This is a genomic window from Sphingomonas sp. 10B4 (assembly GCF_035019905.1).
Taxonomy (GTDB): domain Bacteria; phylum Pseudomonadota; class Alphaproteobacteria; order Sphingomonadales; family Sphingomonadaceae; genus Sphingomonas; species Sphingomonas glacialis.
Genome location: NZ_JASJVC010000009.1, coordinates 1 through 56,672, shown reverse-complemented (window position 1 = coordinate 56,672; position 56,672 = coordinate 1). Strand labels below are relative to the sequence as shown.

General features: G+C 66.7%; 55 protein-coding genes and 2 pseudogenes (1 of these 57 running past the window's edge). 30 read left to right on the top strand and 27 right to left on the bottom strand.

What is annotated here, in order from left to right:
* Positions 1–73 carry the end of a DUF4170 domain-containing protein gene (locus QN347_RS04625; protein ID WP_322159703.1) on the top strand. 155 nt of this gene lie to the left of the window's left edge, so only the last 73 of its 228 coding nucleotides appear in the window; its start codon lies off the left edge, out of view; its stop codon occupies positions 71–73.
* A 139-nt stretch (positions 74–212) separates the two neighbouring features.
* On the opposite strand, the gene greA is transcribed toward QN347_RS04625, so the two are convergent.
* The 4 genes from greA to carA all read right to left on the bottom strand — a co-directional run bounded on the left by greA (position 213) and on the right by carA (position 6,068).
* Complete coding sequence (gene greA, locus QN347_RS04620; protein WP_133187271.1) at positions 213–689, bottom strand: transcription elongation factor GreA; 477 nt, start codon at positions 687–689, stop codon at positions 213–215.
* An 82-nt stretch (positions 690–771) separates the two neighbouring features.
* Complete coding sequence (carB, locus tag QN347_RS04615) at positions 772–4,131, bottom strand: carbamoyl-phosphate synthase large subunit (protein ID WP_322159705.1); 3,360 nt, start codon at positions 4,129–4,131, stop codon at positions 772–774.
* A gap of 1 nt (position 4,132) precedes the next feature.
* Positions 4,133–4,495 (bottom strand): ribonuclease E inhibitor RraB, encoded by a 363-nt coding sequence (locus tag QN347_RS04610; protein ID WP_133187267.1) that lies wholly within the window; start codon positions 4,493–4,495, stop codon positions 4,133–4,135.
* 301 nt (positions 4,496–4,796) lie between these two features.
* Entirely contained in the window at positions 4,797–6,068 is a 1,272-nt protein-coding gene (carA, locus tag QN347_RS04605; RefSeq protein ID WP_322159707.1) for a glutamine-hydrolyzing carbamoyl-phosphate synthase small subunit, read from the bottom strand.
* Between the two features lie 119 nt (positions 6,069–6,187).
* On the opposite strand from carA, the gene QN347_RS04600 reads away from it, so the two are divergent.
* The 10 genes from QN347_RS04600 (at position 6,188) to QN347_RS04555 (ending at position 17,158) form a co-directional block, all read left to right on the top strand.
* Positions 6,188–6,640, top strand: a complete 453-nt coding sequence (locus tag QN347_RS04600) for a GatB/YqeY domain-containing protein (RefSeq protein ID WP_133187261.1) — start codon at positions 6,188–6,190, stop codon at positions 6,638–6,640.
* A gap of 103 nt (positions 6,641–6,743) precedes the next feature.
* On the top strand, positions 6,744–7,169 hold the full coding sequence (locus tag QN347_RS04595; protein ID WP_322159708.1) for a GIY-YIG nuclease family protein: 426 nt from the start codon (positions 6,744–6,746) through the stop codon (positions 7,167–7,169).
* Positions 7,166–9,043 carry a DNA primase gene (gene dnaG / locus QN347_RS04590; protein ID WP_322159710.1) on the top strand — a complete coding sequence of 626 codons (1,878 nt, stop codon included), beginning with the start codon at positions 7,166–7,168 and terminating at the stop codon, positions 9,041–9,043. The genes QN347_RS04595 and dnaG overlap by 4 nt, the downstream gene beginning before the upstream one ends.
* Positions 9,043–11,070, top strand: a complete 2,028-nt coding sequence (gene rpoD, locus QN347_RS04585; protein ID WP_133187255.1) for an RNA polymerase sigma factor RpoD — start codon at positions 9,043–9,045, stop codon at positions 11,068–11,070. The genes dnaG and rpoD overlap by 1 nt, the downstream gene beginning before the upstream one ends.
* A gap of 188 nt (positions 11,071–11,258) precedes the next feature.
* Complete coding sequence (locus tag QN347_RS04580) at positions 11,259–12,152, top strand: PAS domain-containing protein (protein WP_322159712.1); 894 nt, start codon at positions 11,259–11,261, stop codon at positions 12,150–12,152.
* Positions 12,153–12,275: 123 nt separating this feature from the next.
* Positions 12,276–12,938: a DUF6975 family protein gene (locus QN347_RS04575; RefSeq protein WP_322159714.1), complete on the top strand. Its 663-nt coding sequence runs from the start codon at positions 12,276–12,278 to the stop codon at positions 12,936–12,938.
* A gap of 72 nt (positions 12,939–13,010) precedes the next feature.
* A complete protein-coding gene (locus QN347_RS04570; protein ID WP_133187249.1) occupies positions 13,011–13,865 on the top strand; it encodes an AAA family ATPase in 855 nt (284 codons plus the stop codon).
* 99 nt (positions 13,866–13,964) lie between these two features.
* Entirely contained in the window at positions 13,965–14,528 is a 564-nt protein-coding gene (locus QN347_RS04565; protein ID WP_189676814.1) for a CHAP domain-containing protein, read from the top strand.
* A 59-nt stretch (positions 14,529–14,587) separates the two neighbouring features.
* Positions 14,588–15,970 (top strand): hypothetical protein, encoded by a 1,383-nt coding sequence (locus QN347_RS04560; protein WP_322159716.1) that lies wholly within the window; start codon positions 14,588–14,590, stop codon positions 15,968–15,970.
* 9 nt (positions 15,971–15,979) lie between these two features.
* The gene (locus QN347_RS04555; RefSeq protein WP_322159718.1) at positions 15,980–17,158 is read left to right on the top strand and encodes a vWA domain-containing protein; all 1,179 of its coding nucleotides are present in this window, start codon (positions 15,980–15,982) and stop codon (positions 17,156–17,158) included.
* A 6-nt stretch (positions 17,159–17,164) separates the two neighbouring features.
* Here the strand turns inward: QN347_RS04555 and QN347_RS04550 are convergent, their stop codons facing one another.
* From QN347_RS04550 to QN347_RS04535, 4 genes are all read right to left on the bottom strand, one after another.
* The gene (locus QN347_RS04550) at positions 17,165–17,308 is read right to left on the bottom strand and encodes a hypothetical protein (RefSeq protein ID WP_157134576.1); all 144 of its coding nucleotides are present in this window, start codon (positions 17,306–17,308) and stop codon (positions 17,165–17,167) included.
* Between the two features lie 154 nt (positions 17,309–17,462).
* On the bottom strand, positions 17,463–18,659 hold the full coding sequence (locus tag QN347_RS04545) for a DUF1343 domain-containing protein (protein ID WP_322159719.1): 1,197 nt from the start codon (positions 18,657–18,659) through the stop codon (positions 17,463–17,465).
* On the bottom strand, positions 18,656–19,231 hold the full coding sequence (locus tag QN347_RS04540) for a DOMON-like domain-containing protein (RefSeq protein ID WP_322159721.1): 576 nt from the start codon (positions 19,229–19,231) through the stop codon (positions 18,656–18,658). Before QN347_RS04540 ends, QN347_RS04545 begins: the two co-directional genes overlap by 4 nt.
* Complete coding sequence (locus QN347_RS04535) at positions 19,228–19,716, bottom strand: hypothetical protein (protein WP_322159722.1); 489 nt, start codon at positions 19,714–19,716, stop codon at positions 19,228–19,230. The genes QN347_RS04540 and QN347_RS04535 overlap by 4 nt, the downstream gene beginning before the upstream one ends.
* A gap of 132 nt (positions 19,717–19,848) precedes the next feature.
* On the opposite strand from QN347_RS04535, the gene rimO reads away from it, so the two are divergent.
* From rimO to QN347_RS04520, 3 genes are read left to right on the top strand one after another with little or no spacing between them, the layout of a single operon-like run.
* Positions 19,849–21,180, top strand: coding sequence for a 30S ribosomal protein S12 methylthiotransferase RimO (gene rimO / locus QN347_RS04530; RefSeq protein WP_322159723.1), 1,332 nt, complete (start codon positions 19,849–19,851; stop codon positions 21,178–21,180).
* A gap of 45 nt (positions 21,181–21,225) precedes the next feature.
* Positions 21,226–22,617: a leucyl aminopeptidase family protein gene (locus QN347_RS04525; RefSeq protein ID WP_322159725.1), complete on the top strand. Its 1,392-nt coding sequence runs from the start codon at positions 21,226–21,228 to the stop codon at positions 22,615–22,617.
* Positions 22,614–23,000, top strand: coding sequence for a hypothetical protein (locus tag QN347_RS04520; RefSeq protein ID WP_322159727.1), 387 nt, complete (start codon positions 22,614–22,616; stop codon positions 22,998–23,000). Before QN347_RS04525 ends, QN347_RS04520 begins: the two co-directional genes overlap by 4 nt.
* Positions 23,001–23,113: 113 nt before the next feature.
* Here the strand turns inward: QN347_RS04520 and QN347_RS04515 are convergent, their stop codons facing one another.
* Positions 23,114–23,539, bottom strand: a complete 426-nt coding sequence (locus QN347_RS04515) for a hypothetical protein (RefSeq protein ID WP_322159728.1) — start codon at positions 23,537–23,539, stop codon at positions 23,114–23,116.
* A 50-nt stretch (positions 23,540–23,589) separates the two neighbouring features.
* On the opposite strand from QN347_RS04515, the gene QN347_RS04510 reads away from it, so the two are divergent.
* Together QN347_RS04510 and QN347_RS04505 are read left to right on the top strand one after the other, a co-directional pair.
* On the top strand, positions 23,590–23,937 hold the full coding sequence (locus tag QN347_RS04510; RefSeq protein WP_322159730.1) for a hypothetical protein: 348 nt from the start codon (positions 23,590–23,592) through the stop codon (positions 23,935–23,937).
* A gap of 22 nt (positions 23,938–23,959) precedes the next feature.
* Positions 23,960–24,448: a hypothetical protein gene (locus tag QN347_RS04505; RefSeq protein ID WP_322159731.1), complete on the top strand. Its 489-nt coding sequence runs from the start codon at positions 23,960–23,962 to the stop codon at positions 24,446–24,448.
* Between the two features lie 189 nt (positions 24,449–24,637).
* Here QN347_RS04505 and QN347_RS04500 read toward each other — a convergent pair whose 3' ends face one another.
* The gene (locus QN347_RS04500) at positions 24,638–25,237 is read right to left on the bottom strand and encodes a hypothetical protein (RefSeq protein ID WP_322159732.1); all 600 of its coding nucleotides are present in this window, start codon (positions 25,235–25,237) and stop codon (positions 24,638–24,640) included.
* 8 nt (positions 25,238–25,245) lie between these two features.
* On the bottom strand, positions 25,246–25,983 hold the full coding sequence (gene tpiA, locus QN347_RS04495; RefSeq protein ID WP_322159734.1) for a triose-phosphate isomerase: 738 nt from the start codon (positions 25,981–25,983) through the stop codon (positions 25,246–25,248).
* Between the two features lie 145 nt (positions 25,984–26,128).
* Here tpiA and QN347_RS04490 point away from each other — a divergent pair, with 145 nt between their 5' ends.
* Both QN347_RS04490 and trpE read left to right on the top strand, forming a co-directional pair.
* Positions 26,129–28,087, top strand: a complete 1,959-nt coding sequence (locus QN347_RS04490) for a peptidylprolyl isomerase (protein WP_322159735.1) — start codon at positions 26,129–26,131, stop codon at positions 28,085–28,087.
* Complete coding sequence (gene trpE / locus QN347_RS04485; protein ID WP_322159737.1) at positions 28,071–29,594, top strand: anthranilate synthase component I; 1,524 nt, start codon at positions 28,071–28,073, stop codon at positions 29,592–29,594. The genes QN347_RS04490 and trpE overlap by 17 nt, the downstream gene beginning before the upstream one ends.
* A 14-nt stretch (positions 29,595–29,608) precedes the next feature.
* Here trpE and QN347_RS04480 read toward each other — a convergent pair whose 3' ends face one another.
* Positions 29,609–30,052, bottom strand: a complete 444-nt coding sequence (locus tag QN347_RS04480) for a hypothetical protein (protein WP_322159739.1) — start codon at positions 30,050–30,052, stop codon at positions 29,609–29,611.
* A gap of 110 nt (positions 30,053–30,162) precedes the next feature.
* Here QN347_RS04480 and QN347_RS04475 point away from each other — a divergent pair.
* From QN347_RS04475 to trpC, 3 genes and pseudogenes are all read left to right on the top strand, one after another.
* A pseudogene (locus QN347_RS04475) lies at positions 30,163–30,753 on the top strand (anthranilate synthase component II); the annotation flags it as partial.
* 86 nt (positions 30,754–30,839) lie between these two features.
* Positions 30,840–31,835: an anthranilate phosphoribosyltransferase gene (gene trpD / locus QN347_RS04470; protein ID WP_322159740.1), complete on the top strand. Its 996-nt coding sequence runs from the start codon at positions 30,840–30,842 to the stop codon at positions 31,833–31,835.
* Entirely contained in the window at positions 31,832–32,620 is a 789-nt protein-coding gene (gene trpC, locus QN347_RS04465; protein WP_322159741.1) for an indole-3-glycerol phosphate synthase TrpC, read from the top strand. Before trpD ends, trpC begins: the two co-directional genes overlap by 4 nt.
* 197 nt (positions 32,621–32,817) lie before the next feature.
* On the opposite strand, the gene QN347_RS04460 is transcribed toward trpC, so the two are convergent.
* Entirely contained in the window at positions 32,818–35,166 is a 2,349-nt protein-coding gene (locus QN347_RS04460; protein WP_322159742.1) for a TonB-dependent receptor, read from the bottom strand.
* Positions 35,167–35,509: 343 nt separating this feature from the next.
* On the opposite strand from QN347_RS04460, the gene QN347_RS04455 reads away from it, so the two are divergent.
* The 3 genes from QN347_RS04455 (at position 35,510) to lexA (ending at position 36,892) form a co-directional block, all read left to right on the top strand.
* Complete coding sequence (locus QN347_RS04455; RefSeq protein WP_322159743.1) at positions 35,510–35,845, top strand: BLUF domain-containing protein; 336 nt, start codon at positions 35,510–35,512, stop codon at positions 35,843–35,845.
* A complete protein-coding gene (locus QN347_RS04450; protein WP_322159744.1) occupies positions 35,842–36,156 on the top strand; it encodes a hypothetical protein in 315 nt (104 codons plus the stop codon). Before QN347_RS04455 ends, QN347_RS04450 begins: the two co-directional genes overlap by 4 nt.
* Positions 36,157–36,226: 70 nt before the next feature.
* Complete coding sequence (gene lexA / locus QN347_RS04445; protein ID WP_322159746.1) at positions 36,227–36,892, top strand: transcriptional repressor LexA; 666 nt, start codon at positions 36,227–36,229, stop codon at positions 36,890–36,892.
* Between the two features lie 60 nt (positions 36,893–36,952).
* Here the strand turns inward: lexA and QN347_RS04440 are convergent, their stop codons facing one another.
* Both QN347_RS04440 and QN347_RS04435 read right to left on the bottom strand, forming a co-directional pair.
* Positions 36,953–37,165, bottom strand: a complete 213-nt coding sequence (locus QN347_RS04440) for a DUF4287 domain-containing protein (protein WP_322159747.1) — start codon at positions 37,163–37,165, stop codon at positions 36,953–36,955.
* A gap of 77 nt (positions 37,166–37,242) precedes the next feature.
* Positions 37,243–39,495, bottom strand: a complete 2,253-nt coding sequence (locus tag QN347_RS04435) for a ComEC/Rec2 family competence protein (protein WP_416350849.1) — start codon at positions 39,493–39,495, stop codon at positions 37,243–37,245.
* 43 nt (positions 39,496–39,538) lie between these two features.
* Here QN347_RS04435 and gltX point away from each other — a divergent pair, with 43 nt between their 5' ends.
* From gltX to QN347_RS04420, 3 genes are read left to right on the top strand one after another with little or no spacing between them, the layout of a single operon-like run.
* Positions 39,539–40,993 (top strand): glutamate--tRNA ligase, encoded by a 1,455-nt coding sequence (gltX, locus tag QN347_RS04430; protein WP_189676792.1) that lies wholly within the window; start codon positions 39,539–39,541, stop codon positions 40,991–40,993.
* Between the two features lie 18 nt (positions 40,994–41,011).
* Positions 41,012–42,298: a citrate synthase gene (locus tag QN347_RS04425; RefSeq protein WP_189676791.1), complete on the top strand. Its 1,287-nt coding sequence runs from the start codon at positions 41,012–41,014 to the stop codon at positions 42,296–42,298.
* A gap of 23 nt (positions 42,299–42,321) precedes the next feature.
* The gene (locus tag QN347_RS04420; RefSeq protein ID WP_323493974.1) at positions 42,322–42,489 is read left to right on the top strand and encodes a hypothetical protein; all 168 of its coding nucleotides are present in this window, start codon (positions 42,322–42,324) and stop codon (positions 42,487–42,489) included.
* Between the two features lie 118 nt (positions 42,490–42,607).
* Here the strand turns inward: QN347_RS04420 and QN347_RS04415 are convergent, their stop codons facing one another.
* Genes QN347_RS04415 through QN347_RS04400 form a run of 4 tightly spaced genes read right to left on the bottom strand, consistent with a single transcriptional unit; the run spans position 42,608 to position 46,641 of the window.
* Positions 42,608–43,993, bottom strand: coding sequence for a HAMP domain-containing sensor histidine kinase (locus QN347_RS04415; protein WP_322159753.1), 1,386 nt, complete (start codon positions 43,991–43,993; stop codon positions 42,608–42,610).
* Positions 43,990–45,099 (bottom strand): DUF2336 domain-containing protein, encoded by a 1,110-nt coding sequence (locus QN347_RS04410; RefSeq protein ID WP_322159754.1) that lies wholly within the window; start codon positions 45,097–45,099, stop codon positions 43,990–43,992. Before QN347_RS04410 ends, QN347_RS04415 begins: the two co-directional genes overlap by 4 nt.
* A gap of 37 nt (positions 45,100–45,136) precedes the next feature.
* A complete protein-coding gene (locus QN347_RS04405) occupies positions 45,137–46,297 on the bottom strand; it encodes a hypothetical protein (RefSeq protein ID WP_322159756.1) in 1,161 nt (386 codons plus the stop codon).
* Positions 46,298–46,347: 50 nt separating this feature from the next.
* Entirely contained in the window at positions 46,348–46,641 is a 294-nt protein-coding gene (locus QN347_RS04400) for an Hpt domain-containing protein (protein ID WP_322159758.1), read from the bottom strand.
* 82 nt (positions 46,642–46,723) lie between these two features.
* On the opposite strand from QN347_RS04400, the gene QN347_RS04395 reads away from it, so the two are divergent.
* Positions 46,724–49,051, top strand: coding sequence for a hypothetical protein (locus tag QN347_RS04395; RefSeq protein ID WP_322159759.1), 2,328 nt, complete (start codon positions 46,724–46,726; stop codon positions 49,049–49,051).
* A gap of 9 nt (positions 49,052–49,060) precedes the next feature.
* On the opposite strand, the gene QN347_RS04390 is transcribed toward QN347_RS04395, so the two are convergent.
* The 7 genes from QN347_RS04390 to QN347_RS04360 form a co-directional block, all read right to left on the bottom strand.
* Positions 49,061–49,468 (bottom strand): Hpt domain-containing protein, encoded by a 408-nt coding sequence (locus QN347_RS04390; protein ID WP_189676784.1) that lies wholly within the window; start codon positions 49,466–49,468, stop codon positions 49,061–49,063.
* 145 nt (positions 49,469–49,613) lie between these two features.
* On the bottom strand, positions 49,614–51,014 hold the full coding sequence (gene der, locus QN347_RS04385) for a ribosome biogenesis GTPase Der (RefSeq protein WP_189676783.1): 1,401 nt from the start codon (positions 51,012–51,014) through the stop codon (positions 49,614–49,616).
* A gap of 62 nt (positions 51,015–51,076) precedes the next feature.
* On the bottom strand, positions 51,077–52,444 hold the full coding sequence (locus QN347_RS04380; protein ID WP_189676782.1) for a PQQ-binding-like beta-propeller repeat protein: 1,368 nt from the start codon (positions 52,442–52,444) through the stop codon (positions 51,077–51,079).
* A complete protein-coding gene (locus tag QN347_RS04375; RefSeq protein ID WP_322159761.1) occupies positions 52,441–53,142 on the bottom strand; it encodes a tetratricopeptide repeat protein in 702 nt (233 codons plus the stop codon). The genes QN347_RS04380 and QN347_RS04375 overlap by 4 nt, the downstream gene beginning before the upstream one ends.
* A gap of 89 nt (positions 53,143–53,231) precedes the next feature.
* On the bottom strand, positions 53,232–54,107 hold the full coding sequence (gene panB / locus QN347_RS04370) for a 3-methyl-2-oxobutanoate hydroxymethyltransferase (protein WP_133187181.1): 876 nt from the start codon (positions 54,105–54,107) through the stop codon (positions 53,232–53,234).
* Between the two features lie 70 nt (positions 54,108–54,177).
* On the bottom strand, positions 54,178–54,459 hold the full coding sequence (locus QN347_RS04365) for a DUF427 domain-containing protein (RefSeq protein WP_322159763.1): 282 nt from the start codon (positions 54,457–54,459) through the stop codon (positions 54,178–54,180).
* An 11-nt stretch (positions 54,460–54,470) separates the two neighbouring features.
* The gene (locus QN347_RS04360) at positions 54,471–54,818 is read right to left on the bottom strand and encodes an ArsC family reductase (protein ID WP_322159764.1); all 348 of its coding nucleotides are present in this window, start codon (positions 54,816–54,818) and stop codon (positions 54,471–54,473) included.
* A gap of 150 nt (positions 54,819–54,968) precedes the next feature.
* Here QN347_RS04360 and QN347_RS04355 point away from each other — a divergent pair, with 150 nt between their 5' ends.
* Together QN347_RS04355 and QN347_RS20970 are read left to right on the top strand one after the other, a co-directional pair.
* Complete coding sequence (locus QN347_RS04355; RefSeq protein ID WP_322159765.1) at positions 54,969–55,970, top strand: GDP-mannose 4,6-dehydratase; 1,002 nt, start codon at positions 54,969–54,971, stop codon at positions 55,968–55,970.
* Positions 55,971–55,985: 15 nt separating this feature from the next.
* Positions 55,986–56,116 (top strand): annotated as a pseudogene (locus tag QN347_RS20970) (IS3 family transposase); the annotation flags it as partial.
* A 143-nt stretch (positions 56,117–56,259) separates the two neighbouring features.
* On the opposite strand, the gene QN347_RS04350 reads toward QN347_RS20970, so the two are convergent.
* Positions 56,260–56,672: response regulator transcription factor (locus QN347_RS04350; protein WP_323493973.1), on the bottom strand; the 413-nt coding region annotated here is incomplete at its 5' end.

The following is a 56,672-nucleotide window of genomic DNA, read 5'->3' as shown; positions in this document are numbered from 1 at the left end:
CGCCGAGATGAAGTATGTCGTGGTGCATTTGCACCGCCTGCTGCAGCCCGAACTGCTCGCGCCGGGGGCGTGATTAAACTCCCTCTCCCGCTTGCGGGAGAGGGTGGCCGAGCGCAGCGAGGTCGGGTGAGGGCTGTATGCGAACAGCACTGCCCTCACCCCGCGCCGCCTTCGGCGTCTACCCCTCTCCCGCAAGCGGGAGAGGGACATAATCAGATGAATTCGATCTTCGAGACGACGTAGTAGCGGTCGCCCGACGGCACCGTCACTTCGACCTCGTCCTCGAGCTTGCGCCCGATCAGCGCGCGGCCCAGCGGCGAATTGTACGAGATCCGACCGCCCTTGGCGTCGGCCTCGGTCTGGCCGACGATCTGATATTTGACCGGCTTGTCGTCCTCGTCGAGCAGCGTCACGGTCGCGCCGAACACCACCTTGTCGCCCGACAGATCCTTGGGATCGATGACCTGCGCACGCGCCAGCTTGTCCTCGATGTCGCTGATCGAAGCTTCGATCTGGCCCTGGCGCTCCTTGGCGGCGTGATATTCGGCGTTCTCTGAGAGATCGCCGTGCGCACGCGCTTCCTCGATCGCGTCGACGATGGTCGGACGCTCCGCCTTAAGCCGTTTCAGATCCGCATTGAGCCGGTCATGACCCTCTTGCAGCATCGGCATCTTTTCGACGGTAGCCATCCCTCTTCGTCCTTCGTCTTCAAAATTCCCCGGTTGGCCGACCCGCCCTGGGCCCGCCCGCACGATGTTATGATGTGGGGAATTACTTGTGCGAGTGCGAATAATAGGATTGCAGCGGCCGTACTTCAAGGCTGCGTGTCGAAAGCGCGACGATTGCCTGTGCCGCCTCGACGCTTGCCGGCGCCGTGGTGAAGTACGGAATCTTCTGCGCGAGCGCCGAGCCGCGGATCGGCGAGCTGTCCTTGAGGCTCTGCCACCCCTCGGTGGTGTTGAAGATCAAGTCGATCCCGCCATCCTTGATCCGGTCGACGATGTGCGGCCGCCCCTGCGCCACCTTGTTGACGCGCTCGACGGTGACGCCGTGGTCGGTGAGGTAATCCGCGGTCCCGCCGGTCGCGACGATCGTGAAGCCATGCGCGGAGAGCGCGCGCACGCCGGGCAGGATCACCGGCTTGTCGCCATCCTTGACGCTGACGAACAGCGCCCCGCTCTTGGGCAGGACGGTCCCTGCCCCCAATTGCGACTTGGCGAAGGCGAGCGTGAAATCGGGATCGATTCCCATCACTTCGCCCGTGCTTTTCATTTCGGGTGACAGGACAGGATCGACACCGGGGAAGCGGTTGAACGGGAAGACGGCTTCCTTGACCGCGTAATAGTCGATGTGACGGTCGATCTTGGGCAGGTCGGCGAGCTTCTCGCCCGCCATCACGCGCGCGGCGATCTTGGCGATCGGTGCGCCGATCGCTTTCGCAACGAACGGCACGGTGCGCGAGGCGCGCGGATTGACCTCGATGAGATAGACTAGGCCGTCCTTGACCGCGAACTGGATGTTCATCAGCCCGACCACCGACAGCGCCTTGGCGAGCGCGATGGTTTGCCGCTCGATCTCGGCGATGATCTCAGGCGAGAGCGAGTAAGGCGGGATCGAGCAGGCGCTGTCCCCCGAATGGACGCCGGCTTCCTCGATATGCTGGAGCACGCCCGCCACCGTCACGTCGGTGCCGTCGGAGATCGCGTCTACATCGACCTCGATCGCGTCACGCAGATACTGGTCGATGAGCACGGGTGATTCGCCCGACACCTGCACCGCGGTCTGGATATATTCCTCGAGCTGCGGACGCCCGTCGACGATCTCCATCGCGCGGCCGCCGAGCACGTAGCTCGGGCGCATCAGCACGGGATAGCCGATCCGCTCGGCAGCAACGATCGCCTCCTCGCGGCTGCGCGCGAGGCCGTTGGCGGGCTGGCGCAGGCCGAGCTTGTTGATGAGGGCGGCGAACCGCTCGCGGTCCTCGGCGAGATCGATCGCGTCGGGGCTGGTGCCGAGGATCGGGATCCCGGCATCCTGCAGCGCTTGCGCGAGGTTGAGCGGGGTCTGCCCGCCGAACTGGACGATCACGCCGTGCAGCGTCCCGTTCGACATCTCGACGTGCAGGATCTCGAGCACGTCTTCGGCGGTCAGCGGCTCGAAGTACAAGCGGTCGGAGGTATCATAGTCGGTCGACACCGTTTCTGGGTTGCAGTTGACCATGATCGTCTCATAGCCCGCGTCGCCCAGCGCGAAGCAGGCGTGGCAGCAGCAATAATCGAACTCGATCCCCTGCCCGATCCGGTTCGGACCGCCGCCGAGGATGACGACCTTCTTGCGATCGGTCGGCTGGCTCTCGCACTCTGGCTCGCCGAAGCTCGGCGCTTCGTAGGTCGAATACATATAGGGCGTCTTGGCGTCGAACTCGGCCGCGCAGGTGTCGATCCGCTTGAATACCGGGCGGACCCCAAGCTTGTGGCGCGCCGCGCGCACCTCGGCCTCGGTGGTGCCGCCGGTCATCATCTGGACGACGTCGTGGATCAGCCCGCCGCGCGCGGTGCCGCGCTCGCGCAGATTCGCCGATTGCAGCGCGAGGAAGGCGAGGCGCTTGTCGCTGAAGCCCATCGCCTTGAGACGCCGCATCCCCGCCGCATCGCGCGGCAGGCCATCGGTGCAGACCTCATTCTCGGCCGCGACGATCTCGGCGATTCGCTCAAGGAACCACGGGTCGTACTTCGCGAGCGCATGCACCTCGGCGACAGTGAAGCCCTCGCGCAGCGCTTGTGCCGCGACCAGCAAGCGGTCGGGGGTCGCGATCGACAGCGCTGCCTCGATCTCCTCGCGCGGCGCACCGGCGAGGCGATCGACGATGTTGAAGCCCGAGAGCCCCGTCTCGAGCCCGCGGAGTGCCTTCTGCATCGATTCATGGATGTTGCGGCCGATCGCCATCACTTCGCCGACCGACTTCATCGCGGTCGACAGCACGGCTTCGGCGCCCTTGAACTTCTCGAACGCAAACCGGGGTATCTTGGTGACGACGTAATCGATCGTCGGTTCGAACGAGGCCGGCGTCGCGCCGGTAATGTCGTTGGTGATCTCGTCGAGCGTGTAGCCGACCGCGAGCTTGGCGGCGACCTTGGCGATCGGGAAGCCCGTCGCCTTCGACGCCAGCGCAGAGGAACGCGACACGCGCGGGTTCATCTCGATCACGATCAGGCGCCCGTCCTTGGGGTTGACCGCGAACTGCACGTTCGAGCCCCCGGTCTCGACGCCGATCTCGCGCAGGCACGCGATGCTCGCGTTGCGCATGATCTGATATTCCTTGTCGGTCAGCGTCAGCGCGGGCGCGACGGTGATCGAGTCGCCCGTATGGACGCCCATCGGATCGACATTCTCAATCGAACAAATGATGATGCAATTGTCGGCGCGGTCGCGCACGACTTCCATCTCATATTCCTTCCAGCCGATCAGCGATTCCTCGATCAGCACTTCGGTGGTTGGCGAAAGGTCGAGCCCGCTGCGCACGATGTTGAGGAATTCCTCGCGATTGTACGCAATGCCGCCGCCCGATCCGCCCATAGTGAAGCTCGGCCGGATGATCGCCGGCAGCCCGGTGCGCTCCAACCCGGCGAGTGCCTCCTCGACTGTGTGCGCGATCGCCGAGCGCGCGGATTCGAGACCGATCTTGGTCATCGCATCCTTGAACTTCAGCCGGTCCTCGGCCTTGTCGATCGCCTCGGCATCGGCACCGATCATCTCGACATTGTATTTCGCGAGCGTGCCGTCGTTGAACAAAGCGAGCGCGGTGTTGAGCGCGGTCTGCCCGCCCATCGTCGGGAGCAGCGCCATCACGTCGTTCGGGCGCGCCGCTACTTCCTTGGCGATGATCTTCGCCACGATCTCGGGGGTGATCGGCTCGATATAGGTCGCGCCCTCGGCCTCGCTCCAGCCGACCAGCTCGGGGTCGGTCATGATCGTCGCCGGGTTCGAATTCACGAGGACGATGCGATAGCCCTCCTCGCGCAGCGCCTTGATCGCCTGCGTGCCCGAATAATCGAACTCGCACGCCTGGCCGATGACGATCGGCCCCGCGCCGATGACGAGGATGGTGGTGATGTCGGTGCGTTTTGGCATGTCAGCTCATCAGTCCGGTTTCGGCGGTGCAACCCCAGCCGTCATATTCCACGTCGTAGATCAGTTCGATCTGCAGGCAGCGCTTGGTCAGCGCACGGATCGCGGCTTCGTCCGAAGTCTGCTCGCAGCCGAGGAAGAGCGAGATTTCGCCCTCCTCATCCTCTTCGCGCTCGATCACTTCGAAGCCGAGTTCCTCGGCATCCTCCTCGAGCCGGTCGAGCGCGGGCTCGGACCCGCGGAAGCTCACGTCCACGGCGCGGACGATATCCGAGCGGTCGCCATTCTCGGCGAGGCTGGCGAGCACCTCCTTGTCGGCGCTCCATTCTTCTTCGAGCCGGGCGGGATCGACGTCTGGGAGGGTCATGGCTGAGCTTTCGTCTGGGGTTCGGGCTCGTACGTTTCGCGACCGATGAAGCCCATTTTGGGGAGACCGTGGATCTGCTCGAGCTTGGTCAACGCGCATTCCACGTTTCGATACTTGGCGTTCGGAGACGGCTGAAAATGGAAATCATCCCCTGCGCGCAATTTGAAAACGCTACGGGGCAAGTGGCAGGCAGATGCGACCCTATCGAGCCTCACTTGCTTCTGAGACATGGACAACGCCTCCCACGTCGGCCCTGCGTTCGCACACAGTGCGAGCAGGAAGATCGGTGAGAGCGACCACTTCACACCAGCATTCCCACGAACTTCTCGAACAGATACAGGCTGTCCTGCGGGCCGGGGCTCGCCTCGGGGTGATATTGCACGCTGAAGGCGGGGCGGTCGGTCAGTTCGAGGCCGGCGTTTGAGCCGTCGAACAGCGAGACGTGCGTCTCGCGCACGCTCGCCGGCAGGCTCGCGCGCTCGACCGCGAAGCCGTGGTTCATCGAGGTGATCTCGACCGCGCCATCGGACAAACGCTGCACCGGATGGTTGGCGCCGCGATGGCCCTGGAACATCTTGGTGGTGGTCGCGCCGACCGCGAGGCCGAGCAGCTGATGGCCCAGACAAATGCCGAACAGCGGCTTGCCGGTCTCGAGCAGCTGGCGGATCACCGGGACGGCATAGATGCCGGTCGCGGCGGGGTCGCCGGGGCCGTTCGACAGGAAGATGCCGTCGGGGTTCAGCGCCATCACTTCGTCGAAGGTAGCGCCTGCGGGGACGACCGAGACGTCGGCGCCGGCGGCGACGAGGTTGCGGAAGATGTTGCGCTTCGAGCCGTAGTCGATCGCGACGACGTGGGGGCGCTTGGGTGCAGGTTTCTCGACTTCGCTCGAAACGAACGGCTGGAGAGACATGCTCGCGTCCGCGTTGAGCGGCGCACTCTCTTCTCCGTTCGTGTCGAGCGAAGTCGAGACACCGCTCTCCCCGTACCCCGCGCCCAGATTCCACACGCCGCCGGCCCAGCCGTAATCCATCGCGGTGGACACTTCGATCGCGAGGTCCATGCCCTCCAACCCAGGCCACGTCTGCGCCATCGCCAGCAACGCGCCCACATCGAACATGCCATCCGCGGCATGCGCGATCACCGCATTCGGCGCGCCGCCCGCGCGGATCCGCCGCGTGAGAGCCCGCGTATCGACCCCCGAAAGCCCGATCCGCCCGTGCTTGGCCATCCACGCATCGAGCCGCTCGACCGAACGGAAGTTGCTCGGGCCCGTCACGTCCTCGCGCACGATCATCCCGAGCGCATGCGGATTGTCCGCCTCGATATCGTCGGCATTGGCACCAACATTGCCGATGTGCGGGAAGGTGAAGGTGACCATCTGCCCGGCAAAGCTCGGGTCGGTCATGATTTCCTGATAGCCCGTCATCGCGGTGTGGAAGCACACCTCGCCGACGGCCGCCCCTTCCGCGCCGAAGCCACGGCCCCACACGACCTCGCCGCTGGAGAGCACCAGCACGCCAGTGGCGCCTTCAGGAGCCTTGGACGCGGTCGTAGGATAGGCGTCGGCCATTGCGGCGGGCACTCCGTGTTAATTGTCGATGTCGCTAAGGGGCGGGAACTAGAAGCGCTCGACCGATGCGTCAATCGGATAAACCCGCTAGGGTCTCCGCCACACGAAAAGGACCCGTAATGATTCGCGACGACATCAAGGCTGCCCTCATCACCGCCATGAAGGGCGGCGACAAGGCGACCACCGCCACCCTCCGCCTCGTCCAGAGCGCGATCAAGAATCGCGACATCGAGGCACGCACCGGCAAGGCACCCGACGATGACGACGCGCTGGTGGTCGAAGTGCTCCAGAAGATGGTCAAGCAGCGCCGCGAGTCGATCGAGATGTTCGTCAAGGGCGGGCGCCAGGAGCTGGCCGATGGCGAAGCGGCCGAGGTCGCGGTGATCGAGCGCTTCCTGCCGACGCAGATGGACGAAGCGGCGACCGCGGCGGCGATCGAGGCGATCAAGGCGGAGCTGGGGGCGACCGGCATGAAGGACATGGGCCGCGTGATGGCGGAGCTGAAGGCGCGCCATGCGACGACGCTGGATATGAGCAAGGCGAGTGCCGCGGTGAAGGCGGCGCTTTCGTAATCCTCGACGGGAGGACGCGCTCCTCCACCGTTCGTTTCGAGCGAAGTCGAGAAACCGGCGACGGCGCTCGACACGAACGGCACGATGCGCGCATTAAGGGCGCATGGCGTTTTGGGCATACATACTCCGCTGCTCCGACGGCAAATTCTACACGGGCCACACCGACAATCTCGATCGCCGGATTGGCGAGCACCAGGCCGGCGGGCATTGTGAGTTCACCTCCCGGCGCATGCCGGTGGCATTGGTGTGGAGCGAATATTTCCCAAGCCGGATCGAAGCGCTCGAGGCCGAGCGGATGGTCGGCGGCTGGTCGCGCGCGAAGAAGGAGGCGTTGATCGCGGGAAATTGGTCTTTGGTGTCGCATTTCGCCCGCCCGCCGAAAGAGCGAACCGCCGCCCCAACAGACACCATTCCCTCCTCGTTCGTTTCGAGCGAAGTCGAGAAACCCGGCATCAGCTCCGGTTTCTCGACTTCGCTCGAAACGAACGGATGGGCGGATGCTCCCTCAGTCGCAGAACCTCGCGTATGACCCTCTCCCCGCAATTCCTCGACGAACTCCGCGCGCGCACCCTGTTGTCGAGCCTGGTCGGCCAGACCACCAAGCTCCAGAAGGCCGGCCGCGAGTGGCGCGCGTGCTGCCCGTTCCACAACGAGAAGACCCCGTCGTTCTACGTCAACGACGACAAGGGCTTTTACCATTGCTTCGGCTGCTCGGCGCATGGCGACGCGATCCGGTGGATGACCGACCAGCGCGGCCTGCCCTTCATGGATGCCGTCAAGGAACTCGCGCAAAACGCCGGGATGGAACTCCCGGCGATGGACCCGCGCGCCGCCGAGAAGGCCGAGGCCGCCAAGGGCCTGCACGAGGCGTGCGCCGACGCCGCCGGCTGGTTCACCGACCAGCTCAACGGCCTCGCCGGCGCCACCGCGCGCGACATCCTTACCAAGCGCGGCATCAAGCCCGAGACCGCGCGCGAATTCGGGCTCGGCTTCGCCCCCGATTCGCGCGGGAGCCTCAAGGGCGCGCTGAAGGACTATGGCGACCCGCTGCTGGTCGAAGCGGGCCTTCTCATCAAGGTCGAGGAGAAGACCCCTTACGATCGCTTCCGCGGCCGCCTGATGATTCCGATCCGCGACCCGCGCGGCCGCACCATCGCGTTCGGCGGGCGGATCATCGGCGATGGCGAGCCGAAATATCTGAACTCCCCCGAAACCCCGCTCTTCGACAAGGGCCGCACGCTCTACAATCTCGACAAGGCCGCCCCCGCCACGCGCAAAACCGGCCGCGTGCTGGTGGTCGAGGGCTATATGGACGTCATCGCGCTCGCCCAGGCGGGGTTCCGCGAGGCGGTCGCCCCGCTCGGCACCGCGCTGACCGAAGCGCAGCTCGAGCGGCTGTGGCGGCTCGCCGAGGTCCCGATCCTGTGCTTCGACGGCGACAGCGCGGGGCAGAAGGCCGCGATCCGCGCCGCGCACCGTGCCACTCCCCTACTCCAGCCCGGCCGCAGCCTCGCCTTCGTCACGCTCCCGCCGGGCGTCGACCCCGACGATCTCGTCCGCACCAAGGGCCCCGGCGCGCTCGAGGCGCTGCTCGCCAAGCCCGAACCGCTGGTCGACCGGCTGTGGGCGAGCGAATTCGCCGCCGAACCGCTCACCACCCCCGAACAGCGCGCCGGCCTCAAGCAACGCCTCACCGAGATCGCCAACACGATCGCCGATGCCAACGTGAAATCGGAATATATCGCCGAGTTTCGCCGCCGCACCGACGCGCTCAACGCCCGCCCGCCCCGCGCGCCGTTCGTCCCCCGCCCGCAAGGCGGTGGCGGGCGCAAGGGCAATCAGCCGTGGAAACCCGCCCCCGGCCCGGTCGGCGACGGCGCCAAGGGCATCCACGCGCGCGGCATGGACGGCGTGCTGACCAAACCGGTGCTGATCGGCCTGCTCCGCCATCCGACCGAAATCGGGCGCCATATCGGTGAGCTCAGCCGCCTCACCATCACCGATCACCGCCTCTCGCACCTGCTCGATGCGATGATTGATGCAGCGCTTGAAGAACAGACGCTTGATAGTGAGCGCCTTCTTACCATATTGGCCACATCTGGATTTGATATAATCGCGCACGATCTGTTGCGGGCCGACCAACTCATGTGTTCGTTCACCCAAAGAGATGCCGAGCCCGCCAGGGCACGCGAGGAGCTCGATGAGGCGATCGCGATCCTGGTGGCGCGGCCTGAAGTGGATGCGGCTCTGGCCGAAGCGACGGCGATGATGCAGACCGATTATTCGGATGAGGCGTTCGAGCGGCAAGTGTCGCTCGTGAAGGAACAACAGGCTCTGGACGCGCGACTCGCCAATCTGGTGCAGTCGAACGAGGACGCCAGGGCTTTTGCTGAGGGCAGTTGATGGCGAAGACGGATATGGCGGATGTCGGTGAAACCACCGAGGGTAGCGATGCGCCGCTGATCGATTTGAACGATGCGTCGATCAAGAAGGTGATCGCACGCGCCAAGAAGCGTGGCTACATCACCTACGAGCAGCTCAACGAAGCACTCCCGCAGGGCGAGATGTCGTCTGACCAGATCGAGGACATCAGCGCCGCGCTGAGCGAAATGGGCATCAACATCGTCGAGAATGACGAGCAGGGCGAAGAAGGCGACGAGCAGCCCAAGCAGGACGACGAGGACGATGCCGAGACGGCCGAGCCGGGCGAAGACGCCGGCCCCGCGCTCGACGTCAAGAAGAAGGAAGTCATCGATCGCACCGACGATCCGGTGCGGATGTACCTGCGCGAGATGGGCGCGGTCGAATTGCTCAGCCGCGAGGGCGAAATCGCCATCGCCAAGCGGATCGAGGCCGGCCGCGACACGATGATCCTGGGTCTGTGCGAATCGCCGATCACCTTCAACGCGATCATCGATTGGTCGACCGCGCTCAACGAGGGCACGATGCAGTTGCGCGAGATCATGGATCTCGACGCGATGCTGTCGAAGGACCCGGCGCCCGAGGCGATGGCCGAAGCCGAAGAGGGCGACGGCGAGATCTCCGAGAAGAACGCCGGCCCGTCGTTCAAGGAAGAGGCCGAGCCCGAAGAGCCGTCGGTCGACGAGGACGAGGATGGCGAGCGCCGTACTCCGCGTGCTTCCGACGACGAGGAAGAGGACAACACCCTCAGCCTCGCGCAGATGGAAGAGCAGCTGAAACCCATCGCGCTCGAACGCTTCGCCAACATCACCGCGCTCTACAAGAAGTTCTCCAAGATCCAGCAATCGCGGCTCGACGCGATGGCGGGCGGCGGCGAACTGTCGAGCGGCGACGAGAAGAAGTATCACAAGCTACGCGAGGAGCTCACGGCCGAGGTCGAGAGCGTCCAGTTCCACAACGCCAAGATCGAATATCTGGTTGACCAGCTCTATGCTTTCAACCGGCGCCTGACCGCGCTGGGCGGCCAGATGCTGCGCCTTGCCGAGCGCCACAAGGTGCCGCGCAAGGACTTCCTCGATCGTTACATCGGCCACGAGCTCGACGAGCAGTTCCTCCCGTCGGTCGCCAAGATCGACAAGAAGTGGACCGCCTTCGTCACCAACGAGAGCGACGCCGCCGACCGTATCCGCACCGAGATTTCGGAGATCAGCCAGGCCACCGGCATGGCGCTCACCGAGTTCCGCCGCATCGTCAACATGGTCCAGAAGGGCGAGCGCGAGGCGCGTATCGCCAAGAAGGAAATGGTCGAGGCGAACCTGCGGCTGGTGATCTCGATCGCCAAGAAGTACACCAACCGCGGCCTGCAGTTCCTGGATCTCATCCAGGAGGGCAATATCGGCCTGATGAAGGCGGTCGATAAGTTCGAGTATCGCCGCGGCTACAAGTTCAGCACCTATGCGACGTGGTGGATCCGTCAGGCAATCACCCGCTCGATCGCCGATCAGGCGCGCACCATCCGCATCCCGGTGCACATGATCGAGACGATCAACAAGCTGGTCCGCACCAGCCGCCAGTTCCTTCACGAGCAGGGCCGCGAGCCCACGCCCGAGGAAATGGCCGAGCGTCTGTCGATGCCGCTCGAGAAGGTCCGCAAGGTGATGAAGATCGCCAAGGAGCCGATCTCCCTCGAAACGCCGATCGGCGACGAGGAGGATTCGCATCTCGGCGATTTCATCGAGGACAAGAACGCGATCATCCCGGTCGACGCCGCGATCCAGGCCAACCTCAAGGAAACCGTCACGCGCGTGCTGGCGTCGCTCACCCCGCGCGAGGAGCGCGTGCTGCGCATGCGTTTCGGGATCGGGATGAACACCGACCACACGCTCGAGGAAGTCGGCCAGCAATTCTCGGTCACGCGCGAGCGTATTCGCCAGATCGAGGCGAAGGCGCTGCGCAAGCTCAAGCATCCGAGCCGCAGCCGCAAGATGCGGTCGTTCCTCGACCAGTAAGCCAGACGGCAGCGGTGGCCCGGCGCCACCGCTGCCGCTTTGCCGGGCGCGGCCGGGCGACCGCTCCGTCGCAATACCGTCAGATACGCGATTTGCGTACCGCCGACCTTCGCAAATCCGCCGCAAGATGGGTCCATTTCGGCGTGACAGTGTGACGGCGGCGGCGACTTTTGCGTACGCCTTGCGCGATGTCGTCGCACCCCGCCCTCGCCGCTGACCAGCTCGTCACCGCCTCGGACCTCGTGCGCCATTTCGGCGCGTGGCAGGAGCGCGCCGCGCGTGCCCCGCTCTATATCCTCCATCGCGGTCGCCCGCGCTTCGTGCTGACCTCGATCGAGACGATGGATGCGCTGTGCGCGGCGCAATCCTCGCTGCCCGCTCCAACGCCCATCGATGCGATCGCGGTGCTCGATGCGATCGGCGACTCGGTGCTCGTCGCCGATTCGTCGGGCGCGATCCTCGGTTCGAGCCGGGCGGCGCGCGCGTATTTCGGCGTCCTGGCGCGGCCGGGCGCGCCCGTCGATGCGATCGTGCCGCCTGGCGTCCGCGCGACGCTTGCCACGGCAATCCGCCAAGTGATCGACCGCGGCATCGGCGAGCGGCTCGAAATCGCATCGGCGGCGCGCGCGGGGCGGATGCTGTTGCTCGCAATCGAGCCGGCCGGTGCCGGCGTCGCGATCATCGCTCAAGACGCGACACGCGATCGCGACTCGCGCGCAGCGCACGCTACCAGCGCGGCGCTCGCCGTCGCCGGAATCGCGACCGTAACACTCGATCCCGACGGCATGCTCGGCGAGCCGATCAGCGGGGCGTTCGGTGCGATGCTCGACCTCGCTTCTGCGGTGCCGTTCCAGCAGCGCTTCGCCGCTTTCTTCGCAGCGGACGAACGCCCCGCGTTCGAGGCGGCGCTCGCCGACGCGCTCGGCGGCAAGGCGACCGCCCCGCTCGACAGCGCTCTGCTCCGCGCCGCCCATCCGGCGCTTCGCGTCCGGATTGCGCTCGCGCCGATCCGCCGCGATGGCGCGATCGTCGGCGCGGTCGCGGTGATCGTTGCCGCGTGTCAGATCAGCGATCTGGTTTAGGTACCCTTAACTGCCTCTAAACCAGCTCTTTACGCGGTTCGGTATATCCCTTTGTTGCACTCCTCGCAGCGAACAACGCCCGCGCCACTTCCGGCTCGGGACAAGAGGGACAATACGGAGCTCATGGCGATCGCATCCAATCATTCCACGACAGCGGCAGACGCAGGCTGCATCGCGGCCTTGGCGATCGACGACGGCGTTGCCGGGCACACGCTGTTCCGGCGGCTGTCGGCGCCTGGCGCTGCCGGGCGCGACCTTGCCGATGCCGTGCACGCCTTGTGCTCGGTCCACGGCCGGCTCAACGATCTGTTCGACGAAGCCGCGCGGCGCAGCGTGGCCGAGCTCGACAATCGCTGGATCGCCGCGGCCGCCGAGGGCTTCCAACTCGAACGCGGCTACCTCGCGCATCTGACGGCCGCGGTCGGGCCACTGCCATCGACACCGGGCCAGGCCGAGAGCGACGCCGCCTTCGCCGCGATGCGCCATACCTTCGACATGCTCGCGCGGTCGGATCGCGCGGGCTGCTCGACCGGCGCGGCGCTCGCGCTGGTGATCGACTGGCATGCCTTCCGCGCAATCCTCGATGCGGCGGCGCGCCGGGCCGGCTCGACGATCGCCGCGACGCAGCTCCCCGACATCGCCGAAACCAAGACGATCGCCGAAGGCCACGGTGCCAGCGCTGCGGTCCGCCGCGCGATGGCGTTCGGTGCGCAACAGACCTTCGCGCAGCATCGCGGCCTGTGCGACTTGATCGAGGCGCGCGCGATCGCACGCGATCGGCTCTAGCCGCAGCTTGCACTGCGGCCCCGTTTCCCTCTATCGCCGTACCCGGTATTCAAATGAAACGGGATTGCAGCGATGAAGCGTTTCGAGGGCACACAGGGCTATGTCGCGACCGACGACCTCAAGGTCGCCGTCAACGCCGCCGTCACGCTGCGCCGGCCGCTGCTCGTCAAGGGCGAGCCCGGCACCGGCAAGACGGTGCTTGCCTACGAGATCGCCAAGGCGCTGGGTGCCGAGCTGATCGAGTGGAACATCAAGTCGACCACCAAGGCCCAACAGGGCCTGTACGAATATGACGCCGTCGCGCGGCTCCGCGACGGTCAGCTCGGCGACGAACGGGTCCACGACATCGCCAATTACATCCGCCGCGGCAAATTGTGGGAAGCCTTCACGCGCGACACGCCCCCCGTCCTGCTGATCGACGAGATCGACAAGGCCGACATCGAATTCCCCAACGATCTGTTGCAGGAACTCGATCGCATGGAATTCCATGTCTACGAGACCAAGGAAACGGTCCGCGCGGTCGAGCGCCCGATCGTCATCATCACCAGCAACAACGAGAAGGAACTGCCCGACGCGTTCCTGCGCCGCTGCTTCTTCCACTACATCAAATTTCCCGACCGTGCGACGATGCAGGCGATCGTCGACGTCCACTTCCCCGGCATCCAGAAGATCCTCGTCAACCGCGCGATGGATATCTTCTACGACGTGCGCGACGTCCCCGGCCTCAAGAAGAAGCCGAGCACGAGCGAATTGCTCGACTGGCTCAAGCTGCTGCTCCACGAGGACATGCCGCTCGACGTCTTGCAGAACCGCGATCCGACCAAGGCGATCCCGCCGCTCCACGGCGCGCTGCTCAAGAACGAGCAGGACGTGATGCTGTTCGAACGCCTCGCCTTCATGGCCAAACGACAGCAGAACAAGGGCTGAGCGGTTGATCGCACGCGATCCGGTCGAACGATGGTAACCTCAGCTTAAACCCTTTCCCGTTACGCGGTCTTTGGGGGGCACCCGGTATCGGATGCCTGTATGCGTAACCTTTTTCCCTTGCTGTTCGCGGCCGCGCTGCTGCCGCTCGGTATGCCCGCAGGTGCGAAGACCTCGCTGCTCGACTATGTCGGCCAGTGCGTACCGTTCGCGCGCGCGGCCTCGGGCATCGCGATCTATGGCGACGCCTGGACCTGGTGGACGCAAGCCGCGGGACGGTATCAGCGCGGCGATATCCCCCGCCCTGGCGCGGTGATCGTGTTCGAACGCACGTCACGGCTGCCGCTCGGCCATGTCGCGGTGATCAGTCGAGTGGTCGACAGCCATGTCGTGATGGTGACGCACGCCAATTGGTCGCGCCAGAACGGCGAACGCGGCCATGCCGAGCAGGACGTCACGCTCACCGACGTTTCGCCACGCGGCGACTGGAGCGCGGTCAAAGTGTGGTACCGCGACATGGATGGCCTGGGGAGCACGATCTATCCGACCTACGGCTTCGTTTATGGCAGCACGCTCGATCATGGCAGCCGCGCCCAGCCCGCCCCCGAACTCACCGGACGCGATCCCGATTATGTCGGCGCGCTGATCGACTCGTACGTTCGGTAAAGCGTTAACCATCGCGCAACGTCGCGTCGCTAGACCCGCCGTATCGGGGGGCGTATCGGGTGCAGCGGCAATTTTCCTTCTTCCTTGCGGCGATCATGCTGCTTGGCCTCGGCCTGCGAACCGCCGCGGCGACAGGCGGTCTGTGGCTCGATGAAGCGTGGTCGGCCGAGCTCGCGCACATGGCGGGGACGCCGCTCGGGGTTTTCCTCAAGATCAATCACGACAACAATCACCATCTCAATTCGCTATGGTTGCAGTTCGTCGGCTTCGACGCGCCCCCATTGTTGCAGCGCGCGCTGTCGATCGTCGCTGGCACATTGGCGATCCCCGTCGCCGCGGAGATCTTTCGCCGACGCAGCCACGGCATCGCGCTGATCGCTGCGCTGCTGTTCGCCGTCTCGCCGATGGTCGTAACGATGGGATCGGAAGCGCGCGGCTATGCGGGCATGTCGCTCGCCTTGCTCCTCGCGATCCTGCTCATCGATCGCTGGCTGGTCGACGAACGCGGCGAGCGTACGCGGATGCGGCTGGCCTTGTGCTTTGCGCTCGGCGCGCTGTCGCAACTGACGATGCTGTTCGGCTGCATTGCCCTGATCGGCTGGGTGTTCTTGACGCTGTACGCGCGACACGGCGTTGTCGTCGCCGCGAGGCGGGCGTTCGTCCTGTTCTTTCCAGCGGTGATCACGCTCGGCATCGTGCTCGGCGTCCTCGCCGGGGCGGCCTTGGCCAGCCCGCTGGGATTTCAATTCGGCGATTACAAACCGTTCGAGCTTCTGCTCTTCCTCCACGCGATCGTCGAAATGCTCGGCTACACGATTGGCTGGCCGATCGTTTCGCTCTGGCTGATGCCCGCCGCGCTGATCCTGGTGGTTCTGGCGCGGCGTCTCGGCACCGACCGCGCGATCTTCTATACGCTTGCGATAGCGGCGTTTCCGGTGACCCTCGCCATCCTCCACGCCGGCAATCCCGGGCACCCGCGCTATTACCTGGTGGCAGCGCTTGCCTTGCTGTTGCTGATCGCCGAGGCCAGCGGAACGATGATCGCGCGGGGCGGGTGGCACCGCGGACTCGCTTTGCTCGCGCTGGCAGGAATAACCGCCGGCAGCCTGTGGCAGGATGTCGACCTCATCCGCAACCAGCGCGGAGACCCCACCCAAGCGATCATCGCGATGCGCGCGCGCGCGCCGCGCGGTGGCGTGGTCGTCATCGACCGCTGGATGGGACAAGCGATGCTCGAGGTTGCCGCGGCGCATCTGCACTACCCGATCACGGTCCTGGCCCCCGGGTGCAAGCCCGTCCGCTTCCTGTTCGTCGATCGCTTCAAGGGCGAGAGCTTCCCGGTCGATCCGGTCCGATGCGGGGTACGCTATCGCGCCTTTGCGTCCGCGCGCGCGCATGGCCTGTCGGGATCCCACTGGACACTGTACGAGCGCCGGCCCTAGCATGGCGCCATGTTCCTAAATTTCCTCGACGAGCTCCGCGCCGCCGGCATCCCCGCCAGCCTCAAGGAGCATCTGCTCCTGCTCGAGGCGCTCGACGCCGAAGTGATCGACCGCACGCCCGAGGATTTCTATTATCTGTCGCGCGCCGTCTACGTGAAGGACGAGGGGCTGCTCGACAAGTTCGACCAGGTCTTCGCCAAGGTCTTCAAGGGCATCGCCACCACCTTCGGCCAGACCAGCGCCGATATCCCCGCCGACTGGTTGAAGGCCGTCGCCGAGAAATATCTCAGCGCTGAGGAAATGGCGAAGATCGAATCGCTCGGGTCGTGGGACGAGATCATGGAGACGCTCAAGAAGCGGCTCGACGAGCAGCACGAGCGCCACCAGGGCGGCAGCAAGTGGATCGGCACTGGCGGCACCAGCCCGTACGGCAATAGCGGCTACAATCCCGAGGGCGTCCGTATCGGCGGCGAAAGCGTCCACAAGCGCGCGCTGAAGGTGTGGGACCAGCGCGACTTCAAGAACCTCGACAACACGAAAGAGCTCGGCACCCGCAACATCAAGATCGCGCTGCGCCGCTTGCGCAAGTTCGCGCGCGAGGGCGCGGCCGACGAGCTCGACATCGACGCGACGATCGCCGGCACCGCGCGCCAGGGCTGGCTCGACGTCGTCATGCGCGCCGAGCGGCGCAATGCGGTCAAGCTGCTGCTGTTCCTCGACGTCGGCGGATCGATGGACCCGTGGGTCAAGCTCTGCGAAGAGCTGTTCTCGGCGGCGACGACCGAGTTCAAGAACCTCGAATTCTTCTATTTCCACAATTGCCCGTACGAAGGCGTGTGGAAGGACAACACCCGCCGCTTTTCCGAACGGACGCCGATGTGGGACGTGCTCCACAAGTTCGGCCACGACTATAAGCTCGTGTTCGTCGGCGATGCCTCGATGAGCCCGTACGAAATCACGCATCCCGGCGGCTCGGTCGAGCATTTCAACGAGGAATCGGGTGCGGTATGGATGCAGCGGCTGACCAACACCTATCCCGCGGCGGTGTGGCTCAACCCGATCCCCGAACAGCAATGGGGCTATTCGCAGAGCCTGCGCATCATCCGCGAGCTGATGACCGACCGGATGTACCCGCTGACGCTCGCCGGCCTCGACTACGCGATGCGCGAGTTGACGCGCAAGCGGTGAGCCGGGTCAGGCCGGCATCGCCTGGAGTTTCTGCAGATAGGTCTCGACGAGGACGAGGCGGCGCTGGCGGCCCTCCTCGGTAACGGCGCGCGCGGCGGCAAGGCGTTCTGCGACGACACGGCGCATGTAGAAGTGACGATCGGATTCCACGACGTTTCTCCGGCACACGATACGACCCCCCCGGGCCGGCAATCGATAGAATTGTCATGGAATACCGAGGGATGAAGCGCCACCTTCGAATCCCGTCACACCCCCGAGTCGTTGCGCAAGCGCGACGAAACGAGTGTCGTATCCGTCCTATCGCTCAATAGAGCAGGAAACGCGCCCGCGACTCGGCCCAATCGGCCTCGTCGGGCTGTGTCATCGCGTCCAAGGCGCGCGGCGTCGCCGCCGAGTCGTCGGTCCATTCGCGCAAGCCCGGGCCGCCATTGATCACGTCGATCGGCAATTTCCCGAAGGCATATTCGTACGGGAAATCGCGCCACAGATCGTAATCGGGATACAACCCACGGATCGCCTTGAACGCCAGCGCCTGGACGCGCCAAGGACGGAACGCGGCGTGAGTGTAGCCCGGACCCTCCGCATGGATGTGAACACCGTTGCACAAGGTCTTCACATGCTTGTGGAAAGTCGGCTCGAACCAGATGTCGCGCAGCTGGCAGCCATCGAGCCATTCGGGCGCCAGCCGACGCATTTCGGCCACGACCGCGCGGGCGTCGATATCGGGGGCGCCGAACAGTTCGAGCGGACGCGTCGTGCCGCGGCCTTCGGACAGCGTGGTGCCCTCGAGCATCACCGTGCCGGGGTAAGCGCGCGCCATCATCGCGTTGGGGGCGTTGGGGCTGGGGTTGATCCACACCCGGTCGCTCGGCCAGCCGAAACCCGGCGCGACGTCGGGCTGCCAGCCCTCCATTTCGATGACGTGATAGTCGACGTCGAGCTTGAGCAGGTCGATGAACCAATGGCCGAGCTCGCCCATCGTCAGCCCGTGGCGCATCGGCATCGGCCCGGCGCCGACGAAGCTCTCCCAGCCGGGGCGCAGCGTCAGCCCCTCGATCGGCCGGCCGATCGGGTTCGGGCGGTCGAGCACCCACACCGTCTTGCCGTGCTCGGCGGCGGCCTCGAGCACGTAGCGCAGCGTCGTGACGAAGGTGTAGATCCGCGTGCCGAGATCCTGCAGGTCGACCAGCATCACGTCGAACGTGCCCATCGACTGCCCGGTGGGCTTGCGCACTTCGCCATACAGGCTGAACACCGGCATGCCGTAAGTCGGATCGGTAAAGTCGGGCGATTCGATCATGTTGTCCTGCAGGTCGCCGCGCACACCGTGCTGCGGGCCGAACATCGCGGTGACGTTCAGACCCGCGGCGATCAGCGCATCGACCGAATGCGTCAAATCGGCGGTGACCGAGGCAGGATGCGCGAGCAAAGCAACGCGCTTGCCCGCGAGCGGGGCGCGCAAGGCGGGGTCGGCGAGGAGGCGATCGATACCGAATTTCATGGCTGCTCAGGTGCCGGGAGGGTTGCGATAAAGCAATCCCGGTTGTGGAAATCGGGCGGCCCGTCGGTGTGGGCGAGCGCCCAGAAGGATTTGGTGCCGTCGGTTTCCTCGATCACCGCGGTCAGTGCCATCTCGAGCGGCCCGCTGGGAAGATCGGCGAGCGATTGCTCGACTTCGACGAGATACGCCGAATTGTCGTCGCCACGGTCGACGCGCGGATCGACCGCGAGCGGCAGATCGTGCCCGCCCGCGCGATGCGCCGCGAAGCGATACGCCGCCCAGCGAGTCGAGGGCGAATAGTTGAACTCGACATAGCCGGCATCGCCCGCCACGCCGAGGAACAGCTCGCAACACGTCGTCTTCCAGAGATCGTCGGTGCGCGCCGCCGCGACCCAATCGGGCAAGGCGACATGGTCGTTGCCCTCGACCATGAAGGTCAGCAGCAGCGTGTCGCCGTCCCTGATGACATCGACATCGACCGCTTCGACCGCGCCGGGCGGCAGATCGGGATGCGCGACCAACCGGTAGCGCGTTGCCTGCGGACGCGGGACCTCGGGGATAAATTCGCTCAACAGCGTCGCTCCTTCGTGTTCCATGCGGGGATCAGCCGCAGCCGCCGCTTGCCCCAATAGCTCAGGTCCATCGAGACGCGGACCGGCGCGCCCTTGCGCGTGTAGAGGATCTGATCGCCGCGCTCGCCATCGCCGGTGCTGCAGTTCTTCCAGCCCTGTTTGTCGAGCACGTCGGTGATCTTGTAGACGGCATATTGGTCGTCCGCGTGCCACAGCGTCAGCTGGTCGAACCCGCCGCCGCCCTCGTGGCCGACCAGATCGACCGCCGCTTCATACGGCCCCGCGCCAAGGAGCATCACGCCGTGGCGGCGGCAGCGCAGGCTGCCCCAATCGGGCTGGACGCAATCGGTAAAGCCAGCGCGGCGCGCGTCGCCGACGCTGCCGCTGACCGGCAACCCGGCGAAGGCGAGATGCGGCGGCGGCGGTCGCTCGGGCGCGCATCCCGCAAGGAGCAGCAACGCCAGCCAGGGTCTAGGATATGCCATGCACATGCATCGATAAGTGCGATCGCGGGATCGGCATAGCGAAGAAACGGCGGCCTTCCATGAAGGCGGGGCAAGGCTTGTACCGCTACCGCTGGAAAAATGGCGCGAACACGCCTATGTGCCGCCGTTCCCATGGCAACAACACTCCCCTCCCCGCCGAAAATCGGCATGGTCTCGCTCGGCTGTCCCAAGAATCTGGTCGATAGCGAGCGGATCCTGACCAAGCTGCGCAGCGATGGCTATGCGATGTCGCCCGATTATGCCGGCGCCGACGTCGTGCTCGTCAACACCTGCGGCTTCCTCGATTCGGCGAAGGAAGAATCGCTCGAAGCGATCGGCGAAGCGATCGCCGAGAATGGCCGCGTCATCGTCACCGGCTGCATGGGCAAGGAAGCGGAGATGATCCGCGCCAAATTCCCCGGCATCCTCGCCGTGACCGGCGCGCATCAGTACGAAGAAGTCGTCGGCGCAGTCCACGAAGCGGCGCCGATGCCGCCGAGCGCGTTTCTTAACCTCGTTCCCGACAGCGGCCTCAAGCTGACGCCGCGCCACTATAGCTATCTGAAGATCAGCGAAGGCTGCAACCACCGCTGCAGCTTCTGCATCATCCCCAGCCTGCGCGGCGACCTCGTCAGCCGCCGCCCCGATGCGATCCTGCGCGAAGCCGAGAAGCTGATCGAAGCCGGCACCAAGGAATTGCTCGTCATCAGCCAGGACACCTCGGCCTACGGCGTCGACATCCGCCACCAGCCGCGGATGTGGCACGGCGAAGAAGTCCGCGCGCACATGACCGACCTGTCGCGCGAACTCGGCAAGCTCGGCGCCTGGGTGCGCCTGCACTACGTCTACCCGTACCCGCATGTCGACCAGGTCATCCCGCTGATGGCCGAGGGGCTGATCCTCCCCTATCTCGACATCCCGTTCCAGCACGCCAGCCGCAACGTCCTCAAGCTGATGAAGCGCCCGGCGAACGAAACCAAGGTGCTCGAGCGCATCAAGACTTGGCGCACGATCGCGCCTGACATCGCGATTCGCTCGACCTTCGTCGTCGGCTTCCCCGGCGAGACCGAGGACGACTTCGCCTATCTGATGGACTGGCTCGAGGAAGCGCAGCTCGACCGCGTCGGCGCGTTCCGCTTCGAGCCGGTCGAAGGCGCCGCCGCGAACGACCTGCCCAACCACGTGCCCGAAGAGATCAAGGAAGAGCGCTACGCCCGCTTGATGGAACTCACCGCGCGCATCTCGGCCGACAAGCTGCAGGCCAAGGTCGGCCGCACGCTCGACGTGATCATCGACGCGGTCGATGAAGAGGGCGGCGCCACCGGCCGCTCGAAGGCCGACGCGCCCGAGATCGACGGCGAGGTCTTCCTGCGCGACGCCGGCCACCTCAAGCAGGGCGACATCGTGGCGGTCAGCATCGAGGATGCCGACGAACACGACCTGTACGGCGTGCCGCTCGCGTAATTACGCGCGGGTTGCGCCTCGGCGCTGCGCTTCCGATAAAGGGGTATGACCTTCGACCCCGCAGCATTGCTGCAACCCGATCGCGGCCAGCCCGCGCGCCTCATCCACGTCGTTCGCCCCGAGGCGTGGGAGGCGTGGCTCGGCGCTCAGCCGCCGCGGATCCGCACCGTGGTCGCCGCGCACCGGCTGACCGGCAAGCCCGGCAATCGCGCGGTGCTGCCGGGCGACAAGCCCGAGGATTGGGCGATGCTGCTCGTCTGCAACGAAAGCCTCGATTCGCCGTGGCGGATCGCCTCGCTCGGCGAACAACTGCCCGAGGGCACCTATCGCCTCGCCGAGGGCGAGCCCGGCGCGGCGATGCTCGGCTGGTGCCTCGCGCAGCATAAGTTCGATCGCTATCGCAGCGACGAAATCCCGGTCGGCGCACGCGTACTGCTCACCGGCGAGCCCGCGCGGATCGAGGAAACCGTTCGCCTCGCGCGCGCCACCGCCAAGGTGCGCGACCTCGTCAACACCGCCGCCGCCGATCTCGGCCCGGCCGAGCTCGAAGCCGAGGCGCAGCAACTCGCCCAGGCCCACGGCGCGACCGTGGCCGTGACGAAGGGCCACGCACTCGAAAAAGGCTATCCGATGATCCACGCGGTCGGCCAGGCCGCCGCGCGCGGGCGCGAGCCGCGGCTGATCGAGCTCGAATGGGGCAATCCCTCGCATCCGCGCATCGCGATCGTCGGCAAGGGCGTGTGCTTCGATTCGGGCGGGCTCGATATCAAGCCGTCGTCGGGGATGCGGCTGATGAAGAAGGACATGGGCGGCGCAGCGCACGCGCTCGCGCTCGCCGGGCTGGTGATGGCGGCGCGGCTCCCCGTGCGGCTGCATCTGCTGATCCCCGCGGTCGAGAACAGCATTTCGGGCAACGCCTTCCGCCCGGGCGACGTGCTCCGCACGCGCAAGGGGCTGACGGTCGAGAACACCAACACCGATGCCGAAGGGCGGCTCGTGCTCGGCGACGCGCTGACGCGTGCGGCAGAGGAAAACCCGACGCTGATCCTCGATTTCGCGACGCTCACCGGCGCGGCGCGCGTCGCGCTCGGGCCCGACCTCCCCGCGACCTTCGCCAATGACGAGGCGCTGGCGGCGGCGTTGCTCGCGGCGGGGACGGCGGTCGGCGATCCGCTGTGGCGGCTGCCGCTGTGGGACGGGTACGACGACATGCTGTCTTCGGACATCGCCGACCTCGTCAACGCCCCCGACGGCGGGTTCGCCGGATCGGTGACCGCCGCGCTGTTCCTGCGCCGCTTCGTCCCCGAGGGCACGCCCTGGGCGCATTTCGACACCTTCGCGTGGCGCCCGAGTTCGAAGCCCGGTCGCCCCAAGGGCGGCGAGGCGCTCGGCCTGCGCGCGGCCTGGGCGATGCTCAAGGGTCGCTTCCCGGCATGATCTACATCCTGATCAACCTCGTGCCGATCCTCGTCGCGACGCTGATCGGGCTCATGCTGGGTGCCGCCTATCACGTGGCGTTCGGGCGCGGGCGCGTAGCGGTCAGCGCGATCGTCGTGGCCGCACTCGGCCTGTTCTGGTTCGCGTCGATCCTGGCCGGCGCGCTGATACTCGCGCCGCCCAAGGCGGCACCATGGATCATGGCGGTGGGCAGCGCGGTGGTGATCTGGGTGGGGTTCGTGCTGCCGGTGGTGGCGGTCACGCAGCGCTACCACGGCGCGGCGCCGCGGCGGATCGTTCGCGACAGCCTGTTCTGGCTGGTGACGATGGTGGCGCAGGCAGTGGCGATGAAGCTGATCGGACTGGTCCCGCCGCCGGTTTGATGTCGGCGAGCGGTTCAACGTCGATTATTGGTGGTAAGCGGACATTCCGCTCAAGGTGCTGTTATTAGTCCGGGCCACTCGTCCCGTGGTGGTGGTCAGCGAACATCCCAGCTTTACCGTGCCGGCTGCACGCTAGCGGCCTTCGGTGGTGCACGATCACCCTCGTAATACATGCTCATGCACAGGCATCCGATCGCCATGCCGATCAGGCCCATCGCGATCTGCACGTCCAGCTTGGTGCGGCGTAGGACAGGCCGGCGCTGGGTCAGTCCGTCGATCAGCCGAACGTTGGCACCGACCGACGTAATGGCGGCTAACCCAAAGAGGATCACTGACAGCCACACGACGCGCGACGCGTTCTGGAGCAAACTGCCGATCAACGTGACCGAGAGCCCTGCGCCGGCGATGCCGACCGTCGCCAGCTGATCGAAGATCTTCGATTGAAGCTCGTAAGGAAGGTCCGCCGATACGGACTCGGGCCGCTCCTCGATGAAGTCAGCGCCCGGCTTCAGCCGGAGTCTATAGAAGAAATCTAGCACGTGCCGCTCCCGATCAAGACCCAAAATCTCGCGGGTCGATAGTCGCAGGGTTGTTGCTCAAGGTCGATACCGAGCGTCCGCTGTCGGGATGGCCATCAGGCAAGCTGGACGTCCGGTTCTGGTCGATCTCCGCCTATCCCCTTTTGCGTCAGAACGCGGGCGTCGTCGCGTCGGGAACGGGGGTCGCGCTCGCGGAGCGCGGACGCGACGGATCGCGGCGGATCGCGGCGGATAGCCTATCCCTGCTGGTGACGGTAATCGCGCAGGCACTGGCGAGGAAACTGATCGAACGGGTCCCGCCGGCGGCGGGATCGTCGCTACGGTGGTTACACGGGTATCGCTGGCGCGCCCCGTCGAAATGGGCGAAGCTCGCGATCGAAAGGACCCTCGGAAAATGACTCGCAGTCGGGATCACGGCCCATGCTGATGGCGGCGTCGCTGCTGCTCCAATTCTCGGTCGCGACGATGGGGTTGATCGCGCACCCATATACGACGCTCTCGGTCTATCGGTCGTCGCGACCGCGATCTGGACCGGAAACCGAGCAGGCGCATTGGGCGGTGCAGCCGACGGCGAAACAGATCGCAGCGATGCCGGCCGCGCATATCACCGGCGGCGCGCGCGCCATGGTGTATTGCAAGGTCGCTGCGCGGGGGACGCTCAACGGCTGCACGATCGAAGCGGTCGAACCCCATCGTCAGCAGGTCCGGTTGTCCGCCCTTGGCGCGACCGCCCTCTACCGCCTGACCGCAGAGGACAGGCTGAAGGTGCGGGAGTCGAAGAAGCCCCCGTACGTCGCCTTGGTCCTGGTGTTTCCCGACAAGCGCGGACGGCTGCCTACGGACTTCAACCCCGCCTTCGCGTGTGCGCCGTATATCATCGGCCCGCCGCGCGGAAAACCGCGCTCCTGACGTCGGTATCGGGTCGCCATCACCCATGACGCTGTCCTACATGTCGGCGGTTATGATATAGACTGTTCTGCTCTTTAACATCGTCGGACCGGCAGGACTGGATTGGCACGAAAACGGAAACGATCGCGATTGTAAACACCGCGTCTTGGGGTCAATCGAGTCAACCGCCCGGCGCCGCGCCCCAAACGATCAGCCAGCGCCCCGCGCCTTCCGCCAGCGCGCCATCGCCGTGTCGTAACGGTCGCGCTCGGCAGCGAGCGCTGCGCTCAGCGCCTTGCCCTCCCGGTCGTGCTGCGCGTCGAGATCGCGCCGCTCGCGGTCGAGCGCGCGTTGGCGGGCGACGAGCTTGGCGTCGGCGGCGCGGTAGCTGCCTTCGAGATCGGCGAGCGCCTGCTCGGCGGCGGCAAGCGCTTCGCTCGAGGGCTTGGGCGGTGGTTCGGGTTTGGGCTCGGCTTTGCGCGGAGCCGACGCCACCCGCTTGGCTCCGCTCCGGCCGACCTTGGCGCGCTCGGCCGGCACATCTTCCGCCGCCTTCGCCGCGCGCGCCGGTAGCGCCGGCAACGCCGCGATCTGCTCGGCGCTCGTCCCGCGCGAGCGCTTGATCACCTCGCCCGGATGCGCCAGCGGCTCGGCCATCAATGCGGGATCGCTCACTTCCTGCGCGATCCCGCGCGCGAACAGGTCGTGCTCGCTTCCCCACGCCGCAAGCGCGGCCTTGCGGCTCGGCGCGGCGACATAGGCGTCGTGAAACCCGGCCGGCACGACGAAGACCTTAAGCTTCCGCGCCACGCCCCCGCTTATGCCGCTTCGATGATCGGCACGAACTTCGCCGCGGTCAGGCTCGCGCCGCCGACCAGCGCGCCGTCGACATCCTCGGTTTCGAGGATCGCCGTCGCATTCGCGCCCGTCACCGATCCGCCATAGAGGATGCGGATCCCGTCGGCGGCATCGCCGACCAGCGTGCGCAGCTTGGCACGCGCGATCGCGTGGACCTCGCCGATCTCGTCGAGCGTCGGGGTGCGCCCCGTGCCGATCGCCCAGCGCGGTTCGTACGCGATCGTCAGCCAGTCGCCCGTCGCGAGATCGGGGACCGATTTCTCGATCTGCGCCTGGACGACGCGCGCGGCACGGCCGGCGTCACGCTCGGCATCGGTTTCGCCGACGCACAGGATCACGCCGAGCCCGTGGCGGTGCGCCGCGCTCGCCTTGGCCCAGGCGTCCTGGCTCGTCTCGCCCTGGTCGGCGCGGCGTTCGCTATGCCCGACGATCGTGAAGCTGGCCCCCGCCTCGGCGAGCATCGACGCCGACAGGCAGCCGGTATGTGCGCCGCTTTCGGCGGCATGGACATCCTCGCCACCGAACGCGAAGCCAGGCACCAGCGCCACCGCGGGCGCGATCAGCGTCGCGGGCAGCGCGATCGACACGTCGACCCCGGGCGCCGCGCGCGCCGCCTCGGCGATCAGGACCAGTTCGGCCAAGGCGGCACGGTTGCCGTTCATCTTCCAATTGCCTGCCACCAGCTTGCGTCGCGCCATCCTGCATCTCTCCCGTTTTGATCGTTGCGCGACAGCGATACCGAAGCGTGCGCGCGGCACAAGTCCAACCGCCTGGGTTGATGCGACCTCGCCTGCCCCCTAAAGCAGCGGCACCACGCTCCAGACAGATTGGCCGTTTCCGACCATGCTCAGCTTTTTCCGCCGAATGATTGCCCACCGGTTCGGAGGCGCGATCGCGCTCGGCTTCGTCGCGTTGCTCGGCCTGGCATTCGTGCTGGGGGACCGCGCCGGCCTGTCGGGCAGCGCCAATCCTGTCGCCAAGGGCGATATCGTCGCCACCGTCGGCAAGAAGACGATCTCGGTCAGCGAGCTGCAGACTGCCGTTCAGCGCGACATGGACGGCTATCGCCAGCAGAACCCGACGCTCGACATGGCGCAGTTCGTCGCGGGCGGCGGGTTCGACGCGACGCTCGAGCGGCTGATCGATTCGACCGCCTATCGCCAGTACGCGCAGGCGCAGGGCATGGTCGTCGGCAAGCCCGCAGTCGATGCGGTGATCGCCGCGCAGCCTGGGCTTTCGGGGCTCGACGGCAAGTTCAGCCAGGAGAAGTATGAAGGCGTGCTGCGCCAGATCGGCATGACCGACGCCGACGTTCGGCTGCAGACCACCGACCAGATCCTCGTCAAGCAATTGTGGCAGTCGCCGCTCAAGGCCAACCAGGTCCCGCTCCAGCTCGCGCTCCCTTACGCCAGCCTGCTGCTCGAGAAGCGCGCCGGCACGATCGGCTTCATCCCGTCGCAGGCGGTGCCCGCCGGCGCCGTGCCGACCGATGCCGAGCTGAACACCTATTACACGCGCAACGCCTCGCGCTACCGCATGCCCGAGCGCCGCGTCGTGCGCTATGCGCTCGTCAACGCTGCCGCCGTTGCTGCCGCTGCGACGCCGACCGCAGCCGAGATCGCCGCTGCCTACCAGGCACAGTCGGGCAAATATGCCGCCGCCGATCTGCGCACGATCGTCCAGGTCGTCGTCGCCGACCAGACCGCGGCGAACGCGCTCGCCGCCAAGGTCCGCGCCGGTACCCCGATCGCACAGGCGGCAAAGGCCGCCGGGCTCGAGCCGGTGACGCTCACCGATACCACCAAGGCGGATTATGCCGCGCAGACCTCGCCGGCGATCGCGAACGCGGCGTTCGGTAGCAAGGCGGGCGACGTCGCAGGGCCGCTGCGCGCGCCGCTCGGCTTCATCGTGCTCAAGGTCGAGAGCCAGCGCGTTCGTGCCGCGACGACGCTCGCCGCCGCGACGCCAGAGCTGACCAAGGCTCTCGCAACCCAGAAGACCGCCAAGCTGCTCACCGACAAGCGCAACGCGTTCGAGGATACGCTGTCGAAGACGAGCTTCGACGGGATCGTCGCGCAGCAGAAGCTGGCCGTGCAGACGACGCCGGCGCTGCTCGCGAGCGGCCAGGATATCGCCAACCCGACCGCCAAGCCCGATCCTGCGATCGCGCCGATCCTCACCGCAGCGTTCGCCGCGCATTCCGGCGATTCGCCGCAGACGGTGCCGCTCGGCCAGGACGGCAGCTTCGCGCTGGTCACGCTCGACAAGATCGTCCCGGCCGCCCCGCGCCCGCTCGCGCAGATCCGCGATCTCGTGATCCGCGACTTCGAGCTGGCGCGCGCGCAGAAGGCGGTCCGCCAGATCGCCGCGGGCGTCGTCGCAGCAGCCAATAAGGGCATGCCGCTGGCACAAGCCTTCGCCGCGACCAAGCTCAAGCTGCCGCCGCTCCGCCCGATCGCAGGTCCGCGTGCGCAGTTGCTCGCCGATCCGCGCGCGGTCTCGGCGCCGCTGCAGATGCTCTTCGCGATGCCGGCGAAGACGACCAAATTGCTCGAGGCGCCCAACAATGCGGGCTATCTGATCGTCCATCTCGACACGATCACGCCGGGCGACGCGAGCGCCAATCCCAAGGTCATCGCGGGAACGCAGAGCGATATCGGCAGCGTGATCGGCCGCGAATATGTCGCGCAGTTCGGCAAGGCGGTGCAGAACGCCGTCGGCACCAAGCGCAACACCTTGGCGATCGCCAAGCTCAAGGCGCAATTGATGGGCGGCGTGAGCGCAGATGACCAGCAGCCCTGATCGCGCCGACCGGGTCGCAGCCCGCGCCGCGTTGGCGGCGGGCAAGCCCGCGCTGCTGTGGCAGCGGCAGGTCGCCGACACCGAGACGCCGGTCGCCGCCGCCCTCAAGCTGATCGAGCCCGGCCGCGGCGACTTCCTGCTCGAATCGGTCGAGGGTGGCGAGACGCGCGGGCGGCACAGCCTGATCGGGCTCGCCCCCGATCTGGTGTTCCGCGCGCACGGCGCCGAGGCCGCGATCAACCCGCATTGGCTGACCGACCGCGACGCCTTCGCGCCGTGCGACGCGCCGACGCTCGATGCTTTGCGCGCGCTCGTCGCGTCGTGCCGGATGGACGTGCCCGCCGAGCTGCCGCGCGCGCTCGCCTGCCTGGTCGGCTATTTCGGCTATGAGACGATCGGGCTGGTCGAGCGGCTCCCACGCCCAGCCAACGACGCGCTCGGCCTGCCCGACATGATGTTCGTGCGTCCGACGGTGATCCTGATCTTCGATCGGCTCGCCGATGCGCTGTTCCTCGTCGCGCCGGTCTGGCCCGATGCCAAGCGCACGCCCGAGGCGATCGTCGCCGAGGGCAGCGAGCGGATCGAGGCGACCGCCGCGCGGCTCGCCACGGCCCAGCTTCCCGCCCCGGTGCGCGCGCCCGCCGCGCAGGAGATCGCGCTGACGCCGACACTCGCGCCGGGGCGCTATGCCGAGATGGTCGCAGCGGCGAAGGACTATATTGTCGCGGGCGACATCTTTCAGGTGGTGCTCGCGCAGCGCTTCACCGCGCCGTTCACGCTGCCGCCGTTCGAGCTGTATCGCGCGCTGCGGCGGATCAACCCGTCGCCGTTCCTCTATCACCTCGACCTGCCAGGCTTCGCGCTGACCGGTTCGAGCCCCGAGATCCTCGTCCGCGTCCGCGACGGCGAAGTCACGATCCGCCCGATCGCGGGCACGCGCCCCCGCGGCAAGACCGCTGCCGAGGACGAAGCCAATCGAGTCGGCCTGCTCGCCGACCCCAAGGAACGCGCCGAACATCTGATGCTGCTCGATCTGGGGCGCAACGATGTCGGCCGCGTCGCCGAGTCGGGCAGCGTGACGGTCACCGCGAGCTACACCACCGAATTCTACAGCCATGTCATGCACATCGTGTCGAACGTCGTCGGCCGACTGTCGCCAGAGCATGACGCGATCGATGCGCTGCTCGCCGGCTTCCCCGCAGGCACCGTCAGCGGCGCGCCGAAGGTCCGCGCGTGCGAGATTATCGCCGAGCTCGAGGACGCCGTGCGCGGCGCGTATGCCGGGGGCGTCGGCTATTTCTCGCCCGACGGTTCGATGGATTCGTGCATCGTGTTGCGGACCGCAGTGGTCAAGGACGGCACGATGCACGTCCAGGCCGGCGCCGGAATTGTTGCGGACAGCGTCGCCGAATATGAGCAACGCGAGTGCGAAGCCAAGGCCGGTGCCTTGCTCGCCGCCGCGCGCGAGGCGATCGCGCGCGCGGCGGAGGTCAGTTTCGGGCAGTAATCAGCCGGCGGCGATCACGGGATCGCTGCCGCCTGGCGCTTGGCTTCGGCCTTTTCGGCGGCATATTGCTGCGCGCGCATCATCGCGCAGCCGGTCTGGCCGCCCGAACCCGTCGGCGAGCATGTGTCAGGCAAGCCTGCCGCACGACGGCCGACCTCATCGGCGACTGCGGCGCGATTGGCCCAGCTCTGGTTCTGCGCCGGGATCGGCTTGTCGTTGCGCAGTTCCTTCGGGATACGATACGGCTCGCCCTGGCGCGCGCACACCACGATCTCGGCATCGGGGTTGGTCGACTTGGGGCACGCCTGGTTCCCCGTCAGCGTGATCGAACGGATGCGCAGCGGGGGCTTGCCAGACTCGGCCTGCTTGGCGGCGGCGTCGTTCTGGTCCGCGGTCTGCGCGAAACTCGACATGGGTAGGACGGCCAGCGTCAAGGCGATGGCAAAGGGGCGCAGCATGGTGAAAAATCTCCTCGAGGATCAACAACGTCTGCCAGGCCAGCTTGATCCAAGCTGAACGCACACATTCGATCATTGTCGCTACACCACAAAAGCGGTAGCGGCGCGCTATGATCCGTGCACAGATCCTCGTCATCGACAATTATGACAGCTTCACCTGGAACCTCGTCCATTATCTGATGGAGCTTGGCGCCGAGGTGAAGGTCGTGCGCAACGACGCGATCACTGCGGCGGATGCGCTCGCGAGCAACGCCACCGGATTTCTCATTTCCCCCGGCCCAAAGACGCCGACCGAGGCGGGCGTGTCGCTCGATCTGGTTGCAGCGTGCGCCGACGCGGGACGGCCGCTGCTCGGCGTGTGCCTCGGGCATCAGGCGATCGGCCAGCATTTCGGCGGCAGCGTGGTGCGCGGCGGGCTGATGCACGGCAAGACGTCTCCCGTGACGCATGACGGGTCGGGCGTGTTCGCCGGCCTCCCCTCGCCTTTCACCGCGACGCGCTATCATTCGTTGATCGTCGAGGATCTGCCCGACGCGCTGGTGGTCAATGCGCGCGCGGACGACGGCTCGGTGATGGGCGTACGCCACGTCACGCTGCCGATCCACGGCGTGCAGTTCCATCCCGAGAGCATCGCGACCGAGCATGGTCACGCATTGCTCGGCAATTTCCTGGCGGATGCGGGTATGATCCTCCCCTCCCGCTTGCGGGAGGGGCCGGGGGAGGGCCTGTTCGAGATGCACGGGACGGACTCCCCTCCCCTAACCCCTCCCGCAAGCGGGAGGGGAATTTGACGACCCTCGCCCTCCTCCCCGACCCGTCCTCCCCGCTTAGCCGGGAGTCCGCAGCGCAAGCGTTCGCCGACCTGCTCGACGGCCACGTCCCCGATGCGGCGATCGCGAGCTTCCTGATCGGGCTGACCGAACGCGGCGAGACCAGCATCGAGATCGCCGCGGCCGCACGCGCGCTGCGCGACCGGATGCTGCCGATCTCGGCCCCCGCCGGCGCGCTCGACGTCTGCGGCACCGGCGGAGACGGCCACCACACGCTCAACGTCTCGACCGCGGTGTCGATCGTCGTCGCGAGCACCGGCGTGCCCGTCGCCAAGCACGGCAACCGTGCGGCCTCCTCCAAGTCCGGCGCCGCCGATACGCTCGAGGCTTTGGGGCTCGACATGCACCGCGCCGGTCTCAACGCCCAGGCGAGCCTGAACGATATCGGCATCGCCTTCCTGTTCGCCGCCAACCACCACCCGGCGATGAAGCGCATCACCCCGATCCGCCAGAAGCTCGGTCGCCGCACGATCTTCAACCTGATGGGCCCGCTCGCCAATCCGGCGGGCGTCACACGCCAGCTGATCGGCATCGCCCGCCCCGATTATGCCGCGACCTACGCCGCCGCGCTCGAGCAACTCGGCACCGAAGCCGCGCTCGTCGTGTCGGGCGAGGAAGGCCTCGACGAACTGTCGAGCGCTGGCCCAAGCATCGCGGTCGCGGTCGGTACGATCGACCTCCCGCGCACGATCACGCCCGAGGATGCCCGCCTGCCGCGCCATCCGATCAGCGCGATCCGGGGCGGCGATGCCGTTCACAATGCCGCCGCCTTGCGCCGCCTGCTCACTGGCGAGACCGGTGCGTATCGCGATGCCGTCCTGCTCAACGCCGCCGCGGCGCTGATCGTCGCTGGCACCACGCAAACCCTCCCCGAAGGCGTCGCCATCGCTGCCGAAGCGCTCGACAGCGGTTCGGCGAACGCCTTGCTCGATCGTTGGATCGCTTACTCATGACCGATATTCTCAACCGCATCCTCGAAACCAAGCGCGCCGACGTCGCCGCGCGCAAGGCGACCACCGCGCTGAGCGAACTCGACGCGCGGATCGCGGCCCAGTCATCACCGCGCGGCTTCCGCGCCGCGCTCGATGCGCGCGCAGCCGAGGGCGGCTACGCGCTGGTCGCCGAGATCAAGAAAGCGAGCCCGTCAAAGGGCCTGATCCGCGAGGATTTCGATCCGCCGGCGCATGCGCTCGCCTATCAGGCCGGCGGTGCGACCTGTTTGTCGGTGCTGACCGACGAAGCGTGGTTCCAGGGTTCGGACGGCTTCCTGACTGCGGCGCGCGGCGTGTGCGACCTGCCGGTGCTGCGCAAGGATTTCATGGTCGATCCGTGGCAGGTGCCCGAATCGCGTGGGCTCGGTGCCGACGCGATCCTGCTGATCATGTCGGCGCTCGATGACGTGACGCTCGCCGAGATCGAGGCGAGTGCGATCGAATGCGGGATGGACGTGCTCGTCGAAGTCCATTCGCAGGCCGAGATGGAGCGCGCGCTCAAGCTCAAGTCGCGGCTGATCGGCGTCAACAACCGAAACTTGCGCGATTTCACCGTCGATTTCGCGCGGACCTACGAGCTGGTGTCGAAAGCGCCGAAGGACTGCACCTTCGTCGCCGAAAGCGGGCTGACGACGCGCGCCGATCTCGACGCGATGGCCGAGCACGGCATTCGCTGCTTCCTGATCGGCGAGGCGCTGATGCGCCAGCAGGACGTCGAGGCAGCGACGCGCACGCTGGTCGGCTGAGCGGTCGGGCGACACCGCTTCGCCGGGCGGCCCCGGCTTAGACGTCTGACCAAACCTTCGTCATCCCCGCGAAAGCGGGGATCGCGCAGCCTTGCCCGGATACCAGCAGAAGAAGCGGGATCCTCGCTTTCGCGAGGATGACGGGGATGAGTCCGGATCGTAAGGGCGGGCCGCTACAGCGCCCCGCCCTCACCGCATCAGAACTTGCCGCTAAGCGTCACGCCGATGATCCGCGGGTCGTTGAACACCGCGGCATTATAGTTGTCGAGCACGCCCTTGAGGTTCTTCTCATTGGTCAGGTTGCGCACGAACACCGCCAGCTCATACTTGCTGTCGGGACCGGTATAGCCCGCCTTGAGCCCAGCCTCGAACGTGCCCTCCGACGTATATTCAACCGTCTTGTACGGCACGAAGCTGGTGTAGCCCTGCAACGTTACGTCGCCGCCGACGAACAGCTTGCCGCCATTGCCGAGCGGGAAGTCGTAGCGTGCGTTCGCGTCGAGCTGATACTTCGGCGCGTTGGGGAGCGCGTTGCCGTTGATCTGCGCGAGCGTGGCGGTCGTAACCCCTGCGGCGTTGCGGATCGCGATCGTCGGGTTGAGCACGGTGCAGGTCAGCGCCCCGTTGAGGAAGCACGCCGGGGTATAGACGCGCGTGTCGTTGATCTCGGTGTGCAGCACGCTGCCGCCGAGACCCAGCGTGAAGTCACGCACCGGGCGCCACGTCAGCTCGGCCTCGCCGCCCCACGCCTGCGCCTGGTTGGCGTTGAACAGCAGGCCGTTGTTGTTGGCGTCGTTGCCGTTGAGCTGGATGTTGTGGACCTTGTAGTAGAAGCCCGTCGCGTTGAAGCGCAGCGTGTTGCCGAACAGGTTCGACTTGAAGCCTGCCTCGTACGACGTGATCGTCTCCGACCCAGCGGTCACGAACGCCGAGCTGAACACCGCGTTGCGGCCCTGGATCGTCGGCCCGCGGAAGCCGTGCGAGACGCGCGCGAACACGTTGACGTCGGGATCGACCGCATAATTGAGGCTCGCTTCCCAGCTCGGCTGCGTGTCGGCGAGGCGGACGTTGGTCGCCGCCGTCGCCGGGAAGGTCGACACGCCCGCTGCGGTGCGCGGCGGGGTGACGAGGCGCGTCTTCTTCTCGTCATAGGTCACGCGCACGCCGCCGGTCAGCGTCAGCTTGGGGAGGATCTGATAGCTCGCCTGGCCGAAGCCCGCATAGGACGTGTTGGTGTTGCGCAGCACGACGAAGTTGTTCGGGTTGGGGTTGGTGCCGAACGAATTGTTGAGCAGGAAGAAGCCGCGCTGGTCGAACTCGGTCGTGTCGCGCGATTCGAAGTAGATCCCGCCGATCTGCCACTTGAAGCGGCCCGTGCCGTTGCTGGCGAGGCGAACTTCCTCGCTCAGCTGATCGAGATCGCGCACGCGGCCCTGGCTCTCGCCATAGAATTTGCCGCCGGCGAAGTCGCTTGCGGCACCGCCATCGGTGTCGCCGCGGCTGTAGCCCTTGGTCGTCTCGTACGCGGTGATCGAGGTCAGCGTGACCGCCCCGAAATCGTTCTTCGCGTTGAACGAGCCGCCATAGGTCTTGTACGCCTGACGGTTGCCGCCGCCCTCATCGAGCGCGACGCTGGCGCGCGGTGCCGCGCTGACGTCGTTGCTGCCGCGCAGGATCGCGCCGCGATGGAAGATCGTCGACGTGCCCGAATAATCACGCGCATGCGCCGAGACCAGGCCGGTGAAGCCGGTCTCGGGCGGGGTCAGCATCAGCTGGACGCGGATGTCCTTCTCTTCGAAGCCGCCGAGCTTGTCCTTGCCGCCGACGGTGCCGTCGTCGCTCGGGCCGGTATAGGTGTTGTCGATCCAGTTATCGCGGCGCTGGTACAGGCCCGACACGCGGAAGCTCAGCACGTCCTTGACGATCGGACCGCCGACGCCGGCGTCGACGCTGACGGTGTTGTAGCTGCCATACGACGCAGTCGCGCGGCCGGTGAACTCGTTGGTCGGGCGGTTGGTGTCGAACTTGATGATGCCGGCGGTGGTGTTGCGGCCGAACAGCGTGCCCTGCGGCCCGCGCAGCACTTCGATCTGGTTGACGTCATAGACCGGGTTCGACTTGAGCACGACATGCTCGAGCACGACCTCGTCCTGGATGATCGACACCGGCTGCGATGCGCCGAGATAGAAATCGATGTTGCCGAGGCCGCGGATGTAGAAGCGCGGGAAGATCTTGCCGGTCGTCGTCTCGGCGTAAAGCCCGGGGACGCGGTTGGCGAGTTCGAGCAGCGTGTCGCTGCCGCCCGAGGTGTAGGTGCGCAGATCGGCACCCGACAGCACGCCGACCGAAACCGGCACCTTCTGGAGGTTCTCACTGCGACGTTGCGCGGTGACGACGATGTCGCCGAGGCTATCGCTCTCTGGCGCGGCCTCGACCGCGGCGACGGGCGCAGCGGCTTCCTGGGCGCTGGCCGAACCGATGCTGGCAATCGCGCCGAACGCGGTACCGAGCAGAAGCAGCGCCTTGGCGGCGTGTGACTTGGACATGATGTTCCCCCGATAGATGAAATAGGCTGCCCACACCGTTCGCCGCAGCGGACTTGTTGTCCTGCGCGGCGACGCGTCCGCGCTCCTGCGTGGTGCGGTGTGACCCCGACCGCGCGGCTAGGTCGGGATTGTGACGCGATTATGACAGGTGTGCCGCTACCTCTTCTTTGTCGGCTGGCTGTGGCTTTCGAGTTGCACCGGGGCCTGCACGACGCCGACCACGGCGCGATCGTCAGCGACAGTGCGCACCTGATTCAGGATACGATACGAATACACGATCCACCGCAACGACAGGCTGCCGACACCCCCCTAGCCCCGGCCCTCACGAGAAGGACACAAGGGCATGCGGCGAATCCTTTATGTCAGCGGGAACACCCTTTCGAGCGTCACGGCCGACCTCGCCACCATCCGCGAACAATCGCGGCATAATACCGCGCACGACAGGATCACTGGGCTGCGATGGTCGGATGGTCGCAGCTTGCTGCAAGTGCTCGAGCGTTCGCGCGTGAGCGTCATGGCGACGTTCGCCCGCATCCTCGCCGCCCCGCGTCATCATGCGCCGATCGTCCTCCAGCACCGCCATATTCGCCCCCACGAATTCGGCGGCTGGACCATGGCGCACCCCGCGCCGGCGACGCGGATGACGCGGATGACCCCCAGATCGGGCCGCTGCTCGTGAACGCAACCGAAGCGGTGCGCACGCACTTCCAGACGCTGATTTCGGCAGGCCATATCGCCGCGCTCGCGCTCCCGGTCAGCGCGATCGGCACCCCGCCGCCCGCCCCGACGCCCGATTACGGCACCCCGCCGCCGCGGCGCGTCGATCGCCGGATCGGCGAACCCTTCCATAATGTCGGGCTCGCGCTCGCCAGCGCGTTTCCCGTGGGGCTGCAAGGCACGAACATTCACCATGACGCATGCATCGAACTGCTCCGCGGCATCGCGGGGAGTGCGACCAGCGACTCGCAGGATACCTGCGCCGGACGGTGACAGCATCGCTTGACGGGCGATTTTTCGTTCCGTATAGGTTCGTCGTCTGTTCCGACGAAAGGGCCGCGCGATGCTTACCCGCAAGCAGCATGAGCTGATCTGCTTCATCAACGACCGGCTCGACGAGACCGGGGTATCGCCGTCCTTCGAGGAAATGAAGGAAGCGCTCGACCTCAAGTCGAAGTCGGGCGTCCATCGCTTGATCAGCGCGCTCGAGGAACGCCAGTTCATCCGCCGCCTGCCCAACCGCGCGCGGGCGCTCGAAGTGCTCAAGATGCCCGAGCGTGGAATCAAGACCCCCACCAAGGCGGCCCCCGCCGCCGCTCCGCGTGCAGCACCACAGCCTGCCAACGACGTGATCGAAATCCCGCTGCACGGCCGGATCGCGGCAGGCGTCCCGATCGAGGCGTTCGAGGGCGCGTCGATGCTCTCGGTCCCCGCGGCGTTGCTCGGCAATGGCGAGCATTATGCGCTCGAGGTGTCGGGCGATTCGATGGTCGAGGCGGGCATCCTCGATGGCGACTATGCGCTGATCAAGCGCCAGGATGTCGCGCGCGACGGCGAGATCGTCGTGGCTTTGATCGAAGAGAGCGAGGCGACGCTCAAATTCTTCCGTCGCGAAGGTGCGATGGTGCGGCTCGATCCGGCCAACCGCGCCTACGATCCGCAGCGTTATGCCCCCGCCCAAGTGCGCGTGCAGGGCAAGCTCGCCGGGCTGTTGCGCCGGTACGACTGAGCCACGGTCGGCGTGATCGACCGTCGCGCTTGAGGGTCGCGCGGCGAGCGATCGAGCGGCTCAGTCTTTGTGCTCGGCAAGGGTGTGCGCGACGATCGCGTTGGCATGGCCGTGGCCCATGCCATGCTCCGTCTTCAGCATGGTGACGAGCGCCATGTGTTTTGCCGGCAAACGCACGCGCACCAACGCCTGCCACTCTGCGATCGGACGGCCATAGGTCTTCTCGATCGATGGAAAGTACGATGCGGGCCCTTTGATCGGTTGGTCAGCCACGGCGTGCAGGCTCCGAGATGCGGGAACGTCCCGAGGATCTTCCGGTATTTGGGGGAAAGCCGCAAGGCCACCCCGCCCTATCGTTTCCCGTCCGTTACTGCTGCCCCAGCCCTCCCCGACAATCGAGCGCGCCAACGCATCCGGCCACCCCACCGCCGCCGATCAGCGTCGCCCTCCGGCGCAGCGATCCACGGATGCCGGTCGCCCGGATGGCGAACGGTCCGCACCGAATGCGATGCCAGAGCGATCGCAACGCCGCCGGTTTGCGCCAGCGTCTCGCGGTCGAGCCGCAGCCACTGCGGCACGCAACGGCGCGGCAAGCGCCGCTCGCTGATCACGATGTCGGCGCCGGCACACGCCGCGACGAGGTCGAGCGTCGGGACATGATACGCGCTGCGCGTCGCCAGGATGCGCCACTGCCGTCGCGCGACGGTCCGCGTCATCAGGCAGAGGTCGCGGCTGCAGCGCGCCTCGTGCTGCTCGGACATCAATACCGGGAGCGCAGCGATCCCGCCATTCTCGGCGAGCATGTCGGCGGTGTAGTCCCCGGTCCGGTCGCGCAGCAAAGCGACGTCGCCCGCCGAGGTGCGGATCGCGACATGCCGACCGTCTCCGGTGACGATCAGATCGGGCGCCGGGGTCAGCAGCGCCCATGCCAAGCCGATCGCAAGCGGCAGCGCCCCCAGCCGCCGCCAGCGCGTGCGCCACAGGCCGATCCACAATCCGCCCACCACCATCAGCGCGTAAGCGGCGCCGGGCATCGCCGGCAGCGGCGCGACCGAGCCCGGCACCGCCGCGGTCATGTGCGCAATCCACAACAGCAGATCGAGCGAGCGCGCCGTCAGCCACCAGAACGGCAGCCCCGCCCCCACCGTATCGAACAGCAACGCCAGCGCCTCGCACGGCATCGTCACGAACGTCGTCAGCGGGATCGCGACGATATTGGCGACCGCGCAGTAGATCCCGGCTTTGTGGAAGTGGAACAGCGCGATCGGCAGCAAAGCGAGCTCGACGACGATCCCGGTCAGCAGCAGCGACGCCAGTTCACGCGCGATCCGCGCCAGTCGCGTCTGCTCGCGCGGCCCGAACCACAAGCGCAACTGCGGATGTTCGTTGAGCGAGACGATCGCCGCGACCGCAGCGAATGACAACTGAAAACTCGGCCCGGCGAGCGCCTCGGGGTACAGCAACAGCACCACGATCGCCCCCGCCGCGACCAGCCGCAGCGTCAGCGCCTGCCGGCCCAGCGCCAAAGCGACCAGCACGAGCAACGCCGCGACGCACGAGCGGATCGTCGGCACCTCGGCCCCGGTCAGCAGCGTGTAGCCGATCGCCGCGAGCGCCCCCGCGCCCGCCGCGATCAACGGAACGCGCGTCTTCAGCGCGATCCACGGGCTGAGCGCGAGCAAGCGCGCGACCAGCAGCATCACCGCGCCGACCGCCGCGGTGCTATGCAGACCGCTCACCGACAGCAAATGCGCGAGCCCGGATCGGCGCATCGCCTCATTGTCGGCGAGCGGGATCCCGCCCTGATCCCCCGTCGCGAGCGATGCGGCGATGCCCCCCACCCCGCCCCCGCCAGCGCTCGCCTGGATATGCTGCGACAGCCGCTGCCGCAGGCCGACGCCGCCTGTCCCACCGCCAGCGAGAATCGTGATGGGCGCAAAGCCACGCCCGGTCGCGCCGATCCCGTCGAACCAGGCGGTCCGCGCATAGTCGTATGCGCCGGGAACGCCTGGCGGCGGCGGCGGCATCAGCCGCGCCGAGAGCCGCAGCGTCGCCCCCGGCACCAGCCCCACGGGAACGTCGGCATCGACGAGATTGACGCGAATATGCGCTGGCAACGTCGGCAACGGCCGAACCGGCCCGCGCGTCGCGGGCACCGCGAGCACGTGCAGCGGGGCCAGCCGCAACCGCACCACGTCGCGCGCCGCAAGCGGCTCGACCCGCTCGACTCGTGCGGTGAAGGTTGCGATCGTCGGTTCTGCGAGCACCACGTGCGCCACGCGCTCGGCGCGCCACCAGATCAGCCCAAGCCCGATCGCAACCGCAAACCCGCCAACTGCGACGACCCGCGCCGCACGCCCATGCAGCGCCAGCGCGACCCCGGCGAGCGCCACCGCGAGCGCCACCAGACCAGCCGCTTCCCATGCCGCCGGATCGGGCAGCACGAACCACAGCGCGATCCCCGCGCCGAGCGCCACCGGCAACCACAGCGGCAATTGATCGCGCTCGGCCTCGAGCCAGCTTTCGAGTCGATTGCCGACGCCGAACCACCCCCGCGGCACGCCGATTTGAAGCGCAGGAAGGTGCGTGCTAGAGGCGCTCAAGGCTGATCCGGCCATCCAATCTCTAGTCTGGGAGCATGCGCGATTGAGCGCAATATCTGACCCCGCCGCGGCCCCCGCCGCCGGCGCATCCGACACCAAGGTCGTCACGCGGTTCGCGCCGTCGCCGACCGGATTTCTGCACATTGGCGGGGCGCGCACCGCCTTGTTCAACTGGCTGTACGCGCGGCATCACGGCGGCGAGTTCCTGCTGCGGATCGAGGACACCGATCGCGCGCGCTCGACCCAGCCGGCGATCGACGCGATCGTCACCTCGCTGCGCTGGCTCGAGCTCGATTGGGACGGCACCGAAGTCTATCAATCGCAGCGCGCCGACCGCCATGCGCAGGTCGCGCACACGATGGTTGAGCATGGCCATGCCTATCGCTGCTATCTGACGCAGGACGAACTCGCCGCGATGCGCGCCGAGGCCGATGCCGCGAAGAAGCCGCTGCGCGTGCGCAGCCCGTATCGCGACGCCGACACCAGCGCCGAGACGCGCCCGTTCGTCGTCCGGCTGAAGGCCCCGCTCGATGGCGCGACGACGATCGAGGACAAGGTCCAGGGATCGGTCACGGTGCAGAATGCCGAGCTCGACGATCTCGTCCTGCTCCGCTCGGACGGCACGCCGACCTATATGCTCGCGGTGGTGGTCGACGATCACGACATGGGCGTGACGCACGTGATTCGCGGCGACGATCATCTCAACAACGCTTTCCGCCAATTACCGATCATCCGCGCGATGCACGCGATCGAGGGTGGCTGGCCCGATCCGGTCTATGCGCACATCCCGCTGATCCACGGCTCGGACGGCGCCAAGCTATCGAAACGCCACGGCGCGGTCGGCGTCGAATATTATCGCGATGAACTGGGCGTGCTGCCCGAGGCGCTCGATAACTATCTGCTGCGTCTCGGCTGGGGGCATGGCGATGACGAACTCATCAGCCGCGACCAGGCAATCGAATGGTTCGATCTTGACGGCGTCGGCAAATCACCATCGCGGTTCGATCTCAAGAAGCTCGAGAACCTTAACGGTCAATATATCCGCCAGGCGGATGATGCGCGCCTTGCCGCGCTCATTACGCCGCAGCTCGGCTTCGAACCGACGGACGCTCAGGCAGACATACTTCGTCGCAGTATGGCATCGCTCAAGCCGCGCGCCGCCAACCTCAACGAGCTAGCCGCGGGAACGGCGTTCCTTTTCCACGTTCGACCGGTGGAAATGCACGCCGAAGCGACCGCGCTGTTAAGCCCAGATGCACGCGCTTTACTCGCCCGACTGCACGTCGCGCTTGACGCGACCGAAAGCTGGGATACGGAGACGCTCGAAGCTGCGGTCCGGCAGGTCGCCGAGGATGCAGGGGTCAAGTTGGGTCAAGTCGCGCAGCCGCTGCGCGCCGCACTGACCGGACGCAAGACCTCGCCCGGAATCTTCGACGTGCTCGATCTGCTCGGGCGCGACGAGAGCCTGGGGCGTATCGCCGACCAGATGGCCGCTTAAGATTTCGAAAGGACCACGATGACTGACTCCGTCAAGCTGAACGCCGCAGGCAAGGACCTCGATCTCAAGGTCCTGTCGGGCAGCGTCGGTCCCGATGTGATCGATATCCGCAAGCTCTATGCGCAAACGGGCATGTTCACCTACGACCCGGGCTTCACGTCGACCGCATCGTGCGACTCGGCGATCACTTACATCGATGGAGACGAGGGCGTGCTGCTCCACCGCGGCTATCCGATCGGCCAGCTCGCCGAGAAGTCGACCTTCATGGAGGTCTGCCATCTCCTCCTGAACGGCGAGCTGCCGACCAAGGACGAGCTCGACAAGTTCAGCTACACGATCAGCCGCCACACGATGTTGCACGAGCAGCTCGCGACCTTCTATCGCGGCTTCCGTCGTGACGCGCATCCGATGGCGATCATGTGCGGCGTCGTCGGCGCGCTCTCGGCCTTCTATCAGGATTCGGCCGACATCACCGATCCGCAGCAGCGCATGATCGCGAGCCATCGCCTGATCGCCAAGATGCCGACGATCGCCGCGATGGCGTATAAGTATTCGATCGGCCAGCCGTTCATGTCGCCGAAGAACAACCTCAGCTACACCGGCAACTTCCTGCAGATGACCTTCGGCGTTCCGGCCGAAGAGTATGTCGTGAACCCCGTCGTCGAAAAGGCGATGGACCGCATCTTCATCCTCCATGCCGATCACGAGCAGAACGCGTCGACCTCGACCGTCCGGCTTGCCGGCTCGTCGGGCGCCAATCCGTTCGCGTGCATCGCGGCGGGCATCGCTTGCCTGTGGGGCCCGGCGCATGGCGGCGCCAATGAAGCCGCGCTCAACATGCTGCGCGAGATCGGCACTGTCGACCGCATCCCCGAGTATATCGCGCGCGCCAAGGACAAGAACGATCCGTTCCGCCTGATGGGCTTCGGTCACCGCGTCTATAAAAACTACGATCCGCGCGCGACCGTGATGCAGCAGACCGTTCGCGAAGTGCTCGGCGAGCTCGGCGTGACCGATCCGGTGTTCGACGTCGCGATCGCGCTCGAGGAAATGGCGCTGAGCGATCCGTACTTCATCGAGAAGAAGCTGTTCCCGAACGTCGATTTCTATTCGGGCGTGATCCTCTCGGCGATCGGCTTCCCGACGACGATGTTCACGGCCTTGTTCGCGCTTGCCCGCACCGTCGGCTGGGTCGCGCAGTGGAACGAGATGATCTCGGATCCCGAGCAGAAGATCGGCCGTCCGCGCCAGCTCTACACGGGTCCCACGCAGCGCGACTTCGTGCCGCTGGCTGACCGCACGTGAGCGGGGTCAAGGCGCTCGCCCTGGTGGCGGGCGTCTTGATCCTTGCGTTCGGCCTGCTGTTCGCAGGCCAGGGGGCCGGGCTCATCATGTGGCCGGCCTCGAGCTTCATGCTCAAACAGGGCAGCTGGGTGCTCTACGGGGCGATCGTCGCGCTCGCAGGCGCCAGTCTGATCTGGTGGGCGCGCCGCTGAGGCGCCTCCCCTATCGTCACCCCGGCCTCGTGCCGGGGCCCACTCGGATACGCGTACTGCCCGCGTAGAATGCTCGGCACGGTAGACCCCGGCACGAGGCCGGGGTGACAGTCCCGCGCTACGCCGCCGGCAGCGTAAACACGAAGCGAGCGCCCTGCCCCGGCGCTGAATCGACCGTGACATCCCCCCCCATCGCCCGCGCCAGCCGCCGCGCGATATAGAGGCCGAGCCCGCTGCCGCCGGCTTCGCGCGGATCGACGCGCTCGAACTTCTCGAAAATGCGCGCCTGGTCGTCGAGCGCGATACCCTTGCCCTGGTCGGCGACGATCACTGCAGCGATGCCACCCTCTCGCTCGGCGCGGACCCACACCATCCCGTCGGTCGGCGAGTAGCGCACCGCATTGCCAATCAGATTGACGAGAATTTGGAGCGCACGGCGGAATTCACCCGTCGCCGCGAGCGTCTCGCCAAACCCGGGCCGATCGATTCGCACACGTGCCTCGCTCGCGCGGACTTGCAGCAAGCCAGCGGCCCGACGCGCAACGTCGGCCAGATCGACAAACTCGTGCAGCACCGCGAAATCGGGTCGCTCGATCGCCTGGAGATCGACCAGATCGTCGACGAGCCCGCGCAGATGCCGCCCCGCACTCGCGATGTCGGCCGCGTAATCGGCATAATCCTGGCGCAGCGGCCCTTCGGACTGGTCGTGAATGCTGTCGGCATTGGCAATGATCCGGTCGAGCGGCAGCCGCAGCGCTTGATCGAGCCGCTCGGCAAACGCGCTGATCGTCGCGTCGGTGCTAGGCGTAGGTTCTGCCACCGGCGCATCGTCGAGCATCTCGACCGCGCCGACGAACCCGGCAAACGCCCCGCTCGCGTCGGTCCGCGGCGTCGCCGACAAGCGCACCGCGCGTGCCGAATCGCGGATCCGCGCGGGTTGATCGTCGAAGCGCTGCTGCAAGGCGAGCCCGCCGAGGATCGGGAACGCACCGCCATCGCTCTCGCCGAGAATGAACAGCCGCGTCAACGGCTGGCCAAGCATCGCGGCCGCATCGAAGCCATAGCGGGGCCCAGCGGTGATCGACAGGAAGGTTAGCCGCAGCGCGCTGTCGGTTTCCCACAACCAGTCGGCTTCGCTGCGCAGGAAATCGCTGGCGCGGTCATTGGCGATGTCGCCGGGGTACCACGGCGCGCGCACACGCCAGCCGGTGATCGTCAGCCGCACGCCGTCGGGCGCCTTGCTCGGCCCGGTCTCGGGCTGCGCGCGCACCCAGAGTTCGAGGTCTTCGTCGCCATCCGCCGCGACGATCCCGCGCGAAACGAGGATGCCGAGCCGCTGCGCCAGATGCACGAGCGTCGCGATCTGCGGCACCGCGAGCGGCAGCCCGATTGCCCCACCCGCGCGTGCGTTCAGATCGTACAGCCGCTGGTCGGCCTCGACCAGCCGCCCATCGCGGTCGATCAGCCCGCGCACCGGCGGCAGCATCGGTTCGTTCACGTTCATCGTCCGCGCCCTAGCGCAACTAGCGCGGCGCGGTAATCGCGGTGGAGCAACAGCGGCGCGAGCGCTTGCCGCGCCAGCACCGGATCGATTGCGGTGATGACGTCGAGCCCGTCGGCGAAGCGATCGATATCGCGCGCCGGATCGGCCTCGCTCAACGCCAGACCGATTCGCGCAATCGATTGGCGGTCGAGCTCGAGCGCGCGCAGCAACAGCCACAAGCGGTCGGCGCCGGGATCGAGCACGATCTCGCGCGCGTCGTCGTAATCGATCCCCATCGCATGCGCGAGCAAGGCGATGAACAAGGCGAGCCGGCGGTCGGCGAGCGCTTCGACCAGCAGCCCGGCGAATTCGTCCGCCTGCGGATCGAGCGCGGCGGCAAGCCGCAGCGCGACCGCTTCGAGCCGCTCGCCCTCGTCATGCGCGGCGATGCTGCGCAACGCAGCCTCGGACAGCGCACGATCGAGCTGCGCCAGCGCATCGGGCGCGCCATCTCCAAAGCGTTCGCGCAGTACCGCCGCGACCCACCAGACCAAGCGGTGATGCAATTCCGCGGGCAATTCGGTCGACAAGGGCTGGCCGGGCGGCAGCGGGATGCGCCGCCGGCTTTCCGCCGAGAGCAACGCCATCGCGCCAGCCGCGACGACGCCGTCGGCCGCGCCGACTAGCCGCGGCAACAAGCTTGCACGATCGGGATCCTCGGGCGCTTCGCTCGGCAAAGCGTCGGCGAGCAGATCCTGCCGCACACGCCCGAACAGTTCGCGCATCAGATCGGGATCGCGCATCAGCCCCGAGCCGATCAAGCGATCGCGCGTCGCAGGCGATTGGCGACCGAGCGCATCGGCCAGGTGCGGCACCGCGCGCGCCGCCAGCAGGCGCGCGGCATGGCCCCGCAAAGCGGCTTCCACGCCGAGCGCAAGATCATCGAGCACGCGCCCCATCGCCAGCCGCGTCCGGTCGTCGAGCCGGGCATGATCGGAAAGATAGAAATCGTCGATCGCGCCGCGCAGCCGCGAATCGGCACGGCCATCCGCGGCCGCTGCCCGGGCAAGCAGCGCCATGGCACCCGCTTGGGCGCCGTCATCGATGTCGCGACGTTCGATCGACATGCGTCAAGCATCTAGGGGGGTTGTCGTTAAAGCCAAGCTAAGGCTTTTGACGAAACCCCTCAATGGCAGCGGCAAGCGTTCCGGCAGCATAAAGCCCCGCCGCAGCCAGCGCGAGCAGCGGTTGGCCAAGCAGCAGGACGACGAATAGCACTGCGGGATAGGCCGCAGGGCTCGCCCACCAGCGCCGCTGCAACGCCGGATCGGCGGCCCGCTCGAGCAACGCCGCCGCAATCACCAACGCGACCGCGAGAATCAGTCCGGCCGGTCGCGCGGCGCCATAGCCGACCAGCAGCGCCGCAAGTGCAGCCATGCCCGGCTTGGCATGGTCGGCGAACTGCGCGAGCCCGCTCTCATCGCGCACCCACGCGATCGCTGAAGCTACCGTCGCTATCACGATCGCGAGGCAGGTGATGCCCATGCCGATCGCCGGATGCCCTGAAAGGATCGTGAAGAACCCGCCAATCGCCACGGCGCCGCTCGCCGCGATCAGCCCGAGCGTCGGCACGGTGCGCGCCATCAGCGGCGGGAGCGCGAATCGCACGAGCGGCGCGAGCAGATAGCGGTCCGCCCAGCGCAACGGCTTGGCGACGAGCGCGGCGACCATCCCGTTGCCGCGCCGCGCCAGCGCCTGTGCGCTCCGCTCGATGCTATGGTTGACCGCCATATGCGAATCGAGATGGACATGATCGGCACCGCCCTGCGCCGCGACGCGCAACAGCGTCGACTGGAAATCATAGTCGCGTGGCAGGGCGGCCACCTCGGCGACGCGCTTGCCGTCGAGCAACGCCAGCCCGGCCCAAGCGGTGTCCGCGCCGACGCGCTCGTAATGCGGATCGCCTTCGTCGGTGACGAGCAGGGTATCGTGCGGCATCAGCGCGATCGCCTGGACGACGTCGCCCGTCGTCACCACGCCGTCCGCAACGACCAAAACGCGCGCGAGCGGGTGGAGCTTCTCGACCGCCTCGGCCGCGGTACGCACCGCATCGACCGAGACGCCGCGGCGCCCGATCCGGCTGATCGCACCAAGCAATTCGGGGGTCATCCGCGCAACGATCAGGATGATCTGCGTGGCGCCAGCCGCCGCGAGCAAGCGCGCCTGGAACTCGATCAGCGTCAATCCGCCGAACGGCAGCGTCGCGGCGAGCACACCCATCCGGTCATCGGCATCTTCGGTCGCAAAAATCAGTCCTGCCAGCATCGCAGGGCTGTTAAGGCCTTAGCGCGATTAAGGCAAAGCCCGAGAAATGCTTAGAGGCGCTCGACCGCGCGCCGCAGCCGGCGCAGCAGCGCCGCATCGTGCGCTTCCGCCTCGGCCGCCTCGGTCGCGATTGCCATCAGCCGCACCGCACCGAAACTCGCGGCCAACCCGCGCAGCCGGAAGGCTGCCTCGCGCCACGCCACGTCACCGCGCGCGGCTTCGAGCACGGCGAGCCCGTGCTGAACGCTCTCGAGAAAGGCTGCGCGCAACTCGGCGATCAGCGCGGGCTCGTCGCCCACGGCTGCCGCCAACGTCGCATCGATTGCACCGGGATCATAGGCCATGCCCCTCGCATACCGAACGACCGGTTAAGCCAAGGTTTCGCTATTCGCTTTGCGCGCGGCATAATCGTGGTAAACGTCGGGGATGAACGGGGGTTCGCGGATCATCGACTTGCGGCCAAACGGCGCCGCGCTCTCGGCCGAAGCGCGCGACGGCGTCGCTGCGGCTGAACCCCTGGCACGCCCCTATGAGGAACCGATCGAGCTGACCCACGTAATTGATGACGTGATCGAAGACACGATCGAAGACGAATCCGGGCGCCGTCCGTTTCCTTGGCCCGCTTTGCTCGGCACCGCTGCGTCGGTCGGCTGGGTCGGCGGCATGGTCGCCTTGTCGTGGACGAGCTTGCCCACGTTGACGCCCCCGGCGCTTGCCAGCTTCGTCGCCAGCCTGTGCGTGCCGCCCGCCTTGATCGGGATCGTCTTCCAGCTCGCGATGCGCTCGAGCCGCGCCGAGGCGAAGCGCTTCGGCATGACCGCACGCGCGATGCGCGCCGAGGCCGCAAGCCTCGAGCGGACCGTCGCAGTGCTCGGCCGCAGCATCGACACGCACCGCGCCAATCTCGCCGAGCAAACCACCGCGCTGTTGGCGCTCGGCGATGGTGCCGCCGCGCGACTCGCGAGCGTCGGCTCGGGGCTCGCCGCGCAAGTCGCGCACGCCGATGCGCATGCCGCAACGCTCGCGACTGCCGCCGACCAAGCGCATACGCGGCTCGAAGTGCTGCTCGCGCTCCTGCCGCGCGCGCATGGCGAGACCGATGCGCTCGCGCATTTGCTCAAGACCACCGGCGTCACCGCGAGCGAACATGCAGCGGCGCTCGACGCGCAGCTCACCGCGCTCGCCGAGCGCGGGCGCGAAGCCGATGCCGTCGCGAACGGCGCCGCGCAAAAGCTCGCGGCGCATATCACCCGGATGGAGGCCACAAGCGAGACCGCAGGCGCGCGGCTCGAACAGGTCACCGGCGACATGTCGCACGCGGTCGACGCCCTGCTCGGCCGCACCGCCGACGCGGTCGACGAAGCGCGCAAGGGCATTGCCGCCCAAGGCGACGCGATGCTGGCGATGCTCGGCACGAACCAGGCGGCGCTCGATCGCGCGGCGCATGACAGCGCCGAGGGTCTTGCCGCGCGCATTATCGACATCGAGCATTTGATCGAACAAGTCGTCGCGCGGCTCGGCGAGCAGCGCGAGCTCAGCCACGGGATCGTGCGCGATATCGATCAGGGCATTGCGCATGTCAGCACGCAGTTCGACCAGCTCAACACGCAAGGCGTGCTCCGCGCGCAAGCGCTGGCAGCCTCGATCAGCGCGCTCGGCGGATCAGCCGATGCGATGACCGAGGCGCTCCGGAGCGGCGACACGATGGCGACCAACGCCATTGCGACGACCGAGCGCTTGCTGCTGGCGCTCGATGCCGCCGCGCGCGAGATCGACGAGACGCTGCCCGACGCGCTGACCCGGCTCGACGCGCGCACCGCCGAGAGCCGGCGTGTCGTCGCGTTGGCCAAGCCCGAGCTGCTGGCGCTCGTCACCGCTGCCGAAAGCACGCACGACGCGATCGAGGCGATCGCCCACGTCATCGCCACGCAGCGAGACACCGTCGAGAAACTGGCTGGGACGCTGCTCGACACGCTCAGCGACGGCAAGCTTCGCGCCGATGCGCTCGGCCAGATGGTCGACGACACGATCGATCGCACGCACCGCTTCGCCGAAGAGGCCGCGCCGCGACTGGTCGAGGCGCTGTTGCGCGTTCGCGATTCCGCCAGCGCCGCTGCCGACCGCGCGCGCGATACGCTCGCTAATGTCATCCCCGCAGCAGCGGCCGCGCTCGAGGAACAAAGCACCGCGGCGATGGAACGCGCGACCGCCAGCGCGCTCGATCGCAAGATCGCCAGCATCGGCGACGCGGCCAACGTCGCAGCCGACGCTGCCGAACGCGTCGCCGAGCGCCTGACCCACCAGATGGCAGCGATCGCCGCGTCGACCGCCATCGTCGAGACCCGGTTGGTCGAGGCGCGGCAGGAGCGCGACAAGGCCGATCAGGATACGCTGACGCGTCGCGTCTCGTTGCTGATCGAATCGCTCAACTCGGCCTCGATCGACATCGCCAAGGCGTTCTCGACCGACGTCTCGGACAGCGCCTGGTCAGCCTATCTCAAGGGCGATCGCGGCGTCTTCACGCGTCGCGCGGTGCGGCTGATCGATGCCGGCGAAGCGCGCGAGATCGCACGGCTGCATGACGAGGACCCGGCCTTCCGCGACCAGGTCAATCGCTACATCCATGATTTCGAAGCGATGCTGCGCGCGATCCTGTCGCAGCGCGACGGCTCGCCGCTCGGCGTGACCCTGCTGTCGTCGGACATGGGCAAATTGTACGTGGCGCTGGCGCAGGCAATCGAACGCCTGCGCTGAGCTGCGCCGTCAGACCGCGCGACGCCCAAAGGCTGGGCGGCGTGCCACCAGCGGGTTCGACTCGCGCTCGAGCATCGCCAGCGTCGCATCGAACAGCGGGCGCAGCGCGACGATGTCGCTGAGCGCTTCCTCGGGCGTATCGCGGCTCTCGACGCAATCGCGCGCGATCGTCTCGATCCGCTCTGCCACAGCACCAAGTGGCCCTGCCCCGAACTGCAGCGCCTCGCCTTTAAGCGTATGCGCCGGGATCACCATCCCGGCGGCGCTGCCAGCGCGCATCGCGGCTTCGATCGCGGCAACCGACTTGACGCCGTCTTCGCGAAAATAGCCGAGGATCCGTACGAACCCGGCGCCCAGTTCGGCACGCGCACGCGCGAATGCGGTCCAGTCGACCAAATCCTTCTCTTCGACCGCCACTGCAACCTCCCACGGACCTACCGCTCCACTACCGTAATATTAGGCAGTTGAAGTAAACGAGTGGTTGATATCGAGCAGGAAACACCAAAATTGAGCGCAGAATAATGGTTCAATCAATAGTGTGGATAAAGACTTGCCCGTTCGATTAGCGATCGAATGGGTTCTTCGGCGCCCGCAAGGTTAGCCGGACCGGAACGGCCCCAAAGCCCAGATCGCGCCGGATACCGTTGATCAGATACCGCTGATAGCTCATCGGCAATTGATCGACTCGCGTGCCGAACAGCACGAAGCCTGGCGGCCGCGTCTTGGCCTGCGTCATGTAGCGCAGCTTGATCCGCTTGCCGCCGGGTGCGGGCGGCGGGTTGGCCTCGACCGCCTTCTCGAACCAGCGGTTGAGCTCACCCGTGCCGACGCGGTGCGACCAGGTGTCGCGCGTCTCGAACGCGACCTTGAGCAACGTGTCGATGCCCTTGCCGGTCGCGCCGGACACGGTGAGCACGGGCATGCCCTTAATCTGGCTGAGCCCTTCCTCGAGCGCGCCACGAATGCCGTTGAACAGGCTCGAGCCGTTCTCGGCGATATCCCATTTGTTGATCGCGACGATCAGCGCGCGGCCTTCCTGCAGCGCGGCGTCGGCAATGCGAAGATCCTGCGATTCGAGCCCGCGCGTCGCGTCGAGCAACAGCACGACGACTTCGGCGAAGTCGATCGCGTGGAGCGCGTCGGCAACCGACAGCTTCTCGAGCTTGTCCTGAACGTTGGCACGCTTGCGCATGCCCGCGGTATCGATCAGCCTGACCTTGCGCGCATCCTCGCCATGTTCGCGCTCGGGGTCGTGCCAGATCCAGTCGACCGCGATCGAATCACGCGTAATGCCCGCCTCGGGGCCAGTGATGAGGCGCTGCTCGCCTAGGATCTGGTTGATCAGCGTCGACTTGCCCGCGTTAGGCCGGCCGATGATCGCCAGCTTGAGCGGCGCGTCGGGGGCATATTCCTCGTCTTCGTCGAGGCCGTGCGGGATGTCTTCGCCAGCGGCGTTCTTCTCGGGCTCGATATAGGGAAGCAATGCGTCGAACAGTTCGACCAGCCCCTCGCCATGCTCGGCCGACAGCTCGACCGGATCGCCAAAGCCGAGCGACAGCGACTCGAGGATGCCGTCGGCCCCCGCCTTGCCCTCGGCCTTGTTGGCGACGAGGATCACCGGGGTCTTCGAGCCGCGCAGCCAGCGCGCAATCTCTTCGTCGAGCGGCACCAGCCCGACGCGCGAATCGAACATGAACAACGCGACGTCGGCCTGCGCCACCGCCGCCTCGGTCTGCTGGCGCATCCGGCCGGGCAAGGACGCGGCGTCCTCGTCCTCATAGCCGGCGGTGTCGATGATACGGAAATTCAAGCCGACAAGCGTCGCATCGCCCTCACGGCGATCGCGCGTCACGCCGGGGCGATCGTCGACCAGAGCGAGCTTCTTGCCGACAAGGCGATTGAATAGCGTCGATTTGCCGACGTTCGGCCGGCCGATAATCGCGACCACGGGGGTTTTGGACATGCGCGCTCCTTACGGCACGCGCAACGTTTCGTCACCCCCGCCCGGTACTACCGGGTAACAGGTCAGCGATAGGCTGCGACGCGACCTTTTTGATCGAGCACATAGAGCGTCGAATTCGACACGATCGGCGGCAGCGTGAACGGCGTCTTGTTCTCGATCACCGTACCGACCTTGCCGCTGTCGACCGAGGCCGAGACGATCTGCCCCGCCGAATTGGTCAGCACCAGACGCCCACCCGCCAGCACCGGGCCGAACCACGTAACCGGGTTGGCCTTCTTGCCTTCCTTGAGGGTGCCGTCCTTCTTGGTCTTCTCGCTCATGTAATGGCGCAGCTGGCTGATCCACCGCACCTTGCCCGTCGCACGCGCGAGGCAAACCAGCCGCGCGTCGTCGGTGACGATGAACACCCACTCACCCGCGACCCACGGGGTCGAGATGCCTGCGAAATTCTGCTCCCACAGCCGCTGGCCCGAATCGATCTCGATCGCGACCATGCGACCGCCCTGCCCGACCGCATAGACGATCCCGCGGTCGATCACCGGATCGGCATCGACATCGGCAAGCGACGAGACCGAGGTCGAGATCGTCGAGCGCGACAGCGCGTCCTGCCACAGCGTGCGGCCGTTTTCGTAGCGATAGGCGTTGAGCTCACCCGAGGAGAAGCCGGCGACGACCGTCCCCTGGCTGACCGCAGGCGCCGCGACGCCGAACACGCCCTGCGTCTCGACCGAACCCGACTGGTTCCACACCACCGTGCCATCGGCCTGCGACAGCGCGAACAGCTGATTGTCCTGGCTGAGCACATAGACCTGGCCGTTGGCGACGGTCGGAGCCCCGCGCAGCGGCGAGCCCGGCTTGACGCGCCACAGCACCTTGCCCGTCGCCGCCTCGAGCGCGACGACGTCGCCGAGGCCGTCGGTCGCGAAAACCTTGCCCTCATCGAAGCTCACGCCGCCACCGAAGCGCGCGCCGCGCGCCTTCTTGTCGGCCTTGGCCTTCTCGGTCTTGGCGATGTCGGTCGCCCAGACCTTCGCGCCCGTGGTCGCGGAGAAAGCGTGGATCGTCGCATCGACGTCGATCGTATAAAGCCGCCCACCGGCGACGACGGGCGCCGCACCGAGCCGCTGGCGGTTGCTGCCGCCGTCGATCGCGGCGGTCCAGACGCGCGAAAGATTGGTGCCGAGGGCAACCTGGCCAAGCGCCTTGGACGGGTTGCCGCCCGGCTGCGCCCAGGATTCGTTCGCCGTGGCGGGCGGAACGAGCACTTCGACGCCCGCGATCGTCTTGTCGGCAACGACGTCGTTCTCGCTGGCGAGGATCGCGATCCGCTGACCGAGCACCGGGGTCTTCTTCTTGCCCTTGAACGCGGCGCAGCTGCTCAGCGCAACGGCGGAGACGGCGATCAGGAGGTAGCGGTTGGTCATCTTCATTGCGATTTTTGTTCCTTAGACCCGGCCACAGCGTCGACGCCCAATATACCCGCCATCTGAACCGCACGTTGCCGGATCGTTTCGGGCATATCGGGGTTTTGCGCAATCTGTCCGTAGAGCGTCCCCGCCAGATCGCGCCGGCCCATCCGCAGATACGAGATCGCGACGAGCTCGCCCGCGCTGCCGAACCACGGATTGCCCTTGACCGCGATGCCGCGCAACCGCGCGACGACGACATCTGGCTTCACCGTATCGAACTCCGCGGTGGTCTGGCGGACGAGCGCGAGTTCGCGGAACGGCTGGCCGATCGACGTGTCGCTGGCGACCGCGCCGAACTTGGCGGCGGCACCGCGCAAATCCTTCTTCTGCAGCAGCGCGTCGCCCTGGCTCATCAGCGCGAGCGCGCGATAGCCCTCGCCGCGCGACTGGGCGAGCGCGGTCAGTTCGCCCTGCGCCGCATCGGGCTTGGCGGCGTTGAGATCGTCATACGCCTTCGAGAGCGCCGCGCCTTCATCGGCAGCGACACTTTGTTCGTGCGACTGCCACAGCAGCCAGCCGGCAAAACCGACGAGCGCGAGCACGATCACCGCGATCGCCGCGACGCCGTAACGCCGCGCCGCCTTCGCCATCTGATCGCGGCGCAGTTCCTCGTCGACTTCGCGCAGGAATGCGGCATCGGTATTCGGCGGCACGGCCAAGGGGGAACTCCATCGGATCAGGGCAGGAAGGCGCGGACCTTAGCCGCGCCGCCCGCCAAACAAAAGCGTTCAAAAAACGGGTGCGGACGCTAGTCCTTCGGGGCGTAGATCTGCTCCACGCCGGGGAAGGCCCGCGATCGCACGTCGGTGGCGTACTGGTCTACCGCGGCGGAAATACGGCCCGACAGATCGTCGAACTTCTTCACGAAGCGCGCGGTGCGTTCGAACATGCCGAGCATGTCCTCGGTGACGAGCACTTGCCCGTCGCACTGTGCCGAAGCACCGATGCCGATCGTCGGGCAGGCAATGCTGCGCGTGATCTGGATCGCAATCGGCTCGACCACGCCTTCGATCACCACCGCAAAGGCGCCGGCTTCCGCCACCGCCTTGGCATCGGCGACGATCTTGGCGGCCTCGGCAGCACTACGGCCGCGCGCGCCATAGCCGCCGAGCGCGTTGACCGCCTGCGGCGTGAGCCCGACATGCCCCATCACGGGGATCCCGCGCTCGGACAGGAAGGCGACGGTCGGCGCCATCGCCGTGCCGCCTTCCAGCTTCACCGCGGCGGCGCCGGTCTGCTTGAGCAACCACGCCGCGCTCTCGAACGCCTTTTCGGGGCTCGCCTCATAGCTGCCGAACGGCATGTCGATGACGACGACGCTGTGATAGCTCCCACGCACCACCGCCGCGCCGTGCGCGGCCATCATCTCGAGCGTCACGGGAATGGTTGAGGGGAGGCCGTAGATCACTTGGCCGAGACTGTCGCCGACGAGCAGCATATCGCAATGCGGATCGAGCAACTGCGCGGTGCGGACCGTATAGGCGGTGAGCATCACCAGCGGCTCGCCACCGCCCTGCCCGTCCGCCTTGCGGGCGCGGATCGCCGGAACGGTGAGCCGCTTCATCGGCGCCGGGGTTGGATTGGCGCGACTGGTCGCGGTGTCGATCGTGAAGGTCGTGGACATGGCCAAGGCGAATAGCGCCTCGCGCGATGCGACGCCAGCGCCCCGCATCGGGCGCCGGCGCGGCATCGTCTTACTTTACCTCGATGCCCTTCCAGAAGGCGAAGCGGTCCTTGATCTCGGCCGCCTTGGGCTTGGGATCGGGATAGTACCAGGCGGCATCGGCGTTGCGCTTGCCGTCGACGACGATCGTCTTGTAGCTCGCCTCGCCCTTCCACGGGCAATGCGAATGCGTTGCGCTGTCCTCGAAATATTCGGCGACGATGCTGTCGGCGGGGAAATAGTGGTTGCCTTCGACGACGACGGTATAGTCGGACTGGGCGATGACGGTGTCGTTCCAGCGTGCAGTCGGCATGGCGGTCTCTCCTAGGCGGTTACAGCCGATAGATAGGTATCGGGCTTGAAGCCTGCCAGCAGCGTATCGCCCTGCACGAGCACCGGGCGTTTGATCGTCGAGGGATTGGCGAGCATCACTGCAATCGCCTTTTCAGCGTCGAGATCGGTCTTGTCGGCGTCGGGCAGCTTGCGGAAGGTCGTCCCCGTCCGGTTGAGCAGCGTCTCCCAGCCGAGCCGATCGACCCACCCCCGCAGCTCGGCCTCTGGGACGCCGGCCTTCTTATAGTCATGGAAATCGTAGGCGACGCCCTGCTCGGCGAGCCAGATGCGCGCCTTCTTTACTGTGTCGCAATTAGGGATGCCGTACACCGTCGTCATGAAGCGTGCCTTCGTTGAAATTCAGGCGCGCAAGAGTGCCGCGGGAGACGCCCGCGCGCAACGGCGATATGCCAGCGGCTGCGTGCGGGGATATCCGCGGTGTGTCGCGCCGTGTAGGGCGGAGCCGCTTGGCGGGATAAGGGGATCGGGATGACGGTAGTGGTGACCGGCGCGGCCGGCTTTATCGGCGCGCACGTCGCACGGCGGCTGTTGCAGGATGGCCGCGACGTGATCGGGATCGACAATTTCGAGCCCTATTACAGCGTCGATCTCAAGCACGATCGTCTCGCCTGGGTGCGCGAGGCAGAGGGCGACGCGCGCTTCGCGTTTCACGACGTCGACATCGCCGACGAAGACGCGCTCGAAGCGGCGCTCGCCGGGCATGAGATTACCGGGATCGTCCACCTAGCGGCGCAGGCGGGGGTGCGCTATTCGCTGACGCATCCGCGCAAATACATCCGCGCCAATGTCGCGGGGCATCTCAACATGCTCGAGATCGCGCGCGCGCGGCCGGGCGTGCACATGGTCTACGCCTCCTCCTCTTCGGTGTACGGCGCCAATACCTCGGTCCCCTTCCGCCTCGAAGACCGCGTCGATCACCCCGTCTCGCTCTACGCCGCCACCAAGCGCGCCGACGAGTTGATGAGCGAGACCTACGCCCATCTCTATCGCATGCCGCAGACGGGCCTGCGCTTCTTCACCGTCTATGGTCCGTGGGGGCGCCCCGACATGGCGGCGTGGCTGTTCACCGACGCGATCCTCAAGCACGAGCCGATCAAGGTGTTCAACGGCGGCGACATGATGCGCGACTTCACCTTCATCGACGATATCGTCCAGGGTGTGGTCGGCACGCTCGATCGCCCGCCGGCCGATGACGGCCTCGAAAAGCCAGGGGGCAGCTTCGTACCGCATGCGCGCTACAATATCGGCAACAGCCAGGCGGAGCGGCTCGAGGATCTGATCACGACGATCGAGCAAGCCTGCGGCATCGCGGCGATTCGCGATTATCAGCCGATGCAGCCCGGCGACGTGCCGGCGACCTTCGCCGATATCAGCGCGATCGAACGCGACGTGGGGTTTCGCCCGGCGACCTCGATCAAGGACGGCATCCCGCGCTTCGTCGACTGGTTCCGCGCTTATAACGGCGTATGAGGCAAAGCGGGCGAACCCGTAGCGCTGCTGCAGCACTACGACCGGGCAGCTGCTACACCTGCGCGCAGGTCCAGCGACTGACGGCCGACAACGGCTTTACCCGCTCGATGAGGCGATCCGGCAACGTCTGGGACAATGCTGCGATGCCTGGCGAGGATCGCCCCTCGCCACATCCTTCGCAGCGCATCCGAACCATCGCTCCCGAATAGACGTTTGCGAGTCCGCGCTCGAGCGAGCCATTACACGGAGCTCGAGAGCAAGCGATCGCGAGAGGGCCGATCTCGAATGATCACAAAACGCCGGACTTCAGAGATTTGATGACGATTTCGGTCCGGTTTCGGGCATCGAGCTTCAGCGCGAGCGAACGCAGATGCAGTTTGACCGTTGTCTCCTGTATCCCGAGCGCCCTGGCGATCTCCTTATTTGATTCACCCTCGTGCAGCCGCCGCAAGACGTCCATCTCGCGATCGGTCAAATTCGTTTCCGCATGCGTCGAAGCGGGCATGTCGGCAGGCGCGAAGCGTTGGCCGGAGAGCATCAACTGGACGGCGGCTATCATCGATTCGGCCGGCATCGCCTTGGGAATGATGCCTGACGCACCATCATTCATCAATTGCACGGCCTCAGAGGCTGTTTGGAAAATCGGATTTGAGGGATTCCGCTTGTCGCTGAAGTATGATTCAGAGCTTGGATGTGGACCGA

What these genes read in the sequence shown, in the direction of transcription:
- greA (WP_133187271.1), bottom strand. Translation starts at nt 689, where the DNA reads ATGGCTACCGTCGAAAAGATGCCGATGCTGCAAGAGGGTCATGACCGG.
- carB (WP_322159705.1), bottom strand. Translation starts at nt 4,131, where the DNA reads ATGCCAAAACGCACCGACATCACCACCATCCTCGTCATCGGCGCGGGG.
- QN347_RS04610 (WP_133187267.1), bottom strand. Translation starts at nt 4,495, where the DNA reads ATGACCCTCCCAGACGTCGATCCCGCCCGGCTCGAAGAAGAATGGAGC.
- carA (WP_322159707.1), bottom strand. Translation starts at nt 6,068, where the DNA reads ATGGCCGACGCCTATCCTACGACCGCGTCCAAGGCTCCTGAAGGCGCC.
- QN347_RS04600 (WP_133187261.1), top strand. Translation starts at nt 6,188, where the DNA reads ATGATTCGCGACGACATCAAGGCTGCCCTCATCACCGCCATGAAGGGC.
- QN347_RS04595 (WP_322159708.1), top strand. Translation starts at nt 6,744, where the DNA reads ATGGCGTTTTGGGCATACATACTCCGCTGCTCCGACGGCAAATTCTAC.
- dnaG (WP_322159710.1), top strand. Translation starts at nt 7,166, where the DNA reads ATGACCCTCTCCCCGCAATTCCTCGACGAACTCCGCGCGCGCACCCTG.
- rpoD (WP_133187255.1), top strand. Translation starts at nt 9,043, where the DNA reads ATGGCGAAGACGGATATGGCGGATGTCGGTGAAACCACCGAGGGTAGC.
- QN347_RS04580 (WP_322159712.1), top strand. Translation starts at nt 11,259, where the DNA reads ATGTCGTCGCACCCCGCCCTCGCCGCTGACCAGCTCGTCACCGCCTCG.
- QN347_RS04575 (WP_322159714.1), top strand. Translation starts at nt 12,276, where the DNA reads ATGGCGATCGCATCCAATCATTCCACGACAGCGGCAGACGCAGGCTGC.
- QN347_RS04570 (WP_133187249.1), top strand. Translation starts at nt 13,011, where the DNA reads ATGAAGCGTTTCGAGGGCACACAGGGCTATGTCGCGACCGACGACCTC.
- QN347_RS04565 (WP_189676814.1), top strand. Translation starts at nt 13,965, where the DNA reads ATGCGTAACCTTTTTCCCTTGCTGTTCGCGGCCGCGCTGCTGCCGCTC.
- QN347_RS04555 (WP_322159718.1), top strand. Translation starts at nt 15,980, where the DNA reads ATGTTCCTAAATTTCCTCGACGAGCTCCGCGCCGCCGGCATCCCCGCC.
- QN347_RS04545 (WP_322159719.1), bottom strand. Translation starts at nt 18,659, where the DNA reads ATGAAATTCGGTATCGATCGCCTCCTCGCCGACCCCGCCTTGCGCGCC.
- QN347_RS04535 (WP_322159722.1), bottom strand. Translation starts at nt 19,716, where the DNA reads ATGGCATATCCTAGACCCTGGCTGGCGTTGCTGCTCCTTGCGGGATGC.
- rimO (WP_322159723.1), top strand. Translation starts at nt 19,849, where the DNA reads ATGGCAACAACACTCCCCTCCCCGCCGAAAATCGGCATGGTCTCGCTC.
- QN347_RS04525 (WP_322159725.1), top strand. Translation starts at nt 21,226, where the DNA reads ATGACCTTCGACCCCGCAGCATTGCTGCAACCCGATCGCGGCCAGCCC.
- QN347_RS04520 (WP_322159727.1), top strand. Translation starts at nt 22,614, where the DNA reads ATGATCTACATCCTGATCAACCTCGTGCCGATCCTCGTCGCGACGCTG.
- QN347_RS04505 (WP_322159731.1), top strand. Translation starts at nt 23,960, where the DNA reads ATGCTGATGGCGGCGTCGCTGCTGCTCCAATTCTCGGTCGCGACGATG.
- tpiA (WP_322159734.1), bottom strand. Translation starts at nt 25,983, where the DNA reads ATGGCGCGACGCAAGCTGGTGGCAGGCAATTGGAAGATGAACGGCAAC.
- QN347_RS04490 (WP_322159735.1), top strand. Translation starts at nt 26,129, where the DNA reads ATGCTCAGCTTTTTCCGCCGAATGATTGCCCACCGGTTCGGAGGCGCG.
- trpE (WP_322159737.1), top strand. Translation starts at nt 28,071, where the DNA reads ATGACCAGCAGCCCTGATCGCGCCGACCGGGTCGCAGCCCGCGCCGCG.
- QN347_RS04480 (WP_322159739.1), bottom strand. Translation starts at nt 30,052, where the DNA reads ATGCTGCGCCCCTTTGCCATCGCCTTGACGCTGGCCGTCCTACCCATG.
- trpC (WP_322159741.1), top strand. Translation starts at nt 31,832, where the DNA reads ATGACCGATATTCTCAACCGCATCCTCGAAACCAAGCGCGCCGACGTC.
- QN347_RS04460 (WP_322159742.1), bottom strand. Translation starts at nt 35,166, where the DNA reads ATGTCCAAGTCACACGCCGCCAAGGCGCTGCTTCTGCTCGGTACCGCG.
- QN347_RS04455 (WP_322159743.1), top strand. Translation starts at nt 35,510, where the DNA reads ATGCGGCGAATCCTTTATGTCAGCGGGAACACCCTTTCGAGCGTCACG.
- lexA (WP_322159746.1), top strand. Translation starts at nt 36,227, where the DNA reads ATGCTTACCCGCAAGCAGCATGAGCTGATCTGCTTCATCAACGACCGG.
- QN347_RS04425 (WP_189676791.1), top strand. Translation starts at nt 41,012, where the DNA reads ATGACTGACTCCGTCAAGCTGAACGCCGCAGGCAAGGACCTCGATCTC.
- QN347_RS04415 (WP_322159753.1), bottom strand. Translation starts at nt 43,993, where the DNA reads ATGAACGTGAACGAACCGATGCTGCCGCCGGTGCGCGGGCTGATCGAC.
- QN347_RS04410 (WP_322159754.1), bottom strand. Translation starts at nt 45,099, where the DNA reads ATGTCGATCGAACGTCGCGACATCGATGACGGCGCCCAAGCGGGTGCC.
- QN347_RS04405 (WP_322159756.1), bottom strand. Translation starts at nt 46,297, where the DNA reads ATGCTGGCAGGACTGATTTTTGCGACCGAAGATGCCGATGACCGGATG.
- QN347_RS04400 (WP_322159758.1), bottom strand. Translation starts at nt 46,641, where the DNA reads ATGGCCTATGATCCCGGTGCAATCGATGCGACGTTGGCGGCAGCCGTG.
- QN347_RS04395 (WP_322159759.1), top strand. Translation starts at nt 46,724, where the DNA reads ATGAACGGGGGTTCGCGGATCATCGACTTGCGGCCAAACGGCGCCGCG.
- der (WP_189676783.1), bottom strand. Translation starts at nt 51,014, where the DNA reads ATGTCCAAAACCCCCGTGGTCGCGATTATCGGCCGGCCGAACGTCGGC.
- QN347_RS04380 (WP_189676782.1), bottom strand. Translation starts at nt 52,444, where the DNA reads ATGAAGATGACCAACCGCTACCTCCTGATCGCCGTCTCCGCCGTTGCG.
- panB (WP_133187181.1), bottom strand. Translation starts at nt 54,107, where the DNA reads ATGTCCACGACCTTCACGATCGACACCGCGACCAGTCGCGCCAATCCA.
- QN347_RS04365 (WP_322159763.1), bottom strand. Translation starts at nt 54,459, where the DNA reads ATGCCGACTGCACGCTGGAACGACACCGTCATCGCCCAGTCCGACTAT.
- QN347_RS04360 (WP_322159764.1), bottom strand. Translation starts at nt 54,818, where the DNA reads ATGACGACGGTGTACGGCATCCCTAATTGCGACACAGTAAAGAAGGCG.
- QN347_RS04355 (WP_322159765.1), top strand. Translation starts at nt 54,969, where the DNA reads ATGACGGTAGTGGTGACCGGCGCGGCCGGCTTTATCGGCGCGCACGTC.